This window comes from Facklamia miroungae, from assembly GCF_012396555.1.
Taxonomy (GTDB): domain Bacteria; phylum Bacillota; class Bacilli; order Lactobacillales; family Aerococcaceae; genus Facklamia; species Facklamia miroungae.
Genome location: NZ_JAAXPS010000004.1, coordinates 173,014 through 230,684 on the forward strand (window position 1 = coordinate 173,014; position 57,671 = coordinate 230,684).

The following is a 57,671-nucleotide window of genomic DNA, read 5'->3' on the forward strand; positions in this document are numbered from 1 at the left end:
AAGCAAGCCCCGATACATCAGCTTGGCCAGTTAGCGCCACAATAAGAGGCATGAAAATATTATCCACTAAGGAAGTAACAATTGCCGTAAATGCAGAGCCTAAAATAATACCAGTAGCCATGGTTACAACATTATCATTTGCAATAAAGCCTTTAAATTCTTTCCACATGAATTAATTCCTCCAACATCTTTTTTATATCTTAAGAATACCATGAAATCGAAATAAATCAATTGTTATCCCTTTGTTAGAATGAAAAATTTAATGAATGAGGCTGTGACTAGAAATCAGGTTATCGGGAATTTCCCAATTCCCGTCAACAACTTTGCGATACCACTGATAGGCTAAGTAGGGTCCGCTAGTAAGACCAGAAGAGCCTAGGCCTGAGATGGTCCATAGTTTAGAGTTGTTGGGTACAGGACCAATTAAAACGTCGCCACTTGTGGTAAAAGCTCGTGTGCCCACTTTGATTTGATGAAGGGGGTAATTAAAAGTGTCTGGCAATATCTGCAGGGCTTTTTCTTTGAGCTCTTTAATAACCAACGGATCAATTCTTAGATCACTCCCTTTATCATCTTCATGGCTAGCACCAATCATAAGTTCTCCATTTCTAAAAGGAAGAATGTCAATACCACCCGGAGACATTATGCCTGGCCAATTATTATTCATCCACTGTTGATGAAAAAGTGAAAGGAGCTGGCCTTTTTGAGGATGTAAGTCACAGTCGAGTCCTATTGATCGGGTAAGATCTTTTACTGCTGGTCCAGCTGCTAATAGAATCTGATCTGAGGTATAATACCCTTTAGGTGTTTTTAATTGGAAGTTTTCTTTTTCTTGATAGAGTTGAACGGCCTCCTTTATAACTTTACCACCTTTATGTTGAATGGCTTTATGAAGTAAGTCTACTAAAGCTTGTCCATTTACTCGACCGCCTCCTGAAATGAAAGATCCAGGCCACGGGCTATCAATTAAGGGGAATTTTTCTTTAATCGCTTCGCTTGTTAAACTGGATACGATTCCGATTGAAGGGGACGCTTCTTGTTTCAATAGTGCATTTTCAAGATCTTTTTGTAAGTCTTTAGAATTTTTACGTAAAATGATCGTACCAGTTTCTTGGAAAAGATTCGAAGTATCATAACCATCTGCTGTTAGATCATTCATAAATTGACGATAAAATTCAGCCCCTTTTGAAACAAGATAATACCATTTTTTATTTCTTCGCTTGGAAAACCAAGGACAAATAATACCAGCTGCTGCTCGACTGGCTTGCCCCACCTGCTTATCAAAGAGAATAACCGGATGACCAGAACGAGAAAGGTAATAGGCAGCCGTTGAACCGACAATACCACCGCCAACGATTATATAAGGTACGTGATTTTTCATAATTATCAAACTTCCTTTCGTAATTAGAAATAGAGTTCAATAGTGTTAAATTAATTTCAGTAAATCAAAAAGGAGTCCTGAATATGGATCAAATGCTAAAGTGCATTCAAAATCACCGCAGTATTCGAATTTATCAAGATTGGCCTTTTGAACTAAGTATCCGACAAAAGTTAATGGAAACGATGAATGCGAGTCCCACTTCTAATGGATTACAGTCCGATTTTGGTCATTCGGATTACCACTCCTACTATAAGAGAAGAGTTGGTAAAAGTTGCTGACCAAGCTTACCTTGCAAAAGTACCTAAACTCTTAATTTTTCTTGTGGATGGGTACCAAAATGCTGAGATCGCAAGATCAAAGGGCTACCGCGGTGAAAATGACGGATCAATGGGTTACTTTTTCAAGGAATAGCTAACCTTTATATTCAAGCACAGCGTTTAGTGATTGCTGCGGAGTCTTTAGGATGAGGGACTGTTTGCTTTGGCTCAATTTTAAATGATCCAGCGAGGGACACAGAGTGATTTGCTTTACCCTAATTAACTTCCCCCTTAATGGGGATCGGCTATGGCTATCCTGACGATCAACCTCAGCTAAAGCTAAGAATACCTATTGAATTCAAATTGTCTGAAAACCATTATCGCTCAAATCGAGATTATCTTCAAATGTTGGTTGAATATGACCAAGAGATGACCCACTACTATGATACAAGAGAGGCAAACCAAAGAGTCGATAGTTTTACTAACCAAGAGAAGCCAAAAATTATTGCCGGTAAAAAAAGAGCACAATTAATGCAAGTTGTTAGTAAGCAAGGATTTGACGTGATGTTCGAAGAGGATATGGATTATTAAAGATTGATTAAAAATCTTTTCAATAATAATAGGAGTAATCACTTTCCTTATTGAGATTGAGCGCGTTTTTTAATAGAAAGCGAGCTATTCTTTAAAAAACATCATAGGAATTGATAAAATGCGGTTGACATATCTAATTGTTTTGATTAGAATGTCTCTAATAAATCAAATGAAACACGTTGATGTGGAAAGTAAATCGTAGGACTATTTCAAAGAGAGCTTGTGTAAGGTGAAAGCGGGCAATAGAAATCGATTGAAAATGGCCACTGAGTGGTTATCCCGAATGCAGAGCATTAAGGATAAACGGATGCAACCGTTAATTCGCCTCAGTATAACAAGTGTTATTCACTTGCGTACTGGCAGAGGTAGCCTTAGTAATATGGCTACAAATTAAGGTGGTACCACGAAGTTTTCACTCTCGTCCTTTATAGGATGAGAGTTTTTTTGTGTTTCAGGATAAGGGAGTGAAAAATTGATTGAATTAAAAAATGTGTCTGTGACTTTTGAAAAGGAAGATCGTATGGTCCGAGCGGTCTCAGATGTAAACTTACAAATACAAGCGGGTGAAATTTTTGGAATTGTCGGTTACTCGGGGGCTGGTAAATCCACCCTAGTGAGAACAATTAATCTTCTGCAACGCCCTTCGGTTGGAGAAGTGATTATTAATGGGATAGATTTGACGCAATTGTCAGCCCCAGATTTAAGAAAGGCGCGAAAAAAGATAGGGATGATTTTTCAGCATTTCAATTTAATGAATTCAAGAACAGTTGCCGAAAATGTTGCTTTCCCACTTAAAGGTACAAAATTATCGTCTGCTGATAAAGAGACCAAAGTCTATGAATTACTAGATAAAGTAGGAATTAAAGATAAGGCACAAGTATATCCGGACCAGTTATCAGGCGGACAAAAACAAAGAGTAGCGATTGCTAGAGCGCTCGCAACCGATCCCACTATCCTTTTATGTGATGAGGCGACTTCCGCTCTCGATCCGAAGACCACACAGTCTATACTCAATCTTTTGCGCCAATTGAATGAGGAGTTACAGCTAACTATTATCATGATTACTCATGACATGAATGTTGTTAAGAACCTCTGTCATAGAGTAGCTGTAATGGCCCAGGGACAAGTTATTGAAGAAAATAGCATTTTGAAAATATTTACTCAACCGCAGAAAACCTTAACGCAAGAATTTATTAATATGGCGACGCACTTTGATTGGGATTATGAATTAGTGTTAAAAAAAATGCAGGAAGCCAATGCACTAAAAGACTATAAAATAGCACGTTTTTCTTTTGTGGGTCAAGAAGTGACCGAACCTTTTATTGCACAACTAGCAAAAGATTATCAAGTTCACTGTAATATTTTGTATGGGAATATCGAGGCCTTACGTGGCTCTTTTGTGGGGAATCTTTTAGTAACCATACAAGCTGAAGAAGCTAATTGGACAAGAGCCTTAAGCTTTTTAGAAAAGCATGAAGTGAATGTGGAAATTTTAACGGCTGGGGAGGATGCTAAATGGATGGATTAGAAAGCAATGTTTATCAATATATAAATGAGCAATTTCCGAACGTATCTCATCAACTAGAAGAGTGGTTACCTAATGCTTGGCCGATTGTCGATGAGTTTATGATCGCTACATTAGAAACCTTATACATGCTAGCTTTGACAATCCTCTTTGCTGGCATAATCGGTTTATTGGTAGGCATCCTTGTTGTTGTAACTGGACCTAAAGGTATTTTGTCTAATCGATGGGTGTATCAAATTTTAGATAGTCTTATCAATATTTTTCGCTCCATTCCATTTATCATACTACTAGCTTTACTGGTTCCCTTCACCCGTATGGTAGTTAATACATCTATTGGTCCTACAGCTGCTGCAGTTCCAATCATTGTAGGTACAATCCCTTTCTTTGCTCGACAGGTAGAGATTGCCTTATTAGAAGTAGATGAAGGCATTGTAGAAGCTGCTCAGGCTATGGGGTCTTCCCCTTGGGATATTATTAGGCGCGTTTACATTCGTGAAGGGCTAGGCTCTCTACTTAGAGTTTCCGCTTCAACTGTTATTAACGTGATCGGCTTAACTGCAATGGCAGGGGTGGTCGCAGGAGGCGGTTTAGGGACTGTAGCAATTGCTCGAGGTTACCAAAGAAGTCGTTTTGATGTTGTAATTGTCGCAACTCTATTGATTTTATTAATTGTTCTTGTCAGTCAGCTATTATTCACTTGGTTAATTAAAAAGGCAGAAAAACATAAAAATAATAAATAAAAAGGGGAAATAACAATGAAAAAATTTATTAAAGTATTATTAGCAACTGTGGTATTCGGTAGTTTGTCATCAATAAGTGTTTTTGCAGAAGATAAAGAGGATTTTTCAGGTCAAACGGTTTCAATTGGCGTTGCCTCTGAATATGAAGAAGAGGTTTGGAAGTCTGTAGCCGATCGAGCAACAGAAGAAGAAGGAATTAAAATTAAACTCGTCTTATTTAGTGATTACGTGCAACCAAACATTTCACTTTCGGACGGTTCCATCGATTTAAACGCCTTTCAACACGTTGAATTTCTTAATGAATGGAATCAAGAAAACAAAGGGGATTTAGTGTCAATCGGTTATACTTATGTTGCTCCTTTGAAAGTTTATTCTGAAAAAATTACCTCATTGGATCAATTAAAAGAAGGAGATAAGATTGCCATTCCAAATGATGCAACGAATGGAGGGCGTGCTCTCTTAGCTCTTGAACAAGCAGGCATTATAGAAGTCGATGATGAAGCGGGAGTTCTGCCAGAAGTGAGCGATATCACTGAAAATGAATTAAAGTTAATCTTTGAAGAATTAGATGCTGCTCAGTTGGTACCATCATTACCTGATGTAGCTGCAGCCGTGATTAATAATAATTTTGCTAATGACGCAGGTTTAGAAGAGGACAAGGTGATTTTTAACGATGCAGAAGACATTGAAAAGTTACCTGATTCTTATAAAAATATAATTGCTAGTCGAGCAGAAGATAGTAAAAATCCTTTGTATTTAAAAATTGTAGAACTTTATCAAAGCGAGCAAACCAGCAAAAAATTAGCTGAAATTTCTAAAGGTTCTGATTTACCTGCTTGGTAATCTAAATTTGACGCACAAATAAAAGCAATGATTTTCAAATTTTTTATCAAAATACGAACCTCTTAGCCGGTTTATAATTTGAAATATGTTATAATTGATTCATAAGTATGGAGTCAGAGGAGGAAAATCAATGTTTAAGCGTGCCGGGTCATTTGTACAATACGGGTTATTAGCAACCTTGCTAACGTATGGTTTATTAACAAGCTTAGGAGGTCCTAAAGTATATACTTTCTTATCAATTGTTGTTTTAGGAATTGTATTAGGGTTATTGTTTTTAATTTATTATGTCAGGTCATTAACTTTTGCTCAAAAGTTAGCCAGTCATATTGGGGCTTCTGCATTAGCGATTATTGCAGTGTCTCTGTTTAATGGTTGGATGCAAGTCGCATGGGATAAAGTATTTGCTTGGATACTCATTTTGTCGGTCTTGGCTTTAATTGCCTATTTTGGTTACCACTATTTGGTGAATAAACGACAAAATCCTCAACCAATTAAGGAAGTTGATCGTACTGAAAGAGTTGCTCCAAGAGCTGATTTTGATCCAAGAACTGGCGAAGTCCTCCATTCAAATCCAGCAAAAGAAGCGCAAGAAGTCTACAAAAACGAAGACTATGTCAATGAAAGCCTCGATGCAGAACCGATAGATACAGAACCGATTGAGCCAATGGTTTTGGCAGAAGCTGAGTCTCATGAAATTCTTGAGCCATCTGAGGAGCCTAAAGAGGTTGTTGTTTTAAATACGGATCAAGAAGGCGATATAGTGTTAGAAGAAGATTCTGAATCAGACACAAATGGTATTCCTTTCAATGACAGAGATAATCAGGAAGAAAATGTATAGAAATATATAAAAGCAACAGCCCAATAAAGATAAAAAAACTAAGTTAGAGTTTTTAATCTTTATTGGGCTATTTTTATTGAAGAAATTTTTTAGCTTTAATTAATAAATCTTGATCATTAGGATACGTAATTTTTTCAAGCGCCTCTTGATAAGGAAGCCAGATAATTTGTTTAACTTCTTCTAATTGACGATCTACTTTATCGGTTAACGCTCTAGCAATGAAGTAGATTACATTTTTCATTACCCCTTCTTTAGGTGAGAAGCGGGTGACCTGTCTGAAATGAGTGTCTAAGACAACGTCTAGTCCGGTTTCCTCTTTAATTTCTCGTTGGGCAGTTTCTTCCTCGATTTCTCCCTCTTCAACATGTCCTTTGGGAAAAGACCAATGGCCGCCATTTTCATGCTGGATAAGGAGGAAAAGGGGTTGGTCTTCGTTTGGGTAGTATACTACTGCTCCACATGATTTTTCTTCTTTCATAAGTTTCCTTTCTAGAATAGTCGTTCTTGTATATTATGGGTGACATCGTGGCGTTCATTCGTATAAGCATCCAAAATTTTCTTTTGTCGTTCAGTTAGTTTTTCTTGGGGTATAGTATATAGATCAGCAATAATTTCTTTGGGAAAGAAAATACGATGATCACCTCTAACCTGTCCAGTTAGAGAATGAACCAAACTTGAAACTTGAGAAAGTTCAACCACCTGATTCGTCTTAGTGACTAAATCAATTTGTACTTTCTGACTGGAGTGATAAGGGCGATAATAATCGTAAGGAAGGTCAAAACTCGAATCTTCATTAATATAGTAGTTGGGATTAAAACCAGATTCACTCAATTCATTAAAGATAGCAGTGCGTAACTCTTCTCTTTCTTCATCATTAGTAATAATAGATTTAAATGGTTTACGATTAATAAAACGATAGGCTAAATCAGCAAGGATCGGATCTTCTTCATCTGACCATTGAATAAAATAAGCATTCATAATATGATCATCTAATTTTAGGTAGTCACCGAGTGTCCAATTGTTATTTAAAAAGGGTTCTAACAAATGGATAGGAGCCTTGATATTTTGACAATGTTCTCGACCAAGATAGCAATCCTTAGCCCGAGCTAGAAGACCTTTAAGTACTTGTTCCATTCCTCTAGATACAGGGTGGAAATAGACCTGCATATACATTTGATAACGGCTCATTATATAATCTTCGACAGCGTGCATACCCGAAAAATCAAAAACGATTCTCTGATTGAAAGGACGAATCACACGGGAAATTCTCGTTAAATCAAATTCACCATAGGAAACTCCTGCATAGAAAGCATCTCTGCGTAAGTAATCCATCCGATCGGCATCAATCTGGCTCGAGATAAGTTGAACAACTTGTTGGTTAGGATAGGTCTTATTTATAACACTCGCTACTTTTTCAGGAAAATCTTCACCTAGTCTTCGAAGGACTTGGTTGACTTCGGTTTCCTTAGAGGTAATAATTAGTTGGGTTAAAGCTTCATGATCAGTATTAAAAATAGACTCAAAGGTGTGAGAAAAGGGGCCATGTCCAATATCATGTAGAAGAGCAGCGCAAATAGCCACCATACGTTCTTCATTATTCCATAGCCCATCTCCTTCTTCTTTTGAACGGTAATTACGGTCGAACTGACTAATAATACGCCGTGTAATCTCATAAACTCCCAATGAATGATTAAAACGTGAATGTTCTGCCCCATGAAAGGTGTAGGAAGAGGTACCTAGCTGTTTAATACGTCGTAGTCGTTGGAACTCTCGTGTATCGATTAGATCGATGATAATACGGTCCCGAATGTGAATATAATCATGAACGGGATCTCTAAAAACTTTTTCGCGCTCAAGTTTTTGTCGGGCAACTATATTTTGGAACTCAGACAATTTTTTTCACTCCTTTAAGAATCTCTAGGAAAGAGGTTGAATCTTTTGACTGCGTAGATAAGCTTTTTCAAATTGAGGGTGATAGATGGCTTCTAATTCAGTATCTTGGTAATCTCCTTGCTCGAGATGAGTTACTTTATTTAGATAATCGAGGAAGTCTTTTTGATAATCCGCTAGAGTTAAATCCTGATCAAGCATTTCAGAAAGTGTTGACATAGAGGAAGGATCGACAAGGGGAAAACGATGGTCTGCCTGAGCAATTGAATAGAAATTTTTCATTAACTGTCCCCGGGCAAACTGGTTGCCGTTGACCCCAATATAAGCAGCTGTAGTGACAGAGTCTTTATAGCGCCGTTGTGCGATACCTCCTACTTTTTTCTGATTAATCACAATGTCATATTTACCAGGACAATAGGAGTTTGGTATCTCATAAGCTTCAATAGTCAAACCATATCGCTTTAGACTAGCTTGAATAACAGCAATAGAAAAGTTGAAGGCTTGATCAATCGACAAGTTAACAGAGCGATTATCAGTAACGATTGCAAAATTAAGAATACCAGCATCCTCAACAACACCTAGCCCTCCATGTGGTCTTACCGATACTTGATAGTCAGAGTCCTTAAGGAAACTAACACCTTGAGTAAGATTTGGCAAGAGCTTGTCTTTTGCTCCTAAAAAAACACTGGGGACAAAAATAGGATAAAAATGAAAAATTCCATATAATTTTTCGTTTGATAGTTGATTGTTTTTTAGTAAAAGATATCTTAGGAAGCAGTCTTGGTATGCTAGGGCGACATCCCGTTGATCTTTCAATGGATTGCCCTGTTCTTGAAAAACTAACCAATTATGTTGCGAAAGAATCGATAGCATATTAGAATCGGTCATTGACGAATACTCCTTGAATTGTTAAATTGTAAAGGCTATTAACACTTTGATTATAGCAAATTTTGTTTTATAATAACATGAAAGCTTTAATTATGAATGTTTATATTCGATAGCGCACCAGTAGCTCAGCTGGATAGAGCACTCGCCTCCTAAGCGAAAGATGATGGTTCGAGTCCGTCCTGGTGTATTAGAGACGACATAAGGATGAGAGGAGAAAGATGGAAAAACAAGTAGTTGATGTTTATGTCGAACAAAAAGTAAAATATGCTGAAAATGATCATTCAGATTGTTGGGAGCATTCCTGTCAAGGGCATGCATTGAGTCTTTCCACTTATCAAAAAATTATTTATCAAGATCAATTGGGGAAAAAGGTTGAAGTAAAGTGGCAACCTCCTGAATCGGCGAGTATTAAGCAAGTAAAAGTTGTCCAAGGGCAGCAGACTTTGATTTTTAGTTTACATCATCCCACTATTACAAGGTATCAAAGTGAGTATGGAATATTAGTTTTCGATATAATAACTCAAAGGATTGAGTATGAAGAATCATCAGTCGGTAAAGTTTTAGAAATTTCTTATCAAATGCGAATGAATAATCAACCACTTGGTGATTATTTCTTTCATTTAAAAATTTCATGATAAAAAATATAGAATTTAAAGAGTAGCGAAGTTTAAGGAGGATAATAATGGAATTAAAAAAATTTGAAGGTCAACTTAAAGAGGAATTATCGTTAATCGAAGTAGCTTATGCCATTCTTGAAGAAAAAGGTGATGCTGTCGACTTCACACAACTGCTTTTAGAGATTCAAAATTATTTAGAGCTTCCAGAAGAGATGCTTGAAGCGAAAATGATCCGTTTCTATACAGATTTAAATATAGATGGTCGCTTTATTTCTGTTGGAGATAATCGATGGGGATTAAGATCTTGGTATGCAGTTGACGAAATTGACGAAGAGATTATTACTTCTTCTGAAGAAGAAGCACCAAAACGTCGTAAGAAGAAGTCTGGAAAAGTAAATGCCTTTGCTGATAATGAAGAAGATATGATTGATTATAACGACGATGATCCAGAAGATAGCGATGACGGCTATGTCTATGACGAAGATGATGAAGTTGAAGAAGACGAAGATGACGATCCAATTGAAATTTTAGTGGCAGATGTTGAAGAAGATGAACCAGATGAAGATGAAGAGCTAAATGAATATAAAGCAGATTTATCTGAATTAGGAGAAGATGAAATTGATCTCGATGAAGAGGGAGATTTTGAAGAAGATGAAGAAGACGAGGATGAGGATGAAGATCTGAAAGAAATAGATGAGGATATAGAAGAAGACGAGGATATAGAAGAATAAAGTCAAGTTAAAATATCAGCATGACTTCCCTTAGAATTTCTAAAATAGAGAGATGAAGACTTATCTGTCAGTATAGATAGGTCTTCTCTTTTTATTCTAGGAAGTTACTTTAAAAACTCTTTTTATGAAGTTCATTCAAGTTGCGGATGTCACGATTAGGTAACAATTTATTGATTCATTCGAAACTTATGGGTTAATATGATAAAATACGCCTATATTATAAGAAATTAGGATGTGGAATCATTGTCACAGAATAGTAGTCAGGACAACCAGACAAATTTCATGTTGCTTAAACAGCTACTTGTTCATCAGCATTATCAAGCCATTTTATCCTTTATTGAAGATCACCCTTCATGGAGGAGTCAGCGTCTGATTACACTACTCCATTTAGGACATGCTTATGTTCATACCGATTTGAAAACGATTGAAGATTTGTCTGGAAAAGTCGATATGGAATATCTTACCAAGCCTAATCTACTAGAGCGGCGTGTCTATTCTTATGCACAAAGCTTAGCTATAAAATTAGAAATGAAAGAATATGATGATTACTTGAGAGCGATCACTCCTTTATTAGTGGATGTATTAAGATTAGTACTGGAAGCCACAGTTTTTCCGGATCTTGATCGCTATTTGGTTGAAGTGATGAAGGAAACTGAGAATGAAACACCCATTTATCGTGGTTTACAATGGAATGAAGCGTTAATAGAATCGGACAAGAATAGTAAAATTAAAAAAACTTGGAACCGATACTACGGGCAATATTTTAATTATTCGCATTATGTATCTTCTAGTCACTTATTAAAATTAGTGCATGATTATGTGAAAAACCCAACTATTTTAAATTTAGCGACCCAAATGCGTCATATTGAAAAATACGCCAGAAATATTGTCGCCCATGAATTAATTTATGTTGACGATGAGTGGTTAATGCATCGTATTAATATGGATGCCAAAGGAATTCATCAACAAATTATTAATTTGATAAATGCTGCCGGACTAAATGATCCCAAGCAATGGCAAGGTTTATCTCATATCCAAGCAGCCATTGAAGAAGAATTGCTAACAATTTATACGAAAATGATGAAAGAAGAATAAATTTGATAAAAAAGGAGTCATTGTTTATGAAAAAACTGATCATCCGCGGGGGTAAAGCGCTGAATGGAGAAATTAATATTAATGGAGCAAAAAATTCTACAGTCGCCTTGATTCCAGCAGCGATTTTAGCCGACTCGGAGGTTGTCTTAGAAGGTGTCCCAGATATTCAAGATGTTCATTCTTTACTTGAGATTTTGGATGAATTCCACGTTAAGACTTCTTTTGAAAATAATATATTGAAGATAGACCCTTCTCAGATGCAATCGATCCCAATGCCTACAGGGAAAATCCAAAGTTTACGAGCTTCATATTACTTTATGGGAGCTACCCTTTCGAAATTTGGTGAAGGAGTAATTGGTTTGCCGGGTGGATGCTTCTTAGGACCTCGCCCCATTGATCAACATGTTAAAGCTTTTCGGGCTTTAGGTGCGGTGGTGGAAGATGAGTATGGGGTAATAACTCTGTCAACGCCCGAAGGACTTAATGGTAATCGGATCTATATGGACGTGGTTTCTGTTGGAGCGACGATTAATACAATTTTAGCTTCTGTAAGAGCAAAGGGGAAAACGATTATCGAGAATGCTGCTCGTGAACCAGAAATTATCGATTTAGTAACTCTCTTGAATAAGATGGGAGCAAAAATTCGTGGAGCGGGAACCTCTGTGATTCGAATTGAGGGAGTAGATCGACTAGAAGGAACCACTCATACCATCATACCCGACCGAATCGAAGCGGGCACTTACATTTCAGTAGCAGTGGCCATGGGAAATGAAATAAAAATTAATAATGTTATTTTTGAACATATTGAAAGTTTCATCGCTAAGTTAAACGAGATGGGAGCGAAAATGGAAATTGGAGAAGATAGTATTCTTGTCCATCGCTCGGATGATTTGAAGATGGTTTCATTAAAGACACAACCCTATCCTGGGTTTGCTACTGACTTACAACAACCCTTAACGCCAGTTCTAATTAAAGCCTCCGGTAAAGGTACAATTACTGATACTATCTACCCGCAAAGGGTTAAGCATATACCTGAATTAAATCGGATGGGAGCTAATATTAAAGTAGATGGTGATATTATTCGCGTTGAAGGCCCAGCTGATTTAACGGGAGCTCCTGTACGTGCAAGTGACTTAAGAGCCGGAGCTTGTCTTGTTATAGCAGGTTTAATGGCTGATGGTGTGACTGAAATAACAGGTGTTGATAATATCTTAAGAGGTTATTCTAATATCGTTGAAAAGTTACAGGAGGTTGGTGCTGATATTCAGATGATTGAAGACGATGAGCAAGAATAGAAAGGACATACCTAGTGAGTGATGCATTTTCCTTAGAAAATTTATTAAACAAAGAAGTAAAAGACCTGTATGCCTATGCTAGAGAATTAAAAATTCCTGACTTTAGTCAGTTATCAAAAAAAGAACTTGCTTTGGCAGTGATGCGAACACAAAAAGAAAAGCAAGGTTTCTTTCAAGTGGAAGGAATCTTGGATATACCTAATGAAGAAAATGGGCTTGCTTTTATCCGTCCTATTAATTTTTCACCGAGTAGAGAAGACGTTTATATTTCTGACTCGCAAATCCGTCGTTTTTCCTTAAGAAATGGCGATCGAGTAGGAGGTCCTGCGCGCCCACCTAAAGATTCAGAACGTTATTATGGTTTAATGCAAATTTCAAGCGTCAATGGACGAGAACCAGAAGAAACAATTAATCGAGATGCGTTTGTAAGTTTAACACCTATCTATCCAGACCGCCAGATAAAATTAGAATATAAACAAAACGTGATCTCTAATCGGATGATCGATGTAATTGCCCCGATTGGGTTTGGTCAGAGGGGACTGATAGTAGCACCTCCTAAGGCAGGAAAGACAACGATTATTAAAGAAATCGCTCGAGGGATAGCCACCAATTCTCCAGACAGCAAATTATTTATTCTTTTAATTGATGAACGGCCTGAAGAGGTAACAGACATAGAACGATCAGTAAAAGCAGAGGTAGTTTCATCAACATTTGATCAAAAGCCTCAAAATCATGTGCGTTTAGCTGATTTATTACTTTCTCATGCGCGCCGCCTGGTAGAAGATGGGCAAGATGTAGTAATCTTATTAGATTCAATTACACGCTTAGCTAGAGCCTATAATCTGGTAGTGCGACCAAGTGGTAGAACCCTTAGTGGAGGATTCGATCCTGCTGCTTTTTATTTCCCAAAACGCTTTTTTGGTTCTGCTCGAAATATTGAAAATGGGGGTTCATTAACAATTTTAGCAACTGCTTTAGTTGATACTGGATCAAGAATGGATGACATTATCTATGAGGAGTTTAAAGGGACTGGTAACATGGAGTTGCATTTATCAAGGGAACTAGGTCAGAGACGTATTTTCCCAGCAATAGATATAAAAAAATCTTCAACTCGAAAAGAAGACTTATTAATTCAAGAAGATTACTTAAATCAAATATGGGATTTGCGCAATCTTATGACCTCAAACGGCTTAGAATATACCGAACAATTAATTCAATTAATGCGACAGACGGACAATAATCAAGATTTTTTTGCACAGTTATCCAAACTTTCAAGTAAATAAATAGGAAATACCCTTACTAAGTGAGGGTTCTTTTTTGAGAAGAACATGTATTTCTTATAGATATGGTTGAATATAGTAAGAAGGAGAATACATATGAAATGTTTGAATTGTGGGCATGACAATCGATTGGATGCTAGATATTGTTCAGATTGTGGCTTTCCTCTATATGTTGATGATTCTGAAGGAAGTGAATTAATTGAACCTCAAAACGTAGTATCGGAGATAGAAAAAGTTCAATATGATCAGAGTAACGAAATTATTGACCAAAGTCGAATGTCTCTTTACCATTCACAAGATGAGGAAAGAGAAACGGTCAAGGTAGAAGATTCAAAGAAAGATGACGATTTCCAACAGAGCAAGCGTACTGATCATTCCACTAGCATCTTAAGTAAGTGGTTGACGTGGAAAAATATATTTGGATTTAGCCTCATTCTCTTAAGTCTTATTAGTCTTTTAATGGTTTATCGATTGAATTATTCAAAAGAAGCGGTTGAGGAACAATTCACCAAGGGGATTAAAAATGGCGATTATTTAAAAGCGGCAGCTGTGGTCAAGACACCTCTTACTAAAGAGCCATGGTCAGATTTAGATATAAAACGAACAATTGATCATTATCAAGAAGCTGAGATTGATTTTCGTACTTTATTAGAAGAGGGCGATCTGTCAGAGGGCCTAAAGTGGCAAGGGATTGAAATTGCAAAAGTGGAAAGATCGGGTAGTTTTCTGTTAATTTTTCCTAAGTATGTGGTCGATCTGCATGCTTTGCCTGTTCAAATGTCTCTTTCTAATGAATACCGTGACTTGAAAATCTTGGGGGAACAACAAGTAGAACAGACTATCAATTCGAATGAGGGAATTTACATTGAGCCCCGGATTCAAAGCATCATGGTTCAGTATAGCCATCAGGGGAAAAAAGAGGAAGTTTGGCTCGATTTAGATTATCATCAGTTGAAAGATCTTAGACACCAACTTTCTTTAGTTCCTGTGACTAATGACTTGATAGTGGATGAAGCGTTATTAGGTATTCGCCCCGATCTTCCTTTTGAAGTAGTTTCCTTTAATATTGACGGACAGGATTATTCCCAGAAACGAATAAAATTATCCGGATTTGCCGGTCAAATATTTGATGTTAGTTTTAAAGCTATTTATAATGGTCAATTAATCACAACTGAAAAAATACCGGTTAAATTGATAAATAACACTAAAGTTTCTTTAGATTATTCGAATGATCAGACCGTTAAAGCACAAATTCAACAAGCAGAACTGCAATAAAAAGAAGGCTCAATTTTGAGTCTTCTTTTTATTGAAGTTTTTTTCAGACATAAAAATTCACACGGCAAATATATAACATAAAAGTAAATTTGTTATAGATTAAATTTTATGATACAATTAGAACCTAAAAAAACATAGGAGGTTTTTTATGGAATGGATTAAATTAATTGGAATTATAATTATTGTACTCGGATTTTACTTTAAACTAGACACATTAGCAACGGTTATCTTGGCCGGGTTAGCTACCGCACTCGTTTCAGGGATTTCTTTAACTGAATTCTTTACCATCTTGGGAGACACGTATACCAAACAGAGGGTAGTATCTTTGTTCTTCTTATCTTTACCAATGATTGGTTTATCAGAAGCTTATGGTTTGAAACAACAAGCAGTTAAACTGATCGGAAAATTAAAGGGCCTAACCACCGGATGGCTATATTCTTTATACATGCTTATTCGGATAATCGCAGGTTTCTTCTCAATTCGTTTAGGAGGACATCCCCAGTTTGTTCGTCCTTTGATCTATCCAATGGGAGAAGCAGCTACTAAATTAAAGGTTGGGGAAGACCTTAATGAACAAGAGACAGAAATAATTAAGGGGCGCGCGGCCGCTAATGAAAACTTCGGTAACTTCTTCGGACAAAATACTTTCATCGGATCAGCAGGCGTTCTGCTGATTGCTGGAACTTTACAGGAGTTAGGTTATGAAGGAACAACGGCAACCGTCGCTGTCGCTTCATGGCCAATCGCAGTCATTGCTTTAATTGTAGTGACAGGATACAACTTATTGCTAGATGTTAAGATCAGACGTCACTATAAAGGGGGAGTAAAGTAATGCAATTAGTAGGAAAATTTTTAGATAATTTAAATGCGTCACTTGAACCTTATGTACCGACTTTATTAGAAATTACCTTTATACTTATTGGTTTACAATTACTTCATACCGCAATATGTTCTTATAGAGATCAAACTAATCCTAACCGTTTCGGCACTGCCTTGTTTTGGGGTTTATCGGGAATTACTTTTTTGGGGGGGCAGTTTATTCCCCCGATGATAATTGGAATCATTATCTGTATCATGGGCTTATTATCACTCTTTAAGCAAGTTAAAATTGGAACTTTGCCAGTTGTTGATCAGGAAAAGGCGGAAGCACGGTCTGAAAAAATTGGCAACAAAATTTTTATTCCCGTTTTAACTTTGGGGGTTGTTGCCTTAATTTTAGGGAACTCCCTTAAAAGTTTTAATGTGCTAGGCATAGGTATTGGTGCTATCCTCGCTTCAATTATTGTACTTATCGTAACAAAAGCTAAACCTAGCGAGTTTCTAAGCGAAAATAACCGAATGGTTCAGCAAGTTTCAACGACGGGTATTTTACCTCAATTATTAGCGGCTTTAGGGGCAGTCTTTGCTGCTGCTGGTGTTGGAGATGTCATTGCTTCATTAATCGGTGGAGTCGTACCGGCTGATAGTCGCTTCTTTGGAGTAGTAGCATATGTTTTAGGTATGGTTATTTTCACCATGATTATGGGAAATGCTTTTGCGGCCTTCACGGTTATTACTGCCGGTATCGGGATGCCATTTGTTTTTGCACTGGGAGCTAATCCTTTTATTGCGGGAGCGTTAGCTATGACGGCAGGTTATTGTGGAACACTAATGACCCCGATGGCTGGAAACTTTAATGCTTTGCCAGCCGCCTTATTACAAATGAAAAATGAATATGGCGTCATTAAACAACAAATTCCTGTTGCTGTCATATTAATTGTAGTTCATATTGCATTAATGTATTTCTTAGCTTTCTAGTAGTAAACTAATAGTATCAAAGGAGGATTATAATGAAAATATTAGTAACTGGCTTTGATCCTTTTGGAGGAGAAGCTATTAATCCAGCGATTGAAGCCGTAAGATTGTTACCAGATGAAATTGCTGGTGCAGAGATAATAAAGTTAGAAATTCCAACTGTTTTTCACAAATCAGCGGAAGTTGTTCGTCAAAAAGCTTTAGAGGTGAAACCGGATGTCATCTTAAATATAGGTCAAGCAGGAGGACGTGCAGAGTTAACACCTGAACGAGTGGCAATTAATCAAGATGATGCGCGAATTCCGGACAATGAAGGGAATCAACCCATTGATACTTCGATTCAAGAGGATGGAGAACCAGCCTATTTTGCTACTTTACCAGTCAAAGCAATGGTGGAAGCCATTCGTAAAGCAGGCCTGCCTGCGAGCGTCTCCAATACAGCTGGAACCTTTGTCTGCAACCATATTATGTATCAATCACTTTATTTTGTGGCACAGGAAATGCCTCAAACAAAAGCAGGTTTTATGCATATTCCCTTTATGACCCAGCAAGTTGTTGATAAGCCGAATATGCCTTCCATGTCCTTAAGCGATATTGCAAAAGGAATTGAAAAAGCCATCGAAGCGATTGTTGAATACCATGAAAAAGAGGATCTTAAAGTAATTGGAGGAACAACCCATTAGAAGAAGAGCAGATAGTAATTAAAGAAAAAAGCAAGCCAGTAACGGGATAATATCTCCCCTACTGGCTTGTTTTTATTTATCAATGCTATCGATAAAAGCTTTTGTTCGTTTGTGTTGTGGATTTAGAAAGATATCTTGGCTACTTCCTTCTTCTAGGATAATGCCATGATCTAAAAACATAACCTTATCAGAAACATGTTCGGCAAATTTCATTTCATGAGTTACAAGTATTAAGGCCATTTCGCGGTGGGCAATCTTTTGAATAAGATCTAAAATACCACCAACTAATTCAGGGTCTAAAGCAGAAGTTGGCTCATCCAATAAAATGACTTTCGGCTCGATAGCCAATGCTCTCGCAATGCCTATCCTTTGTTGTTGTCCGCCTGATAATTGATGAGGATAGGCATTAAGATAGTTTTCCATACCTACTTGTTGCAAATAAGGAATCGCTCTTTCTTTGGCCTGAGCCTTATTAAGTTTTTTAACGATTAGTAGATGTTCCATCACATTTTCAAGAGCTGTTTTTTTAGAAAATAAAGCATAGTTTTGGAAAACCATGGCTGTTTGTCTGCGTAAGGTCAAAATTTCATCCTTGGATGCAGTTTTAGCATCAAGAGTTAAGTGGTCTAAACGGATGGTTCCTTCATCCGCAGGTTCAATAAAATTAATGGTTCGCAATAAAGTAGATTTACCTGAGCCTGATGGACCTATAATAGTAAGGACTTGTCCAGCCTCAACTGTTAAGTGAATATCCTGAAGGGCTTGTTTATTTTTGTAGGCTTTTGACCAACGTCTAAGTTCTAGCATTGTAATTCCTTTCTAAGTGTTTAACTTACTTGATAATGGTGTTCAAGTTTCACAATGGTCCATTCTAATAGGATACATAGTCCCCAGTATATTAGGGAAATGGCAATATAGGCTTCAAAAAAGCGCAAATTGGCCCCAGCAGTAATTTTAGCTTGTCCCATCATATCTATTACCGTAATCGTGAACGCTAATGAGGTTCCTTTTAATAATCGAATCAGACTATTACCTAGGTTGGGGATTGCATTGATCATTGCTGATGGCAAGATGATTCTTAGCATGGCTTGTCGCGAATTAAGGCCAATAGAGTAGGCCGCTTCTATTTCTTTAGGATCAACCGAGAGAATAGCAGAACGAATGGTCTCTGAGTTATAAGCCGCTTCGTTGAGTCCCATGGCTAAGAAGGCATAGAAAATAGCGGGAACTTGATTCACATCCCAATTAGTACCAATTGTTTTGTTAAGCCATTGGAGAAATATCGGTAAGCCGTAGTAGGCAAGAAATAGTTGGACGAGTAGAGGAGTGCCACGCATATAAGACACAAAGAAATTAACGAGCCATTTTAGGCCCTTGACCTTTTTAAGTTTAATCATCGCCAGAATAAAACCGAGAATAAGGCCTATAAGTCCAGCAATTAAAGTGATGAGTAAGGTTGTCGGAAGTTTTTCTAGAATACGTGGAAAAGCAAGACCAATGGCTTCGATTGAAATGAGGTGATTGTCTGATTTTTCTAGGAGTCTTTGATTTTCAATAGTTTGGTTACGTTGAATAATCTCATTATTAAGAACTGTATCATCTTGACCTAAATATTTCTGCGAAATCGCTTTGAGTGTGCCATCTTGACGTAGGGTTTGAAGCGTTTGATCAATTTTTTGACGCAAAGCTTCTTGATCTTTGCGGAAAATAAAATAAGACCCAGGAATTCTGATTTCTTCTTCATTAGCTATCGGATGAGCTTTCAATTGGATACCATAAGTATCTTCGACATCTTTTAAATAAGTCGTTGCATAAATGGTAGCATCAATTCGGCCATTGTAGACATCACGAATTAAAGAAGCAGGATCTGAATCTGCGTATTTTATAATAACCGCTTGTTCTGGATGTTCTTTGTTCCAAGCTTCTAGATAAATTGATTGAGGCGAAGAGGGAACTACACCAAAAGTTTTTCCTCCCATCTTCTCCATTGTAAGTTGATTATCACTATCTAAAGAAGTGATCAACACATTGTGTGTAATGATATATGGATAAATTGAAAATAAGAATTTTTCTCGCCTTTCAGGATTCTCACCGAGATTATTGGCTACTAAATCAAATTGGCCTGAATCCAGCCCAGCAAAGAGTGAGGAAAATTCAGTGATTTCAAAATCAAATTGTAAGTCATCATTGCGGCGGTCGATTTCTTGTAAAATTTCGATTTCGATCCCCACTAAATTGTTTTGATCATCAAAGTAATTTAGGGGTTTGGTTTGACCAGAGGTACCAACGGTATAGTGTTCTTTAGCTAATAGGAGATTGCTGGGGAAAAATAAAGGTATTAATAATAGTACAATGGGCAATAATAATTGAATTAACTTTTTCATTAAATTCTCCTCAAATCATCAGAATATGATTATTTTAACAAATAAAAAATGAATTAGATAGTTTATCTACAGAGAAACAAGAACAATAAAAAAACAATCCCCATCTAAATTTATTTAGGGGATTGCTTTTTAAAATAGTATTTAATTGTTTAATTCGTAGAATAAAGCTTCCTTACATTAACCCGATAAGAGGTTGAATCATCGAAACTTGAACCGGTGCACCAGGACCTAATGGAATATTGAGTGCATACCAAATGATTAATAATACTGACCAGAAAATTAAGAAAGCAATCGAGTAAGGCAACATGGTTGAAATAAGAGTACCGATTCCACTCTTTTTATCATAGCGTTGCATGAATACAAGAATCATAGCAAAGTAGTTCATCAGTGGTGAAATAATATTGGTTGATGAATCTGCCACACGGTAAGCCATTTGAGTCATCTCAGGTGACAAATTAATTGCTATAAACATAGGAACAAAAATCGGTGCTAAGATCGCCCATTTTGCTGATGCGGAACCTATAAATAGGTTAATAAAAGCTGAGAATATAATAAAAGCAAGAATCAACGGAATACCAGAAATGTTTTGGTTTTGTAAGAAATCAGCGCCTTTTGAAGCTAAGATAATTCCTAGATTTGAGTGTGAAAAGTAAGCAATCAATTGAGAAGCAAAGAAAGCCATCACAATGAATCCGGCCATTGAGCGCATGGCTTCAATCATAGACTCAACAAAGTCATTTGAGTCTTTAATTTTACCTGTTGTTTTCCCGAAGACATAGCCCGGAACTGCAAACAGCAAGAAAACCATAAAGAGTAAACCACTATTCATAAAAGGCTGAAGGGTTTTTTGACCGGTTTCTGGATCAATCGTTTGGAAAGGACCGAACCAAGGGTTCATTAGTAGGAAAGCCACAACTAATGAAAGTAAAAGCGCGATCCCCGCATTTTTTAGGCCTTTTTCTTCTTTTAAGGATAGTTCACTCGCCTCATGTTCATTAAAATCACCATGGTAAGCTCCCAAGTGAGGTTCTACAACTTTTTCAGTGATTAAGGTACCAACAATGGTTAATACGAATGTTGATACGATTAAGAAGTACCAGTTACCATTAATTGAAACTTCATAAGGATTACCACTCGAATTCAAAGCGACGTTAGTGATACCACTGAGCAAAGCATCAGTAGGTCCAAACATTAAGTTAGCCGAGAAACCTCCAGAAACACCGGCAAAGGCTGCTGCAAGACCAGCTATTGGATGGCGTCTTGCGCCGGCAAACATAATAGCCCCTAAAGGTACGACTACAACATAACCGGCATCAGAAGCAATATTTGAAATGATTCCTGCAAAAACAATCACCATGGTTAATAATGAATTAGGAACCTTTAGGATTAATTTAGTTAATGCTGATCCAATTAGACCGGACCATTCAGCAACTCCAACACCTAACATGGTCACTAACACCGTTCCCATCGGAGCAAAGCCAGTGAAATTTGAAACAGCTGATTGGAATATATAATATAATCCTTCGCTATTAAAAAGAGATATAGCATTAATAGTAGTTGTTTCATTTGCTTTTGCATCAAAAAACTCAACAGAAACGCCTGCACGGTATACCCATTCAGAAACTAGAATAGTGATGATTGACAAAATAATAAAGATGACTACCGGATGTGGCAGTTTGTTTCCAACTTTTTCAATCCAATCGAGCGACCTCTGTACAAAACTTTTTTTTCCATTATTATTTGTTTTCATAATAATGTAAAAACCCCCTCATATAATATTATTTTTTGTTCATTATTACATAGAATCTTATTAGATGAGAGATATAATATCAATGGGTTTTAAAAAATTAGATAGATTTATAAATATTTATCTATAAAGTTCAAACACATATAGCTTTTATAAGAAATTCTCATAATCTTGATAAGATTTTATTAAGTCAATAGTAAAATAAGTTACTGGACGAAATGTTGCATCGGATAGAGAGAATAGTGACCAATGATTAGAAGTATCCTTAAAATTAAAAAAGAACCGTTTCGAACACTGATAAGAGTGTTTGAAATGGTTCTTTTTAAAATATATTGTTTTGCTTTTAAATTGATAGGATATAAATTAATCTTCTTTTGCGTTTTTGTCCACAAATCCAAATTTTTTGTTGAATTTGTCGACACGTCCATCGGCTTGCGTGAATTTTTGACGTCCAGTATAGAATGGATGTGAATCAGATGAAATTTCAATCCGGATTAATGGGTAAGTGTTTCCATCTTCCCATTCAACTGTCTCAGAAGAAGACTTAGTTGACCCTGATAAAAATTTATAACCTGTTGAAGTATCCATAAACACAACTGGATGATATTCTGGATGAATGCCTGGTTTCATGTGTTTACTTCCTTTCTGCCGTAAATTATTTGCTAATCTACAGTTATTCTTTGCACTGAGTGCAACATAAGAATAATAACAAAAATATTTAGTCATGACAATCTTTTTTTAAAAGACTTTGAGTAATTTCCAAGTAGATTTTTGTTTCGAATACGAGACAAAAATGCTATACTCAATGAAAACACTTTAGAGGGGGGAAAAAATGAGAAGCAAAGAAGAAGATATCCGAAAAATTATGGCTAATTACCGCCTTAATCGATATAAAGATAAAGTGCATTATGCTGTTATTATTCCTCTCATTCAAAGAGGAGGCGAATGGCACCTCCTATATGAAGTCAGGAGCTCATTAATTTCCCAACCAGGAGACACCTCTTTTCCAGGCGGAAGAGTCGAGCCGGGCGAAACCTTTCAACAAGCAGCTATCAGAGAAACAACCGAAGAATTAAATATTGATTCAAACAAGATTGAAGTTATTGGCGAAATAGATGGTTTAATAAATGAAGTATCAGTCATTCATTCGTATGTTGCTTTAATTAAAGGGATAAATTTTTCTGATATATGTCCTAACGAAAAGGAGGTGGCATATTTGTTTACCATTCCTTTGGAGTATTTATTAAAGAATGATCCAACTTATTATGAAGCCTCCGTTTTGACTGAAGTGGGAGATGATTTCCCCTACCATCTCATGGCGCATGGAGAATCTTATCAATTTAGGGTAGGAAAACGCAAAATCCCATTTTATAATTTACCTAGTGGTGAATATTTATGGGGTTTTACAGCGAGTATGACACAATGTTTTGCTGACATCATTCGGTCCGATCACAAATGGATATCTTAGGAGGAAACTTTAAATGAATGATTCTTTTCAACAATTAGAAAGTCTAGGACTTCAAGTCTTCTTAGCAGGAGCAAACTATAATTTTAGAACAGCAACAATTGGAGAGGAAGAAGTTGGACATCAAATCATTAAGGCGCTTCAAGATGGTGGTTTTGACTATAAAAGCTTCTATACAGGCGAACAAGTTCATGGACAAAAGGTATCTAACCCACAAGAAGATACAAGTAAGCCTTTTACTATTGGGCGGATTTTGTCTCAGTCGGATGGTTTGATGACCAATCAACCGAACCAAGTTTTGATGGTTAAATTTGCTGATTGTACACCAATTCTAATTTTTGATGCGCGCCAAAAAGTTGTTTCAATTGTTCATTCTGGTTGGCGCAGTACGGTTCAAAAAATCAGTCAGATCGCTATTCAAAAAATGCAAGCTGAATTTGCAAGTAGAATGGAAGATTTGTGGGTCTATATTGGTCCTTCTATTGACCAAGCGAATTATGAAGTGGGTGAAGATGTCTATCAAGCTTTTTCTGATTGGAATAATCAGGCTTTATTTATCAAGCCGAGCAGTAAACTAGAAAAATACCAATTGAGTATGACAGAGGCTAATCTCATGTTAATTCGAGAGCTAGGTATTCCTGACGAAAAAATATATGTAGATAGAAGGTCCACTTATTTATCTTCAGATCTTCATTCAGCGCGACGAGAGGGCAAAAAATACCAATTAAATGGTTTGTTTACAATGATTAAGTAATAGAAAGATATAGCCAGGCACATGCTTGGCTTATTTGATTGATTAAATAAAGATTGGACCCACTGTAAGATTAGGGTAAAATAGAAACATAAAAATTGAATAGGAGAAAAGTTATGGCAGAGGATAAATTTAATAAGGAAGCTTTTTTAGCTCACTATAAAGGGCGCGGGTATTCGTATGAATCCATTCAAACAGAAATGGATGATGAGAATAATAGTCATGTAGTGATCAAAGAATTGGAGCATCCTTTACGGAAAAAAGTTCCTGAATTCTCATCTAAATTAAGACATCGGCTGGTAGAAGTTCCAGAAGAAATCTATGAAGCTTCGGGCATTCGTATTTTTGGACACCGAATAAAAAGTTTGCTTTTCTCAACAGACGTGGCTCTTATTCGAAACTCCAACGCACATGCTATAATGTCGGTTTATCCTTTTACTCCTCAAATGGCTATTAATCAATCATTAATTAATGCTTCATCCGTTCCCGTTTTTACAGGAGTTGGTGGAGGTACAACCACTGGTGAACGCAGTATTCAGTTAGCCTTTCAGTCAGAACAAGCGGGTGCTTTTGGGGTAGTCGTTAATTCACCAATGGAAAACGATGTGATTCGTCAGATAGCTCAAGTTGTTGATGTTCCTGTTGTGGCTACTATTTCTAATGAAAAAGATGATTTTGTGGGTAAATTAAACGCTGGAGCGAACATGCTCAATGTGTCAGGAGGTGCAAATACTGCTCAGTTGGTAACAATGATTCGCCAAGAAGTAGGTGAGATTGTTCCAATCATTGCTACGGGTGGTCCTACAGGAGAGAGTATCCTAGAAACAATTGAAGCGGGAGCCAATGCGATAACATATACACCACCCGCTTCAGCAGATATTTTTGCGGAATTGATGGATAAATACCGTAGGAATAAATAAAACTGTATCGTTATAACAAGACAGGCGAAAAATGTTATAATAAAATTAAAATAATTATGAGGGAGTTTAATATGTTTTCTAATAAAGATCAAATTGCAGTAAATACAATTCGTGCTTTGAGTATCGATCAAATCGAAGCAGCTAACTCAGGACATCCGGGACTACCACTTGGAGCTGCTCCTATGGCATATTCGCTATGGTCAAGACATTTAAATATTAATCCGAAGGATAGCCAATGGATCAATCGAGACCGATTTGTTTTATCAGCCGGGCATGGTTCAGCAATGTTATATAGCTTGTTACACTTAGCTGGTTTTGAAGTGTCAATGGATGATTTAAAACAATTTCGTCAATTGGGGTCAAAGACACCTGGGCATCCAGAATATGGTCATACGCATGGAGTAGAAGCAACTACTGGGCCACTTGGTCAAGGTATCGCTCAAGCTGTAGGAATGGCTATGGCAGAACAACATACAGCCGCTCTGTATAATACAGATGATCATAAGGTCATTGATCACTATACTTACGCTTTAGTGGGTGATGGTGACTTGATGGAAGGTATTTCTTATGAAGCATGTTCATTCGCAGGTCGCCAAAAACTAGGTAAATTAGTGGTCTTGTATGATTCCAATGACATCTCTTTAGATGGGGATTTAAACCAAGCTTTTGTGGAAGATATTAAGCAGCGGTTTGAAAGTCAAAAATGGCATTATCAGAAAGTGGAAGATGGCAATGACTTAGAGGCTATTTCAAAAGCTATCGAAGGAGCTAAAGAAGTTACAGATCGACCATCTATTATTGAAGTGAAAACAGTTATTGGCTTCGGGTCACCTAATCAAGGTACGTCTAAAGTTCATGGTGCGCCATTAGGAGCAGAAGCTTGGTCAGAGACAAAAGTGAAGTATGGCTATCAACATGAAGCCTTTACTGTACCCGAAGAAACCCGAGCAGCTTTCAATGAAAAAGTAATTGAGCGCGGTCAAAATGCACAAGCTGAGTGGCAGAAGCTTTTTGATGCGTATCGTGAAGCGAATCCTGAATTGGCTAATGAATTAATGGCAGCTTTTGAAAATAAATTGCCAGAAAATTATGGATCTGAACTTGAGTTTCTTGATGAGACTGCTAAAGCAGAAGCTACCAGAAGCTCTTCAGGGAAAGCCATTCAAGGATTGAAAGCGACAATCCCATATCTTTGGGGTGGATCTGCTGATCTTTCTGGATCCAATAAAACAATGATTAATGACACGGTAGATTTTATGCCGGAAAGTCGTCAAGGGCAAAATATTTGGTTTGGAGTCAGAGAATTTGCGATGGGTGCAATGATGAATGGAGCAGCCTTACATGGTGGAAATAAAATTTATGCAGGCACTTTTTTCGTTTTCTCGGACTATTTAAAAGCAGCGATTCGTCTATCTGCTCTTTCTCAATTGCCGGTGACTTATGTTTTAACCCATGATTCGATCGCTGTTGGAGAAGACGGTCCTACCCATGAGCCGATTGAGCATTTAGCTGCCTTTCGTGCGATGCCAAATCTTAATGTGATTCGACCAGCCGACGCAAATGAAACGATGGTAGCTTGGAAAATAGCTGTGGAATCACAAAAGACACCTACTATGTTAGTTCTAAGTCGCCAAAACTTGCCAATTATTCAAGGTTCTAAAACAATGGCAGAAGAAGGTGTTCGTAAAGGAGCTTATATTATTTCTCCAGCAAAAGATGAAGCGCAAGGGATTTTAATTGCTACCGGTTCAGAAGTTTCTACTGCCATTGAAGCCCAAGCTTTACTGGCTGAAAAAGGTGTCCATGTTAATGTTGTGTCGATGCCTGCTCAAAATATTTTCGACCAACAAAGTAACGAATATAAAGAGGCTATTTTACCGAAGCAAATTAAGAATCGTGCTTCGATTGAAATGGGAGCAAGTTTTGGATGGCACAAGTATATTGGAATGGACGGCTTAGCTATCAGTATTGATGAGTTTGGAACGTCTGCTCCAGGAGACCGTGCGATCGAACACTTTGGTTTTACAGCTGATAAAATTGCTCAAGCTTACCTCAATCATTTTAAATCATAAGTTTGTTTGGAGGGAGAGGTATGCGACATAGAACAAATGAGACAAAACCTCTGATTGTTCGATTAGTGATTATCGCAGTGCTAATAATTCTTCAGATTGTGTGGTTGGTTGTATTAATAAATGACTTCATACAGTATTCTGTATGGTTAAATATTTTTATGACCATTATATCTTTTGGAATTATTATCTACTTGTTGGATAAAAATGAAAGTCCTGCCTACCGTTTGTCGTGGATCGTGTTATTGGCGATCTCGCCAATAATTGGATCGCTATTTTATCTCTATGCTGGCAATAAACGTCCCTTGTCAGATATGATAGAACGAATTTCTCGTCAAGATCGTTATCATAAAAGGAATTTATCAAAGGTTCCTAATGCATTGGGATCACTTATCCGAGATAATCCTAGAATTGGAGCAATTGCAAAATATGTAAATGATTATGCAGAAATGCCTGTTTCAGCTGGAGTGGATGTGAAGTATTTTCCCAATGGAGAAGCATTCATGGAACCACTTATCCAAGATTTGAAATCAGCAAAATCGCATATTTTTCTCGAGTTTTTTATTATTGAACAAGGACAGATGTTTGACCAGATTTTCGATGTCCTTAAACAAAAAGCTCAAGAAGGAGTAGAAGTTCGTTTGATCTATGATGATTTTGGCTGTCTTTTGAGACTGCCGAATGATTTTGTTGAACAAATGGAAGCTTTTAACATTAAGGCTCTCAAGTTTAATCCTGTGCGTCCCGTCGTTTCTTTGGTATATAATACACGTGACCATCGTAAATATATTATTATTGATAATAAAATTGCGTATACTGGTGGATTAAATATTGCAGATGAGTATATTAATGTAGTTGAACGATTTGGTTATTGGAAAGATACAATGATCCGGATTCAAGGGGCCGCGGTGTGGAATATTTCTCAAATGTTCTTAACGATGTGGAATGCGTATAAATCAGAAAATTCAGATGACAAAAAATTTATTGACCAAGCAAGTCTAGATGAAAGTTTAACTATTATAGAAGAAAATTCGGCGAGTGGTTATGTACAACCCTTTAGTGATACGCCATTGGATAGTGAAGTGATCGGAGAAAATGTTTATCGCGAAATTTTAAATACGGCAGAACGTTATGTTTATATTTTTACTCCTTACTTGATCATTTCTTATGAATTGCAAACCGCAATGACTTTAGCGGCCAAAAGGGGAGTAGATGTGCGACTAATGACTCCTGGCATTCCTGATAAAAAAATGGTTTATCGCATTACAAGATCCTTTTATCGTCCTTTAATGGAAAGCGGCATAAAAATCTATGAATATACACCTGGTTTTCTACATGCCAAATCCTTTGTGGCAGATGATCGGGTGGCAATTGTCGGAACGCTAAATTTAGATTACCGTTCGCTTTATCTGCATTTTGAAACGGCTACCTTGCTTTATTACCATCCGGAAATCAAAGCGATCAAAGATGATTTTATCCAAGCCCAGAGTGTATCTAAATTAATCCGTTTAAAACACCTACGACGTTCCATTGTAGGTAGAGTAATTGATGCATTGTTGAGATTGTTAGCACCGTTTGTATAGAAATAAGGGGGGATGATTATGAAATGGGAAGATTTACGTAGAAGTAAAAATGTCGAAGACCGCCGTGGCCAGGGCCGAAGCTCTCTTGGTGGAGGAATGGGATCAGGACGCTCAGGCGGAATGGGAAGCAATCTTATTATGATGCTGCTAATGTCTAAAGGAAAATTCAAGTGGGTTTTAATTGGTATTTTATTGATTTTCTTGCTAGGTGGAGGATCTTCTTTACTAGGTGGGAATCAATCGCCTAATCAAACTTATGATGATTCAGGTGTTGTCTTTGAGGATGCTACTGAGAAAGCAGGTTCGGATAGTCAAATAACTGATAAAGAAGGACAATTCTTATCAACTGTCTTAGCTAGTACGGAAGACTATTGGACGAGTAAGTTTGAAGAATATAATTTAGTTTATAAAAAGCCAAAATTAGTTCTTTATACAGAAGGAACAATGACAGGTGGGTGTGGCTTTGGGCAAAGTTCAGCCGGGCCATTCTATTGTCCAGGAGATCAGTCAGTTTATATTGATGTTAGTTTCTATCGTGAACTAGCTAATAAATATGGAGCACCGGGAGATTTTGCCATGGCTTATGTCTTATCTCATGAAGTCGGTCACCATGTTCAACAATTACTCGGTACCATGGATGATTATCAAAAGATAGCTCAGCAAAATCCAGGTGCAAAAAATGAACTCACGGTTCGATTGGAACTCCAAGCCGATTATTATGCGGGTGCATGGGCTCGATATGCGGATGAACAAGGAATACTGGATGAGGGAGATATTGAAGAAGCCTTACAAGCAGCTTTCTCTGTGGGGGATGATACCTTGCAGAAAGAGAGTCTTGGTTATGTTGTTCCCGATTCGTTCACCCATGGGACGTCAAAGCAAAGACAAGAGTGGTTTGCTAGAGGCTACAAACATGCTGGTGATTTCCAAGAAGCTGACACTTTTAATAGAGATATATAACTTTTCAAAAAAGTAGAAACACCTAAGATATCTTAGGTGTTTCTACTTTTTTTATAAGTAAAATTTAAAGTCTTTCTAGCAGCTTTTTAATGAATTTAAAGGTTCTCTCAGTTGAAGAAATCGATAACCTTTCTTTTGGACTATGGACATCTTTCATTGTTGGACCAACAGCAATCATTTCCATCTCGGGGAAGGTTTCTGTGAAGACTGCAGGTTCAAGTGCAGCGTGTACAATTTCCACCTTCATTTCTTTGCCAAAATTTTCTATATAGGTTACTAGTGCTACCTCTCTTAATTTAGAATCTTTAGCAAATTCCCAAGGTTTGTAATAATCTTCTTCTACAACTTTGAATCCATTTTTCTGGTAAATATTTTTGACATTCTTAGTATGAGCATCAAAGGTTTCAGGATTAGAACTTCTCAATGATATTGTTACTTTTAAATGACCATCATTCATTTCGAAAATAGCTAGGTTATTTGAACATTCTACGATATCTGGATACTCCTCCATCATACTGTATACCCCATGAGGCACTTCAGCAATGAAATGCTCGATGTTTTCTTTGCTTTCTTGGGTTAAAACTTCTTTAGCATCTTCGACTTGATTGATCGTAACTTCCATATCTAGATCGAGTGGATATTTCGCAATTAAATCAGAAAAATCAATGGTGAAATTTTCTTCATTGGATGTAAAGATAACTTTTGCATCACGCGGAATGGCATTATGTTTAGAACCTCCCACAATAGATACTAATTCATAGTCAGAGATTGTTTTGATTAAGTCTAAAGCTTGTAAGGCAAATTTAATCGCGTTTCCTCTTTCTTGGTGGATCTCCATACCTGAATGCCCACCTAACATGTTTTTAATGGTTAATTCAAAGGTGTTTTTCAATTTACGTGGTTGATAGTCGAGTGTTTGAGTTCCAATGAGGTTATGACCTCCTGAACAACCTGATAGTAGAATACCTTCAACTTCGGCATCAATGTTTAAAAGTTTTTTTCCATGAAGAGCTTCTTTTTTTACAGCTCTTGCGCCAGACATGGTTGTTTCTTCATCAGTTGTGATAAGAAGTTCTATGGCAGGATGTTTTGCTTCTTTATCTTCAATGATTGCCAGACCCATCGCAACTGCTATACCATCATCCGCGCCTAGAGTAGTTCCTTTTGTTTTTACCCAATCGTCTTCTACCACAAGAGGGATAGGATCTTTTGTAAAATCATGACTTACGCCATCTGCTTTTTCAGCCACCATATCCATGTGTCCTTGTAAAACAACTGGCTCATGATCAACGTAATCAGGATGAGCAGGTTTTCGAATGATGACATTATTTGAATCGTCTTGGATCGTTTCATAGCCTAATTCTTTCCCAATATTATATAGAAAATCACTAACCTCCTGCTCATTACCAGATTCGCGAGGTATTTTAGTTAACTCTTCAAAATAATGAAAAACTCTTTTTGGTTTTAACTCTTCTAACATAATCCGTTCCCCTTTCAGAATAAAGACAATACCTTATTTTAACAGATGAAAATATTATCCAAACAACAACCTAAAATTAATGAAGGTGATTTCTAAAAAATTGTTTCTAAATTAAGTATAGAACTCTTAAAAGATATATACAAACGTTTTCATAAAATTTTTTTAATATTTTCATTTTTTTATGAAGAACATTATATTTTATATTTTATGAAGCTATTTTAATAATAACAAAATTATAGTTAGACGAAAATATAAGGATTAGATATAATGGGTATTAGAAAAAACATTTAGAAAGAAGGTGAAAAGATGACAGAAGAAATCAAGATTTTCGAGTCACTTACTCAAGAAGAAATTACTGCGAACCCATTATTGCTCGAAATCTTAGAATTAAACGGTGAACAGTTAACTTATTATTTTGAAGAAAATTTTTTAGACAATCCTTTTATTGAATTTGAATACCCGATAGAACATCGTGTTTCACAAGTGCCTCAAGAAAAGAGTCGAGTAGCAGATCCAGAGATTGATATTCAGAGTCCTAGTTCACCTCAAACGCTTGAAACATTCCTTTTCGAGCAGGTTATGTTATATAGACAAACACCAATCCGCGATGCCATGGTTCAAATTGTTCCACTTTTAGATGAGCGAGGCTATCTACCGTATAAATATCAAGAATTAGCGCATAAATTACAAATTGATCCCATGACAGCACTTGATGCAATTACGCTCTTTCAACAATTAGAGCCAACCGGAATTGGAGCTTATAATTTACAAGAATGTCTGATGCTACAGACTGATCAAGATCAACACTCTCCTAGTAAAGCTTATTTTTTATTAGAAAATTATTTTTCTGAATTACTTGAAGAAGACTATGCTGAGATTATTGATCAAACGGGTCTAACCCTAGCAGAGATTAAACATATTGTGAATTATTATCATACACTGAGAACGCGTCCAGCCACCTTATATGAACGGATAGATCGCATTAACTTAATTCCTGATGTTGAGCTTCAATTCTTAAGGGATGAAATACAAATCAGTGTTAATCGTCAATACTATCCTAGATTAATCTTTAATCAGGATTACTATGCTGAAATGCAAGCGCAAAACAATCCCGATTTGATTGCCTATATCAGACCACATAAGGAATTTTTTCAAAAAATGTTGGCTTGTATTCATTCTCGAGAGACTTTGTTAGTTGGGGTGACTAAAATAATTGTTAAATCTCAGTTACCATATCTAAAGGGTGAAAGTAAAAGTCCGCTGCCACTCTTAATCAAAGATATATCACAACAAATGCGATTATCAGAGTCAATCGTAAGTAGCATTATTACTAATAAAAATCTCGCATATGGAGAAAAAGTTGTTCCTCTCTCAGATTTTATTAATGTTTCTGCTCGGGTTGGTAGAAGTGGGTTATCTGCTTTAAATATCCAAGGCTTTATAAAAGATATTTTACTTAAACATGGTCAACCAATATCTGATCAAGAAATTATTGATTTATTAGCAGAACAAAAAATTATTATTAGCCAACGGCTAGTGGAGCGCTATCGTCAAAACATTATCAAAAATCAGGAATAAAAAATCAACTTCAGACAAAGATTCTTTGTCTGAAGTTGACTTTTTATGGTTGAGAAAAGAAGAGAGAGTGTGTGGAATTAACTAAGTGCATGGGAATAAGAGTATCTGTTTCTTGATCATAATAGGCTAAAAGAACGAGACGATTGCCTAATTGTGTTAGTGCATGATTTAATAGACGTGTATCATTTTCTTCTGCAAGTTTTTCAGCTTCTGCAAAGTTAGTGGGCACGATAATTCGAGGAACATAGATTATTGAATCATTTATTAGAAATTGGACTTGGTCGATATAAACATTAAGTCCTTTTAAATCATCCTCATGGTTAATCTGTGAGAGAATCAATTCGAGGTCAGAATCTTTAATTTTAGATTGATTTGCTTTTTGCTCTCGCTCAGTAAACTTATTAAGATAGAAATTTTCCATTGCTTGATTAATATCTTGAGGGACATCATCTGCGAATGATAGCTTTGGATATTTTGAGGGGCTAATCACTCTTTCATTTAAAAAAGTATCCTTTGATCTAACAAGGTCGCTACTTTCAGCATGGTCAAGTTTAACGTTTTCTTCATTTGGTTCCCTATCCGAATTTTTTGTTACGGGATCTTTTGAAGTGGAAGTTAATTCTGTAATTTCATTATTTTCTGAAGGTTGAGGTTCTTGAAAGTATTTGCTTAATTGACAGCCGGTTAGTAATAATAAAGTAAGAATAAGGCCTATTATTTTTTTCATTCAATCATTCCTTTATGTTTCGTTCCATTAGTTTATCAGAAAAATATAGATATTAGGTAACAAGTTGGTAACAAATTACTAAGAAATTAAAAAAAAGAGTGTGACAAGATGATCAATCAATGTTAAAATTTAAGAGAAATGTAGGGACTTTTAATGCATTCCTGTGAGGATGCCAAAGTCTACCAGGTATTTTAAGTCCTTATTTTCAAATAAAGGGCTATTTTTTATGCCCTCATTTAAGGAGAAAGAAAATGGAAAATAAGACTCGTTTATTATTGGAACCTCATGAAAAACCAAGTTTCTCAAAAGGGATGTTATTGAGTTTCCAACATGTTTTTGCGATGTTTGGGGCAACCATTTTAGTCCCTTTAATTTTAGGATTATCTGTTTCTACAGCCCTTTTAGCGAGCGGCATTGGAACATTAATTTATATTGCCATGACTAAGGGGCAAGTTCCTGTTTATTTAGGATCATCTTTTGCGTATATCACAGCCATGGCATTAGCAATGGAACAGTTAGATGGGGATATTTCAGCTGCCCAAACAGGAATTATGATGGTAGGACTTTCCTATGTGGTGATTGCGGGAATTATAAAATATACTGGAACAGATTGGTTGAATCGCATTTTACCTCCGATTGTAATCGGACCAATGATTATTGTGATTGGTTTAGGATTAGCGTCGTCAGCTGTGAACAATGCTGGATTTGTATCTGGTGGAGACTGGCGAAACATTTTCGTTTCAGTTGGCACCTTATTAATTTCGGTTTATATGCAGATCTTCGGTAAAGGTTTCTTAAAAGTTATACCTTTCTTAATTGCTATTATAGGGGGATATATACTCTCTTTAATGGTAGGAATTGTAGATTTCACACCAGTCGTTGAGGCTGCTTGGATTCGTTTGCCAGACCTTTCACTCCCTTTTGCCACCTCAATTGAGAATTGGCAACAATATCATTTTTATTTTGGGCCTGAAGCATGGGCGATATTACCGATTGCCTTGGTAACAATTGCGGAACATACAGGGGACCATGTTGTTTTAGGAGAAATATGTGACCGTAATTTCTTATCTAAACCAGGGTTGCACCGAACCTTAGCTGGGGACGGATTAGCCTCATTTGTTTCAGCTTTAATTGGAGGACCGGCTAATACAACGTATGGTGAGAACTCAGGAGTCATTGCTTTGACAAAAATTGCTTCAGTGAGTGTTATTCGCAATGCTGCTTTTTTAGCCATATTGATCTCTTTCTTGGGGAAATTTAATGCCCTAGTATCCTCAATTCCTTCTGCGGTTTTAGGAGGCATGTCAATTTTATTATATGGTGTGATAGCAAGTAATGGTTTAAAAGTATTAATAAAAGATCGCACAGATTTTTCACAATCAAGAAATTTAATTATTGCTTCAGCCATGTTGGTAATAGGGTTAGGAGGAGCGGTTTTAGATTTGGGAGGATCTTTTGTTGTGTCTGGGACAGCTCTAAGTGCGTTAGTAGGGATTATACTGAATGCGATGTTACCTGAAAAATAAAAAGATGTTATCAAAGACACTTGGTGGATGCCAAGTGTCTTTTAATTATCTTCAAAGAGTATCTACTCATGAATTGTCCCTTTTCATGAAAACACTCAGGAGCAAGTTGATAAAATAGATAAATAAAAGATCTTTTGATAGAATAAAGTTTATAGTGTTCGATCAATAAAGGAGGAATGAGATGAACCCGTATGGCTTTTATTTTGATTCAACATATTTCTTAGTAATCATTGGAATGGCAATTGTGATGTATGCGCAATGGAAGGTCAAATCTACTTTTGCTAAATATAGTGAATTGATGAGCGAGTCCAATATTACAGGGCATGAAGCCGCAGAATTAATTTTACAAGCGAATCAAATTAATGATGTGAGAGTAGAGAGGATCGCAGGTGATTTAACAGATCACTATAGTCCTAGAGAAAAAGTATTGAGGTTATCAGAAGCTACTTATGGTAATAATTCAATTGCTGCTGTTGCAGTTGCTGCCCATGAATGTGGTCATGCTGTCCAACATGCAAAGGATTATCAATTTTTAAAGCTTAGATCGGCATTGGTTCCTATTTCGCAGTTTGGCTCAATGATAGGTATGCCTATTATCATGATTGGCTTTATATTCCAAATCATGGGTTTGGTCACCATTGGCATTATTGCATTATCGGCTGCCCTCTTATTCCAAATTGTGACTCTACCGGTCGAGATTGATGCAAGTAAGCGCGCTCTCATTTCGTTAGAGCAATTAAATGTTTTCTCTCAAGAAGAGTTGCCAGCAGCAAGAAAAGTCTTGAATGCTGCAGCATTCACTTATATTGCTGCTACTCTTTCCACGGCATTACAAATATTGCGCTTAATACTCTTATCCAATCGTTCGCGAAGAGACTGATTAAACGCTGGAGGTGAAGTATGAATTTTTGGAAGACTTTTAAAAGCAATGCATTAAACCCTAGTCTAGCACTCGATCTATTAAAGCAGGTCGACCAAGAAGTTGAAAAGATGGAGCCGCTACGAATTCTTCTTGCAGGTAAGACAGGCTCAGGCAAATCAACACTTGTGAACGCACTATTTAGAGAAAATATTGCCTCAACAGGAGTAGGGCTGCCGGTAACTCAAAAAGTCCAGAAAATTACCAAACAAGGCTTGCCTCTTATTGTTTATGATACAAAGGGATTAGAGTTACACTCAAAATCGCAAGATGAAAGTATTGGGCATTTACTTCATTTGGTTAAAAATGCGAAAAAAGGGACAGCGTTGGAACCCATTCATTTAGTGTACTACTGTATCAATGCGACAATGGCAAGAATTGAGCCACAAGAAATCACTTTAATTTCTATGCTAGCAGAACAATTACCAGTTGTTGTTGTCTTGACTCAAGCAATCTCAGACAATATTGAATCTTTTAAAGCTTCTGTTTATAAAGCGGTACCACAAGTGAAAGCAGTTGTTCCTGTTTTGGCCAAAGAGTTAGAATTAGCGGGAGGTCAAAAAATCGATGCTTACGGTTTGGATGAGTTAATCCGAAAAAGCCATCAGGTAGTTCCAACTGAGGTTAAGAAGGCTTTTATTAATGCCCAACGGGTAGATTTGGCTTTAAAAGTGGCTGAAGCTAGAAGTTGGGCGAATAGATACATGAAGACAACTTTTGGAATTGGCATAACACCTTTGCCTATTGCAGATTCAGCTCTTTTGGTACCAATTCAAATAACAATGTTAGCTCATATAACTAGTATATTTGGTTTATCAATCGATAAGAAGCAAATTGTGAGTATGATGGCAGGTGTAGGTGGTACAGGTTTGGCGAGTGTGGTAGGTAAGTATTTAGCCTCTTCAGCAGCTAAGTGGCTGCCGGGCGTGGGTTCAATTACTGGTGGGGTTGTTAATGGTTTTACTGCTTCAACTGTTACCCTCGCTTTAGCTTATTCGTATATCGAGATATTAAAACAAATTGCCATTGCAGAAAATCAAGGTAAAAAATTATTAGCTAAGGAAATCACTGAATTGATGCGCAAAACTTTTGGTGAAGAACTTAAAACACTTAATTTGAGTTTACCTCATAATCTTAGAGAGTCTTTGCCAGATTGGATTGCCACTGAGATCGATCATAAATAATAAATCTAATAGATAATGTATCCGTTTATTCTTTTATCAAAGGGTAAAAGGATACATTTTAATTTAACTCTATTTTAAAATTTGGTAAGCTTTACTTGACAAATTAGAAATAAGAAGATAGTATACATAGAGTTATTAGTAACTGTTACTATTTATTAAAGGAGGAGTTTGATTTGAGCAAATTTTCAAAGATATTAGCAAGTTTTATTTTAGGATTAGCAGTAGTAGGACAATTTTTTTCTGGAGTGATAGGGGCTCAGGACAAACCAAAAGTCATGACAACTTTTTATCCTGTATATTTTTTAGCTTCACAAATTGCTGGAGATCATATGGAAGTTTCTATGTTATTAGAGGCTAATCAAGATGCTCATGCCTATGAATCTAGCGCTCAAGATGCTGTGAAAATTCAAGAAAGTGATTTGTTCATTTATCAAGATGATGAGATGGAGTACTTTGTAAATGATTTGCTATCATTAGTTGAATCGGATGCAACTAAAGTTTTAGAATCAACTGAAGGCATTGATTTACTGAGTGGAGAAGGAAAAATGTCAGAAGATCATGCTCATGAAGAGGAGGATCATGCCCATGAAGAGGAAGACCATAATCACGAGGGACATAATCACGAATTTGATCCTCATACATGGTTAGATCCTGTTATTTATAGTAAGCAAGCAGAAAATATTAAAGAAGCAATGATTGAAATCGATCCGGCTAACTCTAAAACTTATGAAGAAAATTATCAAATCTTGAAAGAAAAACTTGATGAATTAAATGAAGAGTATCAAACTAAACTTAAAAATTTAAAAAACAAAACAATAGTTGTTCAGCACAGAGCCTTTGGCTATTTAGCTCATGCTTATGGTTTAGAACAAATTGCAATTGCAGGTCTTTCTTCTGATCAAGAACCTTCTGCTCAACAAATAGCTAAAATGCAAGAGCTTTTAAAAGAAAAACAAGTAAATAAAATCTATGTTGATCCAGCAATTGATTCTAAGATTGCCCAAACAGTGGCTAGTTCAACTCAAGCGGAGTTATTGCCTTTAAGGACACTGGAATTAGTTTCTGATGAAGAGAAAGCTGCTGGAGAAGATTATTTTACACTAATGCTTAAAAATCTTGAACAATTACTTCGAAACTAGATGCCAGACAAGGAGGCCTTGAAATGAAGGTATTATCAGTTGAGAACTTATCCTTTTATTATGAAGAAGAAAAAGTTTTGAATAATATCACTTTTGATATTTCTGCGGGCGAATTTGTTATTTTAACTGGAGAGAATGGAGCTGCTAAATCTACACTCATCAAAAATATAATAGGCATATTGAAGCCAGCTACAGGTAAAGTAACAATATCCAAAAAAAATCAAGCAGGGAAGGCATTATCAATAGGATATGTTGCTCAAAATATTTCTGCCTTTAATTCTGGCTTTCCAAGTACTGTCCAACGCTTTGTAGAGTCCGGTCGATATAGTCAAAATAGATGGTTTAAAAGGTTAGATGCTATTGATTATGAACACGTTGATCGGGCCTTAGAGGCAGTTGGCATGACGAATATGCGAAATAAACTAATTGGACAACTTTCTGGCGGTCAAAAGCAACGCATTATTTTAGCGCGCGTTTTTGCTTTGGATCCTGACCTATATGTCTTAGATGAACCAACTAATGGAATGGACAGTCATTCTCGCCGAAAATTTTATAAACTTTTAAAACATCTCACTAAACAACATGGGAAAACAATTATGATGGTTACGCATGCTGATGATGAAATTGAGGGTTTTTATGATCGTGAGATACGTCTAATTAGAGAGGAGGGTTCTCCTTGGAGATGTTTCAGTATGACTTCATCCAACGCGCATTTATTGCAGGATTAGCTATGTCATTTATCACCCCTATTCTGGGACTTTTTTTGATTTTAAGAAGACAATCATTAATGGCAGATACTTTGTCACATATATCTTTAGCTGGAGTTGCTCTAGGAATTATTATTGGCATACAGCCAACCTATTCGACAATTTTTGTGGTTGTATTAGCTTCTTTAGGTATTGAATATTTAAGAACAGTTTATCGTCATTTTACAGAAATATCAGTGGCGCTCATGATGTCTACTGGTATGGCTCTCGCTTTATTTCTATTGAGTTTCAATTCAAGTAGCGGTGTCTTTAAGGTAGACCAATACCTCTTTGGATCGATTATTTTAATTCAAGACCAAGAAGTTTATTTGTTAATAGGTTTAGCTATAGTTATCATAAGTTTATATGCAATTTTTAGAAAGCCTCTTTATATTATTTCTTTTGATGAAACAACCGCTAAAACGGTGGGATTACCTGTACGCTTTATATCCACTTGTTTTTCGATTTTAACCGGGATTGCTATTTCAATTATGATGCCAATTGTAGGGGTTTTACTGGTATCAGCCTTAATTGTTATTCCTTCTTCAACGGCTATACGAATTTCTAGATCCTTTAATCAGGCAATTGCTATCGGAGTTGGAATAAATGTTATTGGAATTTTCTTAGGTCTATTCGCTTCCTATCGAATGGACACTCCTCCTGGTGCTTCTATCACTTTGATTTTTATTTTAATCTTTATAATTGTAGTGGTAGCTCAACGGACTCAAAGAATTTTTCGCAATTATCATCATAAATAGTTTCTTAAGAGTTTTGACCAATGTCAAAACTCTTTTATTTTACCTAACTAAATGAAGAGGGATTGAAAAATCGAACGAATAATGATAAAGTTTCTTCAATGTGCGGAAAGGGTGGATGACATGCAAATGAATAAAAAATACAAACGTAATCAACGTCTTATTGCAATCACGCATCAGTTAATGAACAAACCAAATCAATTAATAAATTTACAAGATTTTGCGAGTAGATTTCAGTGTGCTAAATCATCTGTTAGTGAAGATTTAGCAATGGTAAGAATGGTTTTTGATGAAATGCAGTTAGGACAACTTGAAACTTTAACTGGTAAAACAGGGGGAGTTATCTTTCGTCCTCAACTATCTGAAGAAGAAATAATAGCTATTCAAACTCAGGTTAAAGAGCGTCTTTCAGAAGGCAAGAGGATTTTGCCAGGCAACTATATCTTTGTTAATGATTTACTACAAGATCCAAGTGTTTTAAATCCAATTGCTCAATTAATTGCTGCTAAGTATGCAGAAAAAGAAATCGACACCATTTTAACCATTGAATCTAAAGGTATCGGTTTGGCAGCCGCTGTCGCTCTCTATTTAAATAAACCCTATGTAGTTGTTCGTAGAGAATCGACGTCAGGTGAAGGTTCAACTATTTCTATTAATTATACATCTGGTTCTACTCAAACGGTGAAGAAAATGGAACTGTCTAAATCAGCCTTAAAATCACACAGTCGTGTTTTAATAGTGGATGATTTTCTACGTAATGGGGGAACATTAACTGGTCTTTTAAATTTGATCGAAGAGTTTGACTCTAAAGCAGCAGGAATATGTGTTTTTGCTGAGAATAAAGTAAAAAATAGGATGAATATCCCTAATTATCATGCTCTTTTTGAAACGCAACTCCGTTATAATAATCAGTTGGGGCATTACCAACTAGAAATTGAAGCAGGAAATTTTTTTAACTAATAATGCCATAGCCAGATGAGGTTGAAATAGGTATAATATAAAGGTGAATGTCGCAGATCGAAGGAGCGTGAATAAATGAAAAGAATGGCGATTATTTTAGCAGCTGGCAAAGGAACGCGAATGAAATCGACACTACCCAAAGTTCTACATAAGATCAGTGGAATTTCAATGGCGGAACATGTTGTTCGAGCAGTTCTGAAAAGTCATGTCGAAAGGTTGGTAACAATAGTTGGCAATGGGGCTGATTTAGTAAAGAACCAATTGAACTCGCTATCTGATTTCGCTTTTCAAGCAGAACAATTAGGAACAGGCCATGCGGTCCTCCAGGCTGAAAAAATTCTTGCAGAAGAAGAAGGAAGCACCTTGGTTATTTGTGGAGACACTCCACTTTTATCGGGCGAAACTTTAAGTAAACTTTTTGAACACCATGAAAAAACAGGATCAAAAGCGACTGTATTAACAGCAAAAACATCAGATCCGACAGGGTATGGTCGAATTGTTCGTAATCAGGAGGGTCAAGTGCTTAAAATTGTTGAACAAAAGGATGCTTCAGCTGAAGAACTTGAAATTGAAGAAATAAATACAGGCACTTATATTTTTGATAATCGTAAGTTGTTTATGGCTTTAAAATCAATAAGTAATCATAATGCTCAAGGAGAGTATTATTTGCCAGACATTATCGAAATTTTTCAAAAGCAAGGTGAAGAGGTTCATGCTTTTAACATGGACAATTTTGAAGAATCGATCGGAGTAAATGATCGCTTAGCTCTTGCGAAAGCTCAACAGCTCATGACTAAACGTATCATTAAGCAACATATGCAAAATGGTGTAAGTTTTTTAAATCCTGACTCAACTTATATTGAATCGGATGTGGAAATTGGTGAGGATACCTTGATCGAAGGTGGTGTCTCACTAAAAGGCAAGACAGTTATCGGGAAATCAACTAAGATTGGAGCTTATAGTGAAATCGTAGATAGCCAAATTGGTGATCAAGTAACTATTACTCAGTCTACTATTGAAGAGTCAAAGATTGCTGACAATGTCACGATTGGACCGTTCGCGCACTTAAGACCAAAAAGTCAATTGGCAGAAGGTGTTCGAATTGGAAATTTTGTTGAAGTTAAAAATTCTATTATAGGAAAGAATACTAAAGCAGGACACCTAGCCTATATTGGAGATGCTGATTTAGGTGAGGAAGTGAATGTTAGCTGTGGAGTAATTTTTTGTAATTATGATGGCAAGAGAAAATATCGTTCAAAAGTGGGTGATCAAGTTTTTCTCGGAAGCAATTCCAATATAGTTTCTCCTGTCAAAATCGGGGATCGGGCTTTTGTTGCCGCAGGTTCAACGATTGTTAAGGATGTTGAGGAAGAAGCGCTAGCAATTGCGCGTAGCAGTCAAATTAATAAGTTAGGCTACTGGACTAAATATATTAATAAATAAATTTAAGGAAAGAGGGATTTGGTTGGCAAGTCAACAATATAAGGATCCAAAGTTAAAGATCTTCGCATTAAGTTCAAATGAAAAATTAGCGGCTGCTATTGCAGCAGCAGTTGGAGTAGACCTTGGTGAAATTTCTTTATCACAGTTTGCTGATGGAGAAATTCGTGTAAATATTGATGAATCGACTAGGGGGGCACATGTTTATATTGTGCAGTCAACCTCTTCGCCAGTCAATGATCATTTGATGGAATTATTGATTACGATAGATGCTTTACGCCGTGCTTCAGCAAAAACAATTAATGTTGTTATGCCATATTATGGCTATGCACGTCAAGATCGCAAAGCGCAGTCTCGTGAGCCGATCACAGCGAAGCTCGTAGCGAATATGTTAGAGCAAGCGGGCGCCGATCGTGTTGTTGCTTTAGATTTACACGCTGCTCAAATCCAAGGGTTCTTCGATATACCAGTAGACCACTTATTAGGAGCACCTTTACTTGCTAACTACTTTATCGACAATAAGCTTTTTGGTGATGATGTGGTAGTAGTATCTCCAGACCATGGTGGAGTGACTCGTGCTCGTAAATTAGCGGAGTTTTTAAAGGCACCGATTGCGATTGTCGATAAGCGTCGTCCTCGTCCGAATGTCGCTGAAGTCATGAGCATTGTTGGGGATGTAAAAGATAAGACAGCCGTAATTATTGATGACATGATTGATACAGCAGGTACAATCACGATTGCAGCACAAGCATTGATGGACCGAGGGGCTAAGGAAGTTTATGCTACCTGTACTCATCCGGTTCTATCAGGACCAGCTATCGAACGCTTGCAAACTTCGGTTATTAAGAAAGTAATTGTGACCGATACAATTCTTTTACCTGAAGATAAGAAAATTGATAAAATAGAAATAGTTTCAGTCGCCCAACTAATTGCTGAGGCCATTAAACGAATTCATGAAAATCGCTCAGTTTCACCACTTTTCAATGAAAAATTTACAATTATTGATTAAATTTCTAAACATAAATCAAATTTAAGTATCTTATTTTAGCTCATCTTATTTTGTAAGAAATAGGGTGGGCTTAAATATATATGGACGGCTTCATATATTTACAAAGCTTCAGTCTTTTTGTTGATGGTTATTTTTTCTAGAAGTCGGTATAATAGAAGAGAACCAATGGAATAGAAAGAGGGTTTATGATGAACCATCGAAAAGAATGGAACAATTTATTACGCTTTGTTGTAGCGATAATGGGTTCGCTCGTTTGTCTTTTAAGTATTTTACTATCATTTTATCTGAAATTTGCTGGTCAAATTCCATCGAGAAATTTCATCGCTTTTGAATCGAGCTATTTGTGGATTGCTTTGGGATTTATTTTTATAAATTTTCTTTTTGGAACCTATATATTTTATAACAAAACATTAATGGATCTTTTTTATTTTACTATGTTGTCACAACTGTTTTTGTCTTTTTTCATGATGGCTGTAACTTACGCAGGATCATGGTTAACATTTCCTAGATCTGTAATTCTGTTAAATTTTTTTGTAGGAACATCACTCTTATTTCTTTTTAACGCGATGGCCTACGTTCTCTACCATCGTCTTTCTGGACGTAAAAGAGTTTTGGTCATTGGGGAAAATCAAAAAGCACTTAATGCTGTTATCAATTTTGATCGGATGAGTAATCGTAGACACGAAGTGACGCATGTTGCTTTATCGAATTATTATCAACGAGTAGTTGAATTGTCTGATGAAGTCGATATAGTCTATCTTACTGGTTACATTGAGGAAACTGAACGGTTGAAAATATTTGATTATTTGATGCGAAACAATAAAAAGCTCTTTTTATCAACTAATTTTGCTAACTTAATGATGGTCAATCCTAATATTATGAGTTTTGAGGATGAGAGTTTGATTGAGGTATCGACATTTTCTATTTCTTTTGAGCAAGCGATTATCAAACGTAGCATAGATATTGCTTCCTCACTCATATTATTATTTTTGGCTTCACCTATCATGTTAATCACAGCAATTGCTGTAAAACTAGATAGTAAAGGTCCAATCTTTTATCGGCAAGTTAGAATTACTAAAGGGTCAAGACCCTTTAATATTTTAAAATTTCGTTCAATGACGCAGACAGCTGAAGATGAATCTGGACCAGTTCTTGCTAGTTCTAATGATGCCCGAGTAACTCGAGTAGGTAAATTTATTCGTACCACCAGAATTGATGAGTTACCTCAATTAATTAATGTTTTAGTAGGAGATATGTCTCTTGTAGGTCCACGTCCGGAACGCCCTTTCTTTGTTAATCAATTTAATCAAGAGAATGCTTACTATGATTTACGCCACCATGTCCGTGCAGGTATTACAGGTTATGCCCAAGTTTATGGTAAATACGCAACTGACTTTAATAATAAATTAAATTTTGATTTGCTATATATAAAGAACTATTCAATCGCCTTTGATTTTAAGTTGCTGTTTCAAACAATTAAAATTCTTTTTGATAAAGTGTCCTCAAGAGGGGTAGATGAAGAAAATGTGGTAATACCGACTTGGGAAGATTTTCGATCAAGAATTATTATTCTGGACTAGCTAAATCCTAGTGAAATTTAATAATTTATGTTAAAATTTTTTTAGATTAAATTGCAGGGAGGTTACTAGTTTGAGACTCAACAAATTTAAATCACTTTTTGTGTTTATATTGATTGGTTTATTATTTATGCCTAAGGCTATCGCTCAAGGTAGTCAGTCGACTTCGGATGCATGGAGTGAAATTGCTAAAAAAGTAGGAGAACAAAGTTTTCAATCTTTTCATATGGAAGGAAAAATAGGAGTAAAAATATCCTCTCAGGGTATGACAAGTGACTTTGGGAATGTGGATTTAGATTTACAAATGAATGATCAACCAATCGCTTTACAAGTTGTTGCAAATGTTGTCTCTCCTTTTTTGGGCTCAGAACCTATCGGATTTGAGTCTTATTCCAAAGATGGATTTACTTATGTCTATAGTACTTATTCCAAATCATGGGAAGTTACAGAATGGTCAGTAACAGAGGAAGACATTCTCAAGAGTATTCAAGATTCTTTTGAAAAATCAGCTAATGATTTAGCACAAAGTGATTGGACTCATGAAAATGAAAGGTTTATCAATAATTATTTTGAGTTCGAAGAAAAAAATAAGGATTATCTTTTTAAATTAAAGAAAAACATTGATGGTGAAGCCTTCTATCATGATTTAGATGAAGCGATTGATCTAAAAAAGGTTATCAATGAATCTGCTGATAAGGCAAAAGACCAATCTGAAGAGTTAGGACAATCGTTTGACCAAGACTATGAAAAGTCGATAGAAAAAGTACTCAACCCTGATACATTTAAAACGTTTTTTGAAATGAATCCAGAAATGATTGTTACTTATGGTAGTCAAACAGGCCAGCTAAAGAATATAGTTTTAAAAATAGATGTGAACTCGGATGTTTTGTCTAAAACTATAAGCCAAGAAGATCAAGCAAATCTTCCTCAAAAAATAAGTGTCGACATTAACCTCAACTTTGATCAATACGGTGAACGTATAAACATTCAAATACCAACAGAAGCTGTTCAATATTTTCAAGAAAGTTCAACAGAAGAGTAAAGTTATGAAACAACCTTTAACCAATTTTGGTGAGAAGGTTGTTTTTTTAGGTTCGTGAACATAAGACTAATTCGTCAACTCAACATTATAGCTAAGAGTGTGATACAATTAATAAAATTATTCAGTTAGGAAGATTAAAATGATCTACAATTATCCAGACGATAGTCTAATGGTTCATACGGACCTTTATCAAATTAATATGCTTAAGACATACTGGGAAAAGGGGATTGATCAAAAAAAAGCTGTATTTGAAGTCTATTTTCGCAAGAATCCTTTTAATAACGGTTATGCCGTATTTGCGGGGTTAGAGCGAGTGATTCATTATCTAAATAATTTCCGTTTTTCCAATAGTGATTTGGAGTACTTAAGAAGTTTACATCTCTACCCTGAAAGTTTTTTAAAGTACTTAGCTTCGTTGAAATTAGAGTTGTCTGTAAGAGCGATGCGTGAAGGAGAACTTTGCTATGCTGCGGAACCTCTGATGCAAGTTGAAGGGCCTCTTGGTCAGTGTCAGTTGGTTGAAACAGCAATTCTTAATATTATTAATTTCCAAACCCTCATAGCAACAAAGGCTTCTAGAATTCGATCTGTCGTAGGAGAAGGCGACAAAATTTCTGAATTTGGTGCTAGGAGAGCTCAGGAAATGGATGCAGCTATTTGGGGAACACGAGCAGCATACATTGGTGGTTTTGATTCTACCTCGAATGTTCGTGCCGGAAAGCTATTCGGCATCCCAGTATCGGGAACGCATGCTCACTCATTAGTTCAAGCATACCGTGATGAATACAAAGCCTTTAAAGCTTATGCTGAAACGCATCAAGATGTTGTTTTTTTAGTTGACACTTATGATACCTTACGTTCGGGTATGCCGATTGCTATACAAGTGGCCAAGGAGATGGGCGATAAAATTAATTTCATTGGTGTTAGAATTGATTCAGGGGATATGTCCTATCAATCTAAAAAAATACGCGAACAATTAGATGAGGCGGGATTCACTCAGGCGCGAATTATTGCATCGAATGACTTAGATGAAAAAACAATTTTAAACCTTCGTATGCAAGGAGCAAAAATTAATGATTGGGGTATAGGCACTAAGATTATCACCTCTTATGATCAACCTGCACTAGGCGCAGTATATAAATTGGTAGGTATTGAAGATGAACATGGCGAAATAGCACCTACAATCAAGATTTCTTCTAACACAGAGAAAATTACTACACCGGGTGTAAAACAAGTATGGCGTATTACGCGTAAGAAAGACGGAAAGGTTGAAGGAGATTATGTGGCTTTAATCGATGAGCGACCTGATCAATTAGATGAATTATTTATGTTTCATCCTGTTCATACTTATATTAATAAGACAGTCAAAAATTTTGAAGCAAGACCGCTTTTAGAAGATATTTTTAAAGAAGGTAAACAAGTCTATGACTTACCAAACATTTTAGAAATCAAAGCCTATTTAGATGATAGAATCAATTGCTTATGGGAAGAATATAAACGTATTCTCAATCCCCATTTATATCCAGTTGACTTATCTCAAGCTTTATATGATTTGAAAATGAATAGTATTCAAGAAGTTAGAGAACAAGTTGATTTAATAGCAGAGACTTTTAAAAGTGATATAGACTACTAAAAGGAGCATTAAATGAGACCGCTACAAAAGGAAATTATAGAAAACCTAAAAGTTTTACCGCATATCGATCCTCATAGAGAAATCCGAAGATCAATAGATTTCTTAAAAGATTACTTACAACGATACCCAGGTTTGAAAGCTTTGGTACTTGGTATTAGTGGAGGACAAGATTCGACCTTGGCTGGGAAACTGTCACAGATGGCGATTACTGAAATGCGAGAAGAAACAGGCGATCAAGCCTACCAATTTATTGCAGTTCGACTTCCTTTCGCTAAACAAAATGATGAAGCGGATGCGTTGAAAGCAATCTCTTATATTCAGCCTGATCGGGTATTACACTTAAATATTGAAGAAGCAACCGAAGGGATTGTTAGTTCTTTAAAAAAGGAATCGATCACCATAAATGATTTTAATAAAGGGAACATTAAGGCTAGACAAAGAATGATTATGCAATATGCAGTCGCTAGTCATTTTTCAGGGGTTGTCATTGGTACCGATCATGCTGCGGAGAGTGTGACTGGTTTTTTTACAAAATTTGGTGATGGTTCGGCAGACCTTATGCCGCTTTGGCGTTTAACGAAAGGTCAAGGTAAAGAGCTTTTAAAATTATTAGACTGTCCTCCAGAACTCTACCAAAAAGTTCCAACAGCAGACCTTGAAGAAGATCGTCCAATGATGCCAGATGAGCAGGCGTTAGGTGTCACCTATCAAGCAATCGACCGTTATCTGACTGGAGAATCTATTGTGGATAAAGATGCAGAGATAATTGAAAAATGGTATTTAGCAAGTCAGCATAAACGACACCTCCCAATCACTATTTTTGATCATTTTTGGAGGTAAACTTGATTTAAGGAGCTGAGATTATGTCCATACTAATGGAAATATTAGTGCGTGTGGGGATTGCTTTTCTTTTATCACTTATATTCTCGTATTCACTGTGGAAGATTCTCATGTGTACAAAGAATAATTCTCCCCTCAAAACACGAAAAATTACCCCTCCTGCATATGGTGGGGTGGCTATTTTCTTTGCTTACTGGATTAGTTATTATATGCTCAATCCTTTCGCTTTAAGTGACAAACAAGGTAGTCTTTTTATCGCGTCTTTGATCATCCTAATAACGGGGATACTTGATGATTGGTTAAATCTATCACCTTTAAAAAAATCGGTAGGGATATTATTTGCTTGTCACTATGTGTACTATTTTAGTGAGATTTCCTTTTCTTCTCAGCTCATCGACTTTCAAGATCCTTTTATTTTCAACAGCTTAAAGTATTTATTAACAATTTTGTGGATTTACTTGGTAACCAATGCTTTAAATTTATTGGACGGGATTGATGGTCTCGCTTCAAGTGTAAGCCTTGTAAGTCTTTTTTCAATGGTTATAATTACCCTCGGTTTTTCATTAACCATTCAATTGGATTTCGTCTTAAAATTGCTGTTTTTATTTGCTTCTATCGCTGGTTTCCTAATTTTTAATTGGCCCCCTGCAAAAATTATGTTAGGAGACACCGGAGCTTTGTTCATTGGCTTTATGTATGCGAGTTTAACTGTAACCAACCTTAAAAATGCAAGTCTATATTCTTTTATCTTCCCAATCTTACTGTTTGCCGTCCCTCTTTTTGATACAACCTTTGCTTTTATGCGACGCTTACTACATCGTTCACCTGTGACTGAGGGAGACAAGGAACACATTCACCACCGTTTATTGCGTAGAGGATATAGTGAAAGTGCGGTCAATAAAATGATGATGGCGCTTTCGGCTATCTTTTCAATAATTACTTTAGCACTTCATGCTTATCCAGAATTAAAATGGTCAATATGGGGGTTAACTCTCGTTTTAATTTTTATAATGATTTGTCTGACAGTTTATATCGGTAAAGAATCTTCGCATAAGAAATAGAACTTTTATTTTAAATAGTCAATTTCTACTGATCGAATACCTTTATAGTCTATTTGAACTTGACCGTTTAAAAAATTAATCAAATCGTTAATAAATTCATCAGAATAGTTTGCTTGAATAGCTAGTTCGATCTGAATTGTTTCAAGGTAACTCATATTAAGGATAGTAGGGTCACCAGGCATTTGTCTGAGGTTATGATTGAAACGATCAAGTTGAGCATAATTAATCTCAAGATTGAAAATTGCTTGATCAACGTTTTTAATTCGACAAGCTAACTGACAGGTTTGACTCACAGAATGAGAATAAGCTCTGATTAAGCCTCCTGCCCCCAGTTTTGTGCCGCCAAAATAACGAACAACAATAGCAGCTATAAATGTTAAATCTTCTTGGCGTAGAACTTCTAACATAGGAAGTCCAGCGGTACCACTTGGCTCACCATCATCGCTCATTCGTTGAATACTCTTGTCTGATTCAAGGATATAAGCAAAACAGTGATGATTTGCTTTATAGTGTTTTTTTTGTATACTATTCAAGTAGTGGATGAAATCCTCTTCATTTTTAATGGGGAGTAAATAACAGATAAAGCGTGACTTTTTGATTTCAATTTCATGAATAATTTCTTCTTTTATACTAATATAATTAAACATGTAGCTTTCCTTTCGTATTTCTAAAAGAGAGTATAGCATAATTTATAAAATTAACTGCATCGACAGTAAGATAAGGAATGAGAATGAATGGTGAAGACCGCAATTATAGTAGATTCTACAGCATATTTAAATCAGGAGATAGCTACTCTACCTAATGTTTTTCAAGTAGATCTTAGCATTATTTTTGATGATGGTAAAACTTTTAAAGATATGGCAAATATTGATGAACAAGCACAGTTTTATAAATACATGGAACAAAGTAAACAGTTGCCTAAATCTTCTCAACCTCATCCAGGAGAATATTATAAATTGATGGATGAGATAGTCGAGCAGGGATTCCAGTCGGTGATTGCTATCCATCTCTCGTCTAGTATATCGGGAACTTATGCTATGGCAAAATCAATTCTTTCAGAATATCAAGACCGTATCGAAGGGCATGCAGTAGACTCTAAATCATCTTGCATTGTGATTGAAGGGTTGACTCGGATAGCTCTGAAAGGCCTAGAAGATCAGAAAAGTATTCAAGAAATTGTTACCGAAATAACTTGGCAAGCGAACCATACTCAGGTTTATTTTATGGTAGAAGATTTAGATAACTTGGTTAAAGGAGGGCGTTTAAATCCGCGTTTAGCTACATTAGGGCAACTATTAAAAATACGTCCTGTATTGCATTTCAATGAAGAGGGCGGCATTGTTCTCTTTGAAAAAATCCGTACCAATAAAAAGGTGTATGCTCGCTGGATTCAACTCATTCAAGAAGCGATGGCAACTTATCCCCAAGGTGTGCACGTCATGATGACTCATGCAGACACGATAGAAGAGGCTAGCATGGTAGCGAGTTTAATCAAAAGTGAATTAGGAATTTCATGTATCCATACTAATTCTATTGGTCCGGTTATCGGAACGCATACTGGTAAAGATTGTATCGGACTAGCAATTATACCTAATTATGGTGAAAATAAAGTCAATAATTATTAGCACTTATTATTCTCTTTCTTTGTACTTGTTTATAACGAGTACAAAGAGGGAGTTTTTTTGTGGAGTGGGAAGATTTTTTTATCGGGCGGTTGATGACAAAAAGAGAGGCTATACAGACTTGGAAAGAGTATTTGACTAAGACCCAATGGAAAATAGATGGGATCCTAAAAAAAATGGAACAAATGCCTGCAATTAAAGTGAGTGAAGACAAAGTAATTTGTTCTAGGTGCCATTGCGAAGATAGGGATCAATATGCCTCGTTGACTTATAGGCAAGAGAAGATATTTTTTTGTTGCTCTTGCTTGCAAATGGGGAGGATTACCAGTCGAGATATTCTCTATTATTTACCAAATACTAAATACCTAGTGACTGACCAATATCACTCTTTTTTAAGTTGGAAGGGGGAACTTTCTCTCCAACAAAAAATCGCTGCTCAAGAGGCATTCGATTCACTGGGAGATTCTCTCCATCCCCACTTAATTCACGCGGTAACTGGAGCAGGGAAAACAGAAATGCTCTTTCCAATTATCGATAAAATATTAAGGGGAGGAGGAAAAATTGCTATCGCCTCTCCACGTGTGGATGTCTGTATTGAATTATTCCCAAGAATATGTGAAGCCTTTAAAAATACGAAAGTCATCTTGCTGCACGGAAAGAGTCAAACCCAATATAAACCATGTGATATTTTAATTACAACAACTCACCAACTTCTGCGTTTTATTCAAGCTTTCGATCTTTTAATTGTTGATGAGGTGGATGCTTTCCCTTATGTAGATGATCATCGTTTGCATTTTGCTGTTAATCGCGCGGTGAAAAATAAGGGGAAATTGCTTTTTTTGACAGCAACTCCTGATAAAAAAATTGACATTGCTGTTAAGAAAGGTCTGATTCACCGAACGATATTACCAGCTCGTTACCATGGTCATCCTTTAGTTGAACCCATTTTTATCTGGCTAGGGGAATGGGAAACGCATTTAATTATACGAAAAAAGAAGACCAAACTGTTTAACACCTTAAAAAATTTCATTGAACTTAAAGGTAAAAAGCTAATTTTTATGGCTAATATTAAGTTAGCGATTGCTTTAGCAGAATGGTTAATGAAAGAGTTTGCGCAAATTCCCCTGACATATGTATACGCTGCTGATCCTGAGCGTCAGAAAAAGGTGGAAAAATTGCGTAGGGGAGAGTATGAAGTGCTTATTTCGACGACTATTCTTGAAAGAGGAGTAACTTTTGAGAATTGTCAAGTTTATATTCTCGGAGCTGAAGATCCCCTTTTTTCTAAATCAGCGTTGGTGCAAATGAGTGGAAGAGTGGGTAGGAAAGCCGATTTTCCTTCAGGGAAAGTGATTTTTGGGCACCATGGCATTACAAGTGAAATGAAAAAGGCATATCAAGAAATAAGATCGATGAATTTATTAGCAAAGAAAAGAGGGCTTCTAAGTGGAGAAGAGTAGACAGCTGGTATGTATGTTATGTCAAAAACCCGTTCCTTTTGATTTAACATGGCAGCAATTATTTTCATTGCAACCCATCGAGGAAGATTTACTTTGTAAGGATTGCCAACAATTATTTTCGCTATATGGTAATTATCAGAAAAAATGTTGTGCCTGTGGAGGGAAAATAGACGCTTCAAATGCTTTTTGTAAGAGTTATACTCTCGAAAATTCGGATGAAAAGTACTGTTTAGATTGCTTTAATTGGCGAAAAAAATATCCTTTAAGATTAATTAAACATTATGCCCTATTTGAGTATAATGAAACTTTTAAAGAATGGATTTACCGCTATAAATATCAGGGCGATTGTCGATTAGCGGAGGTGATGAAAAACCCTTTAAAAAAAATATATAAGAAGTATTCAAATTACTTGTGGGTTGTCTTACCAAGTTCTCAAGAAAGCATGGAAGAGAGGCTATTTCACCCAACAGCTTACTTGTTGGAAATAGCGAATATTCCGTATAGGTGCCCGTTTATCTATGTAGGAAACGGTTTGAGACAAGCAGAGAAAAAAAGGAGCGAACGTTTAAACTTTACACATCCTTTTACTTGGACTAAAGTTGACATAAGATGCTTGAAAGAAAAAGCAGGGATAATAATTTTTGATGATGTTTATACAACAGGTTCGACCATTTTGCAGGCAAAATTAGAGGCTGGGGCGAAGTGTCATTTAATAAAAGCAGGAGAAAAGGAAATGATAAGTTTTTCTTTAGCAAGGAAACTAATGATCACATAAAAGTATAGCGCTTTCAATCGAGGTGAGCGTATGATATAATAATTTAAAGCTAGCAATAGCTTTTGGGTCTAAAGCCAGTAAGCGATAGACTAAATAGATAGGAAATGAGGGATATTTATGTTTAACTATAATGTTCGTGGTGAAAATATCGAGGTTACTCAAGCGATTCGAGAGTACGCTGAAAAGAAAGTGGCTAAGTTAGAGCGCTTTTTCAATGACGTGCCGAATGCAACAGCTTATGTGAATTTGAGGGTATATCCGGATAAAACAGCAAAAGCTGAAGTGACCATTCCTTTATCTTTCTTAGTGCTTAGAGCTGAAGAAACAACACCCGATTTATACGCAAGTATCGATTTTGTGGTCGATAAATTAGAGCGACAAGTACGGAAATATAAGACCAAAATTAATCGTAAATCACGTGAAAAAGGGTTTGAAGGAATTACCGCCGCTGATTTAGCTCAAGCTTCAACTACAAGCGATCAAGAAGTGGAAGGTGAACCAGATCTAAAAATTGTTCGCTCAAAACGAATTGAATTAAAGCCAATGGATTCTGAGGAAGCAGTTCTGCAAATGAACATGCTAGGACACGACTTCTTCGTTTATAAGGAAGCAGAAACAAATGAGATCAATATTGTATATCGTCGTAAAGATGGTCGTTATGGTTTAATTGAAACGGCAAGAATGGATTAAAAATCTTTTCTCGAATAAATAAAATATATAATAAAAGTAAAAGTGAAGGACTTTTCAAAGTCCTTCACTTTTATTAATTTGGGATTTAGTAGAAATAAAATGTCTATAGAAAAGAAGAAAGTTAAATTAAAAAATCTTTGAAAGTCGAGTTATAAATGATACAATGTTACAGTGAGTAATTTTATCTACAAAGATGGATAATTTAGGATTATGGGAATTAAAGGAGCATATTAATGGCCAACTTTTTAAAGAATTTAATTGAAAATGACAATGCAGAGTTAAGAAGAACAGGTAAGTTAGCTGATCAAGTCATCGCTTTAGAAGAAGACTACCGGACAATGACCGATGAGGAACTACGCGCTCAAACAACTATTTTAAAAGACAAATTAGCCAACGGGAAGAGATTAGATGATATACAAGTAGAGGCATTTGCTGTCGTTAGGGAAGCTGCCTATCGTGTCTTAGGTCTACTCGCTTATCGCGTTCAAATTCAAGGTGGTTTTGTCATTCACAATGGGGACATCGCCGAAATGAAAACTGGTGAAGGAAAAACCCTAACAGAAACAATGCCGGTGTATCTTAATGCTTTATCAGGCAAGGGTGTGCATGTTGTAACTGTCAATGATTATTTGGCAACCCGTGACTCTAAAGAAATGGGAGAGGTTTTTCGTTTTCTAGGATTAACAGTCGGTTTGAACTTAAATTCAATGAATGCCGCTCAAAAACGAGAAGCTTATGCTTGCGATGTAACCTACTCTACAAATAATGAGTTGGGCTTTGACTATCTAAGAGATAATATGGTAGTTTACAAGTCACAAATGGTTCAAAGACCTTTATATTTTGCAGTAGTCGATGAAGTAGACTCTATTTTAATTGATGAGGCTCGGACACCGTTGATTATTTCTGGTCAAGGCGAAAAATCCACCGCTTTATATAATCGAGCAGATTATTTTGTTAAGGGGTTGAAAGAAGAAGAAGATTATACCATTGATTTAACTTCTAAATCTATTGTATTGACGGATATCGGAGTCGACAAGGCGGAAAAAATATTCCGATTGGAAAATCTCTACAATGTTGAAAACTCGACACTGGTTCATCATATTGATCAAGCTTTGCGTGCCAATTACATTATGATTCACGATATCGATTATGTTGTAGATGAAGGTGAAGTTAAAATTGTAGACCCATTTACAGGTCGTATTATGGATGGACGGCGCTATTCAGATGGTCTTCACCAAGCCATTGAAGCAAAGGAAAATGTTGAAATTCAAGATGAATCTAAGACGATGGCAACGATTACCTTTCAAAATTATTTCCGAATGTATGAAAAATTATCAGGGATGACGGGAACCGCTAAAACCGAGGAAGAAGAATTTAGAGAAATTTATAATATAAATGTTGTTTCTATCCCAACCAATCGGCCAGTCGTTCGAAAAGACCATCCTGACTTACTTTATCCAAATTTGAAAGCTAAGTTTGCGGCTGTCGTTGAAGAAATTAAAGAACGTCATGCAAAGGGACAGCCGATTCTAGTAGGTACGGTTGCTGTGGAAACTTCAGAATATCTGTCAAAATTGCTATCTAAAGAAGGTATCCCACATGAAGTTTTAAATGCAAAAAACCACTTTAAAGAAGCTGAAATTGTAATGGCTGCTGGTCAAAGAGGAGCTGTTACGATTGCGACAAATATGGCTGGACGGGGAACAGATATTAAATTAGGTTCAGGTGTTAAAGAAGTCGGAGGTCTCGCAGTTATTGGGACTGAACGTCATGAATCACGAAGAATTGATAACCAATTACGTGGACGTGCAGGCCGTCAAGGTGACCCAGGCGCTTCTCAATTCTATTTATCTTTAGAAGATGACTTAATGCGTCGCTTTGGATCAGATCGGATTCAAAAGGTTTGGGAAAAATTAAACATGACGGATGAAGGTAATGAGGGTGAAGATCTCGCTATCCAAAGTAAAATGTTATCTCGTCAAGTGGAATCTGCTCAAAAAAGAGTAGAGGGTAACAACTATGACACTCGTAAGAGCGTTCTGGAATATGATGAAGTTATGCGTGAACAAAGGGAAGTTATTTATGGTCAAAGACTTGCTGTTATTAATGAAGAAGACACCTTGACACCGCAAATTAAAGCTATGATCAAGCGTACAATCGAACGTGAAGTTGCCTATGCTACCGAAGGCGAGCAAAAAGATTGGAATTTACCAAGTTTATTAGACTTTGTTCATAACACCTTATTTAGTCCGGAAAAAATCACTTTAAAGGACTTAGATCGTAAGTCTAGAGAAGAATTAGTAAGTTATTTATATAATGAGTCCGTTTCGGCTTTTGACGAAAAAATTGCATTATTAAATGGTCCGGAACAAGTCTTAGAATTTGAAAAAGTTATTATTTTACGTGTTGTAGACTCTAAATGGACAGATCATATTGATGCAATGGATCATTTGCGTCAAGGGGTTGGGTTAAGAGCTTATGCTCAAACAAATCCTTTAACAGAGTATCAAACGGAAGGATTTGATCGTTTCCAAGAAATGATCGCAGCGATTGAATACGATATAACCCGCTTCATAATGAAAGCACAAATTCGTCAGAATTTGGAAAGAGAACAAGTAAATTCATCAAGTCCTCGCGTGAAGCCAAGTTCAATGCCTCAACATCAAAGCGTTAAGACGTTAAAAGGCTAGATGACAGAATAAAAAGGTCCTATGGATAAATTCCAAAGGGCCTTTTGTGTCAATTTTGAAAAAGTAAGGTGATAGGATGGAATTATATGAAATTAAAGATCAAATAGAGTCTGCTCAAATTAACATTGAAAAAATTAGGGGGTCTCTTTGACATTGAAAAATTAGAAGCCGACGTTGCCGAACTTGAGGCTAAAATGTTAAAGGAAGACTTTTGGGATGACAATCAGTCAGCTCAAGCATCAATTCAAGAACTAAATAAGTGTAAGCTTGAAAAAGAATCTTTTTATCAATTGGAAGAAGGCTTAGACGATGTGATGATTGGCTTGGAATTGTTAGAAGAGGGAAAGGATCTCGAACTACAAAAAGAGTTAGAAACCAAATTGGATTTGCTTAATTCACAAATTAATGAATATCAATTATCTCTTCTTTTGTCTGGAGAACATGATCATCTAAATGCAATTTTGGAAATTCACCCAGGTGCTGGTGGGACAGAATCACAAGATTGGGGTGAAATGTTATTAAGAATGTATGAACGTTGGGCTAGTCACAACGGTTATTCTATAACAGTTATTGATTATCAAAATGGAGATGAAGCAGGTATCAAAAGCGTTACTCTAGAAGTATCAGGATACAAGACCTATGGTCATTTGAAATCTGAAAAGGGTGTCCATCGTTTAATCCGTATTTCTCCATTTGATTCGAATGCTAGACGACATACATCATTCTGTTCGATAGACGTAACTCCAATGATTGATGATTCCGTTGAAGTTGAAGTCAATCCTGAGGATTTACGCATAGATACTTTTAGAGCTTCTGGAGCAGGAGGGCAGCATATCAATAAGACTTCCTCTGCTGTAAGAATTACTCATTTGCCAACAGGAATTGTAACACAAAGTCAGTCCAATCGTTCACAGATCCAAAACAAAGAGCAAGCGATGAGCTTGTTGAAGGCGAAACTTTATCAAAAAGAAGTGGAAGAAAAAGAAGCTGAATTACAAGCGATTAAGGGTGAACAAAAGGATAATGCCTGGGGATCTCAAATAAGGTCCTATGTTTTTCATCCTTATTCGATGGTAAAAGACCATCGAACGAATTATGAAACAGGCAATATTGATGCTGTTATGGATGGGGAATTAAATCCTTTTATTGATGCTTACTTAACATGGTCTATCCAGGAGCATAATCAATAAAAATTATTTAAAGATACTCTTAATTT

General features: G+C 36.4%; 54 protein-coding genes, 1 tRNA gene and 1 other annotated feature (1 of these 56 running past the window's edge). Of the genes, 43 read left to right on the plus strand and 12 right to left on the minus strand.

Annotation, left to right across the window (positions count from 1 at the left end; translation table 11 throughout):
* Together mscL and HF969_RS05870 are read right to left on the minus strand one after the other, a co-directional pair.
* Nucleotides 1-169 carry the 5' end (the start) of a large conductance mechanosensitive channel protein MscL gene (mscL, locus tag HF969_RS05865; protein WP_090289761.1) on the minus strand. Its footprint begins 209 nt before the window's first position, so only the first 169 of its 378 coding nucleotides appear in the window; it begins with the start codon at nt 167-169; the stop codon falls past the left edge of the window.
* Between the two features lie 90 nt (nt 170-259).
* On the minus strand, nt 260-1,381 hold the full coding sequence (locus HF969_RS05870) for an NAD(P)/FAD-dependent oxidoreductase (RefSeq protein WP_090289760.1): 1,122 nt from the start codon (nt 1,379-1,381) through the stop codon (nt 260-262).
* Nucleotides 1,382-1,567: 186 nt separating this feature from the next.
* Between HF969_RS05870 and HF969_RS09900 the strand changes: the two genes are divergently transcribed.
* The 6 genes from HF969_RS09900 to HF969_RS05895 all read left to right on the plus strand — a co-directional run bounded on the left by HF969_RS09900 (nt 1,568) and on the right by HF969_RS05895 (nt 6,175).
* On the plus strand, nt 1,568-1,792 hold the full coding sequence (locus HF969_RS09900; RefSeq protein ID WP_245694820.1) for a nitroreductase family protein: 225 nt from the start codon (nt 1,568-1,570) through the stop codon (nt 1,790-1,792).
* A 140-nt stretch (nt 1,793-1,932) separates the two neighbouring features.
* On the plus strand, nt 1,933-2,229 hold the full coding sequence (locus HF969_RS09905) for a nitroreductase family protein (protein ID WP_245694819.1): 297 nt from the start codon (nt 1,933-1,935) through the stop codon (nt 2,227-2,229).
* Between the two features lie 170 nt (nt 2,230-2,399).
* Nucleotides 2,400-2,658 (plus strand) — a binding site (T-box leader).
* Nucleotides 2,659-2,701: 43 nt separating this feature from the next.
* A complete protein-coding gene (locus HF969_RS05880; protein WP_090289759.1) occupies nt 2,702-3,757 on the plus strand; it encodes a methionine ABC transporter ATP-binding protein in 1,056 nt (351 codons plus the stop codon).
* A 98-nt stretch (nt 3,758-3,855) separates the two neighbouring features.
* Complete coding sequence (locus tag HF969_RS05885; protein ID WP_425431570.1) at nt 3,856-4,494, plus strand: methionine ABC transporter permease; 639 nt, start codon at nt 3,856-3,858, stop codon at nt 4,492-4,494.
* A gap of 15 nt (nt 4,495-4,509) precedes the next feature.
* Entirely contained in the window at nt 4,510-5,337 is an 828-nt protein-coding gene (locus HF969_RS05890; RefSeq protein ID WP_090289757.1) for a MetQ/NlpA family ABC transporter substrate-binding protein, read from the plus strand.
* A 130-nt stretch (nt 5,338-5,467) separates the two neighbouring features.
* Nucleotides 5,468-6,175, plus strand: coding sequence for a DUF3021 family protein (locus HF969_RS05895; RefSeq protein WP_090289756.1), 708 nt, complete (start codon nt 5,468-5,470; stop codon nt 6,173-6,175).
* A gap of 73 nt (nt 6,176-6,248) precedes the next feature.
* On the opposite strand, the gene HF969_RS05900 is transcribed toward HF969_RS05895, so the two are convergent.
* Genes HF969_RS05900 through HF969_RS05910 form a run of 3 tightly spaced genes read right to left on the minus strand, consistent with a single transcriptional unit; the run spans nt 6,249 to nt 8,953 of the window.
* The gene (locus tag HF969_RS05900) at nt 6,249-6,653 is read right to left on the minus strand and encodes a bis(5'-nucleosyl)-tetraphosphatase (protein WP_090289755.1); all 405 of its coding nucleotides are present in this window, start codon (nt 6,651-6,653) and stop codon (nt 6,249-6,251) included.
* Between the two features lie 11 nt (nt 6,654-6,664).
* Nucleotides 6,665-8,068: an HD domain-containing protein gene (locus HF969_RS05905; protein ID WP_090289754.1), complete on the minus strand. Its 1,404-nt coding sequence runs from the start codon at nt 8,066-8,068 to the stop codon at nt 6,665-6,667.
* A 24-nt stretch (nt 8,069-8,092) separates the two neighbouring features.
* Nucleotides 8,093-8,953: a lipoate--protein ligase family protein gene (locus tag HF969_RS05910; RefSeq protein WP_090289753.1), complete on the minus strand. Its 861-nt coding sequence runs from the start codon at nt 8,951-8,953 to the stop codon at nt 8,093-8,095.
* 114 nt (nt 8,954-9,067) lie between these two features.
* Here HF969_RS05910 and HF969_RS05915 point away from each other — a divergent pair.
* The 10 genes from HF969_RS05915 to pcp all read left to right on the plus strand — a co-directional run bounded on the left by HF969_RS05915 (nt 9,068) and on the right by pcp (nt 17,723).
* A tRNA-Arg gene (locus tag HF969_RS05915) sits at nt 9,068-9,140 on the plus strand.
* Between the two features lie 31 nt (nt 9,141-9,171).
* On the plus strand, nt 9,172-9,588 hold the full coding sequence (locus tag HF969_RS05920) for a DUF1934 family protein (protein ID WP_090289752.1): 417 nt from the start codon (nt 9,172-9,174) through the stop codon (nt 9,586-9,588).
* Nucleotides 9,589-9,635: 47 nt separating this feature from the next.
* The gene (gene rpoE, locus HF969_RS05925) at nt 9,636-10,301 is read left to right on the plus strand and encodes a DNA-directed RNA polymerase subunit delta (RefSeq protein ID WP_090289751.1); all 666 of its coding nucleotides are present in this window, start codon (nt 9,636-9,638) and stop codon (nt 10,299-10,301) included.
* Nucleotides 10,302-10,544: 243 nt separating this feature from the next.
* A complete protein-coding gene (locus HF969_RS05930; protein ID WP_090289750.1) occupies nt 10,545-11,396 on the plus strand; it encodes a hypothetical protein in 852 nt (283 codons plus the stop codon).
* Between the two features lie 26 nt (nt 11,397-11,422).
* A complete protein-coding gene (gene murA / locus HF969_RS05935) occupies nt 11,423-12,691 on the plus strand; it encodes a UDP-N-acetylglucosamine 1-carboxyvinyltransferase (protein ID WP_090289749.1) in 1,269 nt (422 codons plus the stop codon).
* A 14-nt stretch (nt 12,692-12,705) separates the two neighbouring features.
* The gene (gene rho / locus HF969_RS05940) at nt 12,706-13,974 is read left to right on the plus strand and encodes a transcription termination factor Rho (protein WP_090289748.1); all 1,269 of its coding nucleotides are present in this window, start codon (nt 12,706-12,708) and stop codon (nt 13,972-13,974) included.
* Between the two features lie 93 nt (nt 13,975-14,067).
* A complete protein-coding gene (locus HF969_RS05945; RefSeq protein ID WP_090289747.1) occupies nt 14,068-15,246 on the plus strand; it encodes a zinc ribbon domain-containing protein in 1,179 nt (392 codons plus the stop codon).
* Nucleotides 15,247-15,394: 148 nt separating this feature from the next.
* The gene (locus HF969_RS05950) at nt 15,395-16,078 is read left to right on the plus strand and encodes a DUF969 domain-containing protein (protein ID WP_090289746.1); all 684 of its coding nucleotides are present in this window, start codon (nt 15,395-15,397) and stop codon (nt 16,076-16,078) included.
* Nucleotides 16,078-17,043 carry a DUF979 domain-containing protein gene (locus HF969_RS05955; RefSeq protein ID WP_090289745.1) on the plus strand — a complete coding sequence of 322 codons (966 nt, stop codon included), beginning with the start codon at nt 16,078-16,080 and terminating at the stop codon, nt 17,041-17,043. The genes HF969_RS05950 and HF969_RS05955 overlap by 1 nt, the downstream gene beginning before the upstream one ends.
* Before the next feature lie 32 nt (nt 17,044-17,075).
* Complete coding sequence (pcp, locus tag HF969_RS05960) at nt 17,076-17,723, plus strand: pyroglutamyl-peptidase I (RefSeq protein WP_090289744.1); 648 nt, start codon at nt 17,076-17,078, stop codon at nt 17,721-17,723.
* Between the two features lie 72 nt (nt 17,724-17,795).
* Here pcp and HF969_RS05965 read toward each other — a convergent pair whose 3' ends face one another.
* The 4 genes from HF969_RS05965 to HF969_RS05980 form a co-directional block, all read right to left on the minus strand.
* Entirely contained in the window at nt 17,796-18,530 is a 735-nt protein-coding gene (locus HF969_RS05965) for an amino acid ABC transporter ATP-binding protein (protein WP_090289743.1), read from the minus strand.
* 20 nt (nt 18,531-18,550) lie between these two features.
* The gene (locus tag HF969_RS05970; protein WP_090289742.1) at nt 18,551-20,107 is read right to left on the minus strand and encodes an ABC transporter substrate-binding protein/permease; all 1,557 of its coding nucleotides are present in this window, start codon (nt 20,105-20,107) and stop codon (nt 18,551-18,553) included.
* Between the two features lie 172 nt (nt 20,108-20,279).
* Nucleotides 20,280-21,857, minus strand: a complete 1,578-nt coding sequence (locus tag HF969_RS05975; RefSeq protein ID WP_090289741.1) for an AbgT family transporter — start codon at nt 21,855-21,857, stop codon at nt 20,280-20,282.
* A gap of 360 nt (nt 21,858-22,217) precedes the next feature.
* Entirely contained in the window at nt 22,218-22,484 is a 267-nt protein-coding gene (locus tag HF969_RS05980; protein ID WP_090289740.1) for a type B 50S ribosomal protein L31, read from the minus strand.
* Nucleotides 22,485-22,686: 202 nt separating this feature from the next.
* Between HF969_RS05980 and HF969_RS05985 the strand changes: the two genes are divergently transcribed.
* The 6 genes from HF969_RS05985 (at nt 22,687) to ypfJ (ending at nt 29,602) form a co-directional block, all read left to right on the plus strand.
* Nucleotides 22,687-23,322 carry an NUDIX hydrolase gene (locus HF969_RS05985; RefSeq protein WP_090289739.1) on the plus strand — a complete coding sequence of 212 codons (636 nt, stop codon included), beginning with the start codon at nt 22,687-22,689 and terminating at the stop codon, nt 23,320-23,322.
* A 13-nt stretch (nt 23,323-23,335) separates the two neighbouring features.
* Complete coding sequence (gene pgeF / locus HF969_RS05990; RefSeq protein ID WP_090289738.1) at nt 23,336-24,073, plus strand: peptidoglycan editing factor PgeF; 738 nt, start codon at nt 23,336-23,338, stop codon at nt 24,071-24,073.
* Nucleotides 24,074-24,186: 113 nt separating this feature from the next.
* Entirely contained in the window at nt 24,187-24,990 is an 804-nt protein-coding gene (locus tag HF969_RS05995; protein ID WP_245694818.1) for a beta/alpha barrel domain-containing protein, read from the plus strand.
* Between the two features lie 71 nt (nt 24,991-25,061).
* Nucleotides 25,062-27,062: a transketolase gene (gene tkt, locus HF969_RS06000; RefSeq protein ID WP_090289737.1), complete on the plus strand. Its 2,001-nt coding sequence runs from the start codon at nt 25,062-25,064 to the stop codon at nt 27,060-27,062.
* 20 nt (nt 27,063-27,082) lie between these two features.
* A complete protein-coding gene (cls, locus tag HF969_RS06005) occupies nt 27,083-28,642 on the plus strand; it encodes a cardiolipin synthase (protein WP_090289736.1) in 1,560 nt (519 codons plus the stop codon).
* 18 nt (nt 28,643-28,660) lie between these two features.
* Nucleotides 28,661-29,602: a KPN_02809 family neutral zinc metallopeptidase gene (gene ypfJ, locus HF969_RS06010; protein ID WP_090289735.1), complete on the plus strand. Its 942-nt coding sequence runs from the start codon at nt 28,661-28,663 to the stop codon at nt 29,600-29,602.
* A 64-nt stretch (nt 29,603-29,666) separates the two neighbouring features.
* Here the strand turns inward: ypfJ and pepD are convergent, their stop codons facing one another.
* On the minus strand, nt 29,667-31,082 hold the full coding sequence (gene pepD / locus HF969_RS06015) for a beta-Ala-His dipeptidase (RefSeq protein ID WP_090289734.1): 1,416 nt from the start codon (nt 31,080-31,082) through the stop codon (nt 29,667-29,669).
* A gap of 306 nt (nt 31,083-31,388) precedes the next feature.
* On the opposite strand from pepD, the gene HF969_RS06020 reads away from it, so the two are divergent.
* Complete coding sequence (locus HF969_RS06020) at nt 31,389-32,660, plus strand: RNA polymerase factor sigma-54 (RefSeq protein ID WP_090289733.1); 1,272 nt, start codon at nt 31,389-31,391, stop codon at nt 32,658-32,660.
* A gap of 43 nt (nt 32,661-32,703) precedes the next feature.
* Here the strand turns inward: HF969_RS06020 and HF969_RS06025 are convergent, their stop codons facing one another.
* On the minus strand, nt 32,704-33,387 hold the full coding sequence (locus HF969_RS06025; protein WP_090289732.1) for a hypothetical protein: 684 nt from the start codon (nt 33,385-33,387) through the stop codon (nt 32,704-32,706).
* A 251-nt stretch (nt 33,388-33,638) separates the two neighbouring features.
* Here HF969_RS06025 and HF969_RS06030 point away from each other — a divergent pair, with 251 nt between their 5' ends.
* The 14 genes from HF969_RS06030 to HF969_RS06095 all read left to right on the plus strand — a co-directional run bounded on the left by HF969_RS06030 (nt 33,639) and on the right by HF969_RS06095 (nt 49,218).
* Entirely contained in the window at nt 33,639-34,913 is a 1,275-nt protein-coding gene (locus tag HF969_RS06030) for a uracil-xanthine permease family protein (RefSeq protein ID WP_090289731.1), read from the plus strand.
* A 181-nt stretch (nt 34,914-35,094) separates the two neighbouring features.
* Complete coding sequence (locus tag HF969_RS06035) at nt 35,095-35,793, plus strand: zinc metallopeptidase (RefSeq protein WP_090289730.1); 699 nt, start codon at nt 35,095-35,097, stop codon at nt 35,791-35,793.
* A gap of 20 nt (nt 35,794-35,813) precedes the next feature.
* Nucleotides 35,814-37,016, plus strand: a complete 1,203-nt coding sequence (locus HF969_RS06040; protein ID WP_090289729.1) for a YcjF family protein — start codon at nt 35,814-35,816, stop codon at nt 37,014-37,016.
* Between the two features lie 173 nt (nt 37,017-37,189).
* Nucleotides 37,190-38,155: a metal ABC transporter solute-binding protein, Zn/Mn family gene (locus HF969_RS06045; RefSeq protein ID WP_090289728.1), complete on the plus strand. Its 966-nt coding sequence runs from the start codon at nt 37,190-37,192 to the stop codon at nt 38,153-38,155.
* A 23-nt stretch (nt 38,156-38,178) separates the two neighbouring features.
* Complete coding sequence (locus tag HF969_RS06050; protein ID WP_090289727.1) at nt 38,179-38,883, plus strand: metal ABC transporter ATP-binding protein; 705 nt, start codon at nt 38,179-38,181, stop codon at nt 38,881-38,883.
* A complete protein-coding gene (locus tag HF969_RS06055; protein ID WP_090289726.1) occupies nt 38,832-39,659 on the plus strand; it encodes a metal ABC transporter permease in 828 nt (275 codons plus the stop codon). The genes HF969_RS06050 and HF969_RS06055 overlap by 52 nt, the downstream gene beginning before the upstream one ends.
* A gap of 120 nt (nt 39,660-39,779) precedes the next feature.
* Nucleotides 39,780-40,616 (plus strand): pur operon repressor, encoded by an 837-nt coding sequence (gene purR / locus HF969_RS06060; protein WP_090289725.1) that lies wholly within the window; start codon nt 39,780-39,782, stop codon nt 40,614-40,616.
* An 84-nt stretch (nt 40,617-40,700) separates the two neighbouring features.
* A complete protein-coding gene (gene glmU / locus HF969_RS06065) occupies nt 40,701-42,059 on the plus strand; it encodes a bifunctional UDP-N-acetylglucosamine diphosphorylase/glucosamine-1-phosphate N-acetyltransferase GlmU (protein ID WP_090289912.1) in 1,359 nt (452 codons plus the stop codon).
* A 22-nt stretch (nt 42,060-42,081) separates the two neighbouring features.
* A complete protein-coding gene (locus HF969_RS06070) occupies nt 42,082-43,065 on the plus strand; it encodes a ribose-phosphate diphosphokinase (RefSeq protein ID WP_090289724.1) in 984 nt (327 codons plus the stop codon).
* A gap of 188 nt (nt 43,066-43,253) precedes the next feature.
* A complete protein-coding gene (locus HF969_RS06075) occupies nt 43,254-44,645 on the plus strand; it encodes a sugar transferase (RefSeq protein WP_090289723.1) in 1,392 nt (463 codons plus the stop codon).
* A gap of 70 nt (nt 44,646-44,715) precedes the next feature.
* Nucleotides 44,716-45,684 carry a hypothetical protein gene (locus HF969_RS06080; RefSeq protein ID WP_090289722.1) on the plus strand — a complete coding sequence of 323 codons (969 nt, stop codon included), beginning with the start codon at nt 44,716-44,718 and terminating at the stop codon, nt 45,682-45,684.
* Between the two features lie 139 nt (nt 45,685-45,823).
* Nucleotides 45,824-47,317: a nicotinate phosphoribosyltransferase gene (locus HF969_RS06085; protein ID WP_090289721.1), complete on the plus strand. Its 1,494-nt coding sequence runs from the start codon at nt 45,824-45,826 to the stop codon at nt 47,315-47,317.
* Between the two features lie 12 nt (nt 47,318-47,329).
* A complete protein-coding gene (nadE, locus tag HF969_RS06090; protein ID WP_090289720.1) occupies nt 47,330-48,157 on the plus strand; it encodes an ammonia-dependent NAD(+) synthetase in 828 nt (275 codons plus the stop codon).
* A gap of 23 nt (nt 48,158-48,180) precedes the next feature.
* Nucleotides 48,181-49,218 (plus strand): MraY family glycosyltransferase, encoded by a 1,038-nt coding sequence (locus HF969_RS06095; RefSeq protein ID WP_090289719.1) that lies wholly within the window; start codon nt 48,181-48,183, stop codon nt 49,216-49,218.
* Nucleotides 49,219-49,223: 5 nt separating this feature from the next.
* Here HF969_RS06095 and HF969_RS06100 read toward each other — a convergent pair whose 3' ends face one another.
* Nucleotides 49,224-49,865 (minus strand): YigZ family protein, encoded by a 642-nt coding sequence (locus HF969_RS06100; protein ID WP_090289718.1) that lies wholly within the window; start codon nt 49,863-49,865, stop codon nt 49,224-49,226.
* Nucleotides 49,866-49,952: 87 nt separating this feature from the next.
* Between HF969_RS06100 and HF969_RS06105 the strand changes: the two genes are divergently transcribed.
* The 6 genes from HF969_RS06105 (at nt 49,953) to prfB (ending at nt 57,645) form a co-directional block, all read left to right on the plus strand.
* Complete coding sequence (locus HF969_RS06105) at nt 49,953-50,843, plus strand: DegV family protein (RefSeq protein ID WP_090289717.1); 891 nt, start codon at nt 49,953-49,955, stop codon at nt 50,841-50,843.
* A 59-nt stretch (nt 50,844-50,902) separates the two neighbouring features.
* Nucleotides 50,903-52,300, plus strand: coding sequence for an ATP-dependent helicase ComFA (locus HF969_RS06110; RefSeq protein WP_245694817.1), 1,398 nt, complete (start codon nt 50,903-50,905; stop codon nt 52,298-52,300).
* Complete coding sequence (locus HF969_RS06115) at nt 52,287-53,075, plus strand: ComF family protein (protein WP_090289716.1); 789 nt, start codon at nt 52,287-52,289, stop codon at nt 53,073-53,075. The genes HF969_RS06110 and HF969_RS06115 overlap by 14 nt, the downstream gene beginning before the upstream one ends.
* Nucleotides 53,076-53,192: 117 nt before the next feature.
* A complete protein-coding gene (gene hpf / locus HF969_RS06120) occupies nt 53,193-53,765 on the plus strand; it encodes a ribosome hibernation-promoting factor, HPF/YfiA family (protein ID WP_090289715.1) in 573 nt (190 codons plus the stop codon).
* Between the two features lie 233 nt (nt 53,766-53,998).
* Nucleotides 53,999-56,455 (plus strand): preprotein translocase subunit SecA, encoded by a 2,457-nt coding sequence (gene secA / locus HF969_RS06125; RefSeq protein ID WP_090289714.1) that lies wholly within the window; start codon nt 53,999-54,001, stop codon nt 56,453-56,455.
* A 76-nt stretch (nt 56,456-56,531) separates the two neighbouring features.
* Nucleotides 56,532-57,645 (plus strand): peptide chain release factor 2 gene (prfB, locus tag HF969_RS06130; RefSeq protein WP_180363662.1). Its coding sequence is split into 2 segments (ribosomal slippage): nt 56,532-56,603 and nt 56,605-57,645, totalling 1,113 coding nucleotides; the frame shifts between segments, so codons are not numbered across the junction.
* Nucleotides 57,646-57,671: the final 26 nt, after the last annotated feature.

Excerpts from the sequence above, each read along its gene's own strand:
- HF969_RS06040 (WP_090289729.1), top strand. The coding sequence starts at position 35,814 with ATGAATTTTTGGAAGACTTTTAAAAGCAATGCATTAAACCCTAGTCTA.
- HF969_RS06085 (WP_090289721.1), top strand. The coding sequence starts at position 45,824 with ATGATCTACAATTATCCAGACGATAGTCTAATGGTTCATACGGACCTT.
- pgeF (WP_090289738.1), top strand. The coding sequence starts at position 23,336 with ATGAATGATTCTTTTCAACAATTAGAAAGTCTAGGACTTCAAGTCTTC.
- HF969_RS06095 (WP_090289719.1), top strand. The coding sequence starts at position 48,181 with ATGTCCATACTAATGGAAATATTAGTGCGTGTGGGGATTGCTTTTCTT.
- pepD (WP_090289734.1), bottom strand. The coding sequence starts at position 31,082 with ATGTTAGAAGAGTTAAAACCAAAAAGAGTTTTTCATTATTTTGAAGAG.
- HF969_RS05900 (WP_090289755.1), bottom strand. The coding sequence starts at position 6,653 with ATGAAAGAAGAAAAATCATGTGGAGCAGTAGTATACTACCCAAACGAA.
- purR (WP_090289725.1), top strand. The coding sequence starts at position 39,780 with ATGCAAATGAATAAAAAATACAAACGTAATCAACGTCTTATTGCAATC.
- HF969_RS05970 (WP_090289742.1), bottom strand. The coding sequence starts at position 20,107 with ATGAAAAAGTTAATTCAATTATTATTGCCCATTGTACTATTATTAATA.
- HF969_RS05955 (WP_090289745.1), top strand. The coding sequence starts at position 16,078 with ATGCAATTAGTAGGAAAATTTTTAGATAATTTAAATGCGTCACTTGAA.
- rpoE (WP_090289751.1), top strand. The coding sequence starts at position 9,636 with ATGGAATTAAAAAAATTTGAAGGTCAACTTAAAGAGGAATTATCGTTA.
- HF969_RS09905 (WP_245694819.1), top strand. The coding sequence starts at position 1,933 with ATGGGGATCGGCTATGGCTATCCTGACGATCAACCTCAGCTAAAGCTA.
- ypfJ (WP_090289735.1), top strand. The coding sequence starts at position 28,661 with ATGAAATGGGAAGATTTACGTAGAAGTAAAAATGTCGAAGACCGCCGT.
- hpf (WP_090289715.1), top strand. The coding sequence starts at position 53,193 with ATGTTTAACTATAATGTTCGTGGTGAAAATATCGAGGTTACTCAAGCG.
- HF969_RS05985 (WP_090289739.1), top strand. The coding sequence starts at position 22,687 with ATGAGAAGCAAAGAAGAAGATATCCGAAAAATTATGGCTAATTACCGC.
- HF969_RS06020 (WP_090289733.1), top strand. The coding sequence starts at position 31,389 with ATGACAGAAGAAATCAAGATTTTCGAGTCACTTACTCAAGAAGAAATT.
- HF969_RS06075 (WP_090289723.1), top strand. The coding sequence starts at position 43,254 with ATGAACCATCGAAAAGAATGGAACAATTTATTACGCTTTGTTGTAGCG.
- HF969_RS06030 (WP_090289731.1), top strand. The coding sequence starts at position 33,639 with ATGGAAAATAAGACTCGTTTATTATTGGAACCTCATGAAAAACCAAGT.
- nadE (WP_090289720.1), top strand. The coding sequence starts at position 47,330 with ATGAGACCGCTACAAAAGGAAATTATAGAAAACCTAAAAGTTTTACCG.
- HF969_RS06035 (WP_090289730.1), top strand. The coding sequence starts at position 35,095 with ATGAACCCGTATGGCTTTTATTTTGATTCAACATATTTCTTAGTAATC.
- HF969_RS05975 (WP_090289741.1), bottom strand. The coding sequence starts at position 21,857 with ATGAAAACAAATAATAATGGAAAAAAAAGTTTTGTACAGAGGTCGCTC.
- murA (WP_090289749.1), top strand. The coding sequence starts at position 11,423 with ATGAAAAAACTGATCATCCGCGGGGGTAAAGCGCTGAATGGAGAAATT.
- HF969_RS06050 (WP_090289727.1), top strand. The coding sequence starts at position 38,179 with ATGAAGGTATTATCAGTTGAGAACTTATCCTTTTATTATGAAGAAGAA.
- HF969_RS05980 (WP_090289740.1), bottom strand. The coding sequence starts at position 22,484 with ATGAAACCAGGCATTCATCCAGAATATCATCCAGTTGTGTTTATGGAT.
- HF969_RS05870 (WP_090289760.1), bottom strand. The coding sequence starts at position 1,381 with ATGAAAAATCACGTACCTTATATAATCGTTGGCGGTGGTATTGTCGGT.
- pcp (WP_090289744.1), top strand. The coding sequence starts at position 17,076 with ATGAAAATATTAGTAACTGGCTTTGATCCTTTTGGAGGAGAAGCTATT.
- secA (WP_090289714.1), top strand. The coding sequence starts at position 53,999 with ATGGCCAACTTTTTAAAGAATTTAATTGAAAATGACAATGCAGAGTTA.
- cls (WP_090289736.1), top strand. The coding sequence starts at position 27,083 with ATGCGACATAGAACAAATGAGACAAAACCTCTGATTGTTCGATTAGTG.
- HF969_RS05890 (WP_090289757.1), top strand. The coding sequence starts at position 4,510 with ATGAAAAAATTTATTAAAGTATTATTAGCAACTGTGGTATTCGGTAGT.
- HF969_RS05895 (WP_090289756.1), top strand. The coding sequence starts at position 5,468 with ATGTTTAAGCGTGCCGGGTCATTTGTACAATACGGGTTATTAGCAACC.
- HF969_RS06105 (WP_090289717.1), top strand. The coding sequence starts at position 49,953 with ATGGTGAAGACCGCAATTATAGTAGATTCTACAGCATATTTAAATCAG.
- glmU (WP_090289912.1), top strand. The coding sequence starts at position 40,701 with ATGGCGATTATTTTAGCAGCTGGCAAAGGAACGCGAATGAAATCGACA.
- HF969_RS05965 (WP_090289743.1), bottom strand. The coding sequence starts at position 18,530 with ATGCTAGAACTTAGACGTTGGTCAAAAGCCTACAAAAATAAACAAGCC.
- HF969_RS05920 (WP_090289752.1), top strand. The coding sequence starts at position 9,172 with ATGGAAAAACAAGTAGTTGATGTTTATGTCGAACAAAAAGTAAAATAT.
- HF969_RS05995 (WP_245694818.1), top strand. The coding sequence starts at position 24,187 with ATGGCAGAGGATAAATTTAATAAGGAAGCTTTTTTAGCTCACTATAAA.
- HF969_RS05885 (WP_425431570.1), top strand. The coding sequence starts at position 3,856 with ATGATCGCTACATTAGAAACCTTATACATGCTAGCTTTGACAATCCTC.
- HF969_RS09900 (WP_245694820.1), top strand. The coding sequence starts at position 1,568 with ATGCGAGTCCCACTTCTAATGGATTACAGTCCGATTTTGGTCATTCGG.
- HF969_RS05910 (WP_090289753.1), bottom strand. The coding sequence starts at position 8,953 with ATGACCGATTCTAATATGCTATCGATTCTTTCGCAACATAATTGGTTA.
- tkt (WP_090289737.1), top strand. The coding sequence starts at position 25,062 with ATGTTTTCTAATAAAGATCAAATTGCAGTAAATACAATTCGTGCTTTG.
- HF969_RS05950 (WP_090289746.1), top strand. The coding sequence starts at position 15,395 with ATGGAATGGATTAAATTAATTGGAATTATAATTATTGTACTCGGATTT.
- HF969_RS05945 (WP_090289747.1), top strand. The coding sequence starts at position 14,068 with ATGAAATGTTTGAATTGTGGGCATGACAATCGATTGGATGCTAGATAT.
- HF969_RS06025 (WP_090289732.1), bottom strand. The coding sequence starts at position 33,387 with ATGAAAAAAATAATAGGCCTTATTCTTACTTTATTATTACTAACCGGC.
- HF969_RS06100 (WP_090289718.1), bottom strand. The coding sequence starts at position 49,865 with ATGTTTAATTATATTAGTATAAAAGAAGAAATTATTCATGAAATTGAA.